Here is a 52,734-nt window from a genome sequence, read left to right as displayed (position 1 = left end):
CTCGGCGGCCAGCCACTCGCCCACGCCCACCAGCCGCGTGCCGGCCGGATGGGCCTGCGGCGTGGTGTCGAGCACCCCGCGGGCGAGATCCACCGTGCCCGCGGTGGCATCGAAGGCGAGGATGGCCACGGCTTCGCGGATCTGGCTTGCGGTATCGACGAGATAGGCGTAGTCGGCGACCGCGAGGCGCTCGGGCTGGGCCAGGGCCGTCACGGGCACGGCCAGCGCATCGGATTCGGTGGCCGGCAGCGCTTGGCCGAGCGTGAGCAGGGGTGCGTAGTCTTCCGGGGCCACCGCCTCGAGATCGGCGCTCGTGGGCCCGGTGGCGAGCTGCCAGTTCAACTGCCCCGTGCCGCCCGCACAGGCCAGGGCCCCGACGTAGGTGTCGGTGTCGGTGAGGGTAGCGAGGTCGGCCCGGCTCAGGCGCCGCGCGAGTTCCCAGTAGGGCACCTCGAGGGCCAGCACCAGGGCTGGCGGCAGCGGCGCGAGCGGCGGCTCCTCGATGCGTGGAGGGGGTGGCGTGAGCACGGTCTGGCCTAGGCCGAAGACGTCCTCCACCGCCTCGATGCGCCATTCAGCGGCGCCCAGCGTGCCGGTGTCGATGCCGGTGACGCGCACGACCATCCGCTCGATGCCCAGGCGTGGCCAATGCAGCAGGAACACGTCCCCCGGCAAGGGCGGGCGCTCCAGGGCACCGGGGGCGATGGTCAAGGTCATGCGCGCCAGGGGCGAGCCGAGTGCGCGCAGGTCGCGCAGCGCCAGCCGCGCGGCCAGCGGACCAAAGTTTACGCCCGGATAGTCGCGCCGCTGGTTGATCACCCCGCCTTGCAGTTGGATCGCGGCGAGGTTTTGCACCGAGACGGTGGACTCCTTGGCCGTCGCCCAGTCGGTGTAGACCACGGTGATCTCGTTGGGCAGTTCCCCCCACTGCGCGCGCTCGAAGCGCTCCACGCGCACGATCTCGTCGGGGCCCAGGAGCGGCAGGCCCTCGATCCAGTAATCGTCGCGCAGGAGCTTGAGCTCGAAGGTGCCCTGCTCTGGGTCGAGGTAGAGGATGCCGCCGACGTGGTCGACCACCTGGGCGATGAAGGCCTCGATCGGCTGCTGGCGCGTCCAGACCAGGTTCAGGCCGAAGCCTTCGGCTTCGAGCGCCCAGCCCGCGTTCCAGAAGCTTGCGCCGAGGGTGGACGGCGGATAGCCCATGCCCCAGTGCGGGTCGGTGAGGCACTGCACCAGGATGTGCGCCGGGTTCATGCCGACGGTGAGATGGGTGCCGGTGTCGGCATCCCAGGCCCGCACCTCGGCGTTCCAGGGCATCCAGGGTTCGTCGTGCCAGCCCGCCGTGAAGCGCCGCACCCGCACCGCCCAGGGCTTGAGGTAGGGGTTGTTCGCGGCGAACAGGATCTTGCGCGCCACGATCGACAACACCCCGCGAAACGCCGGGATGGCCGCGCCCAGGCGGCTCATCAGGTAGTCGTTGCGGTCTTGCGCGGCACTGCCTGCGAGCACGTCGAGGTCGCCCACCACGCCGCCTTCGCGTTCGTCGCCGCCGAAGAGCGTGGGCCGATCGATGCGCAGGCGCCCCAGCCCGTGGCCGCTCGGCAGCGGCGCGCGGCTCGCATCGCCCCAGGCGCTGCGATCGCCGACCTGGATCTCCTGCACCGCATCCACCGGCCCCTGGCACAGCACCAGGTGCATGCCGATGCGGTAGCGGTAGCCGACGGTCTGCTTCTTGCGGCGGCCGCCCATCAGCGCGGCTCCTCATGGCAGGCCTGCGCGACCTCGACCACGCGTGCGGCCATCGCGTCGCCGGTGGCCAGCAGCACGGAGGCGGGCAGCCCCCGGGCGAGGAAGTCACGGAAGTCCAGGCCTTGGCGCGCGAACCAGGTGCGCGTGCCGTGCACGCACAGGCCTGCGGCGCGCACGTGGGCGATGGTGACGGTCACGTCCTTGCTCATTTCTTGCCGCCCTTCTTCTTGATCGGTTCGGCCTCCAGGTCGCCGTACCACACGACGTTCGCCCCGCGCAGCAGCACCGCGCCGAAGACGACCGGGATCGGTCGGCCCTCCTCGGCCGTGGGCGCGTCGAGGTCGGAGAGTTCGGCGGGTTTCGGGGCGGGCGGCTTGGGCGCGAGGGCGACGGAGACCAGCGCCGCCACGACGATGACGACCAGGTACCACATGGGAGGATCTGTGCGTTCAGAAGACGCCCGTCGAGAACGGGTTCTTCGTCGGAATGAAGGGGAAGCCGCCGTAGTTGGCGAGGTTGTCGAAGCGCGCGGCGCAGGTGGGCATGCTGTGATCGCAGCCGGCCACGAGCTCGACCGGCGTCTGCGGCGCAAGCCCCACCGGATAGAGCAGTTCCACGCCCGCATATGATTCGCTGACGATCATGTGGCGCGCGCCTGCCGGCGTCTGCAACCAGCCGCCGGCGAGCATGCCGGCCACCTCGGGCGGGAGGCTCGCCAATTCCACCTGGCGGCCTTCGGAGCGGATCACTTCGGCGGTGGCCGAGATCGGCGTCGCCCCGCACGCGGCCGAATACAGCACGTGCGAGCAGGCGCGGCTGTAGAGCCGCCGCAGACCAATGCGCTTCAAGCTCACCTGGGCGGACTCGCAGCGGATGCGCGCAGAGTCATCGGCCACCTCCACCCCGAGCACGCGGCCCATCCAGCGCGTGCCGGAAAGCCACCAGGCATCGTCCCAGTCGGCGCGCTGCGCCACGCGCAGCCGCACCGCGGTCGCCTCGCCGATGAGGGTCGCCTGCAGCAGATGCCGCACGAGGGCGTGGTCGGGCGGCAGCTTCAACTCCAGCGCCGACTTGGCCGCTTCGGCGCCGAGCGCGAGCGCGCTGCGCTCGAGGGGGCAGCGCTCGTAGCGCTCCCCGCCGATCTCCACGTCGAACTCGTGCGGGGTGAGCCGGAAGCTGCCGCTCGTGCCCTCGAAGGCGTAGAGCTCGACCTCGAACAGGGGGCCCTCGCTCATGGTCAGGACGGGGTGTAGGTGATGCGATCGTTGCCGCGCGGCTCGGGCAGCCGGCGCAGGGTCAGGGGAATCTCGACCAGCTCGGGGGTGTGCCAGTACAGATCGACGGCGTCGTGGTCGAGCCGGCAGCGGGCCAGACGCACGACGCGGCTGCCGACGGGCACTGGCGCATCGAGCCCGGAGCGCAGCACCAGCACGCCTGCGCCGTCCAAATGGAACGCGCCGGTGAGCACGTGCTGACGCTGGCCGTCGGGGTGCAGGATCAGCGCGGCGGCCGGGCGGTGCCAGAAGGCGGCGCCGGCCTCGGCGTCCACGCGCAAGTACCCGGCCTCGACCTCGGCCTCGGCCTGCACGCGCAGCACCGGGGCCAACCCGTCGGGCAGCCAACAGGCACCGAGCCGCCCCTGGGCGCGGTACAGCCGCGCGCGCCAGCGGGCGATGTCTTCACGCCCGGCCGCCAGAAACCGGCGCTGGAAGGTGCTCGTCGGCCACGGGTCGTCACGGCGGACCCAGGGGTCGGCGGGCGAGAGGTCCTGCCGCGTGACCACGCCATCCGCCGTATGGGTGGGGTCGTCGCGCCAGTTGCCGTCGGGCCAGACGGGCAGGCCGTCGAGCCAGGGATCGTCGAGCCGCCCTTCGTCCGGCAGCGGCTCGAAGGCCACCTGCGCGGTGACGCTGCCCGCATCGAGGCCGGGCACCCACTGCGCGAACTCGGCCGGCTCCACCGCGAGGCCCTCGACCAGGGGCAGGACGGTCGTGCCCGCGGGGACCGCCCGTGCCAGCGGCTCGGTGAGCCACAGCCGCTCGGGCTCCACCTCGGTGAGCGCCAGCACCTGCCAGCCCGTCTGCGTGAACACGATGGCGCGCAACGGCGCGTCCTCGCGCTGCAGCCCGCCCTCTTCCAGCCGGTAGGAAGCAGGCGCGAAACCGTGGCCGGCTGGTGCAAGGATGTCCAGCGCGAAGGCCCCGGTCTCAGCGGCGGCACCCAGCCGCACCGCATGTTGCGGCAGCGGCCACCACGCAGTCCTGCCCAGATGGTCGGCCAGCCACTCGGCCACCAGCGCGTCGCTCGCGCGCCCGTGGCCCACGTGGTAGGTCAGGAAGCGCCGCGGCACGCGCCGCTGTCCCTGCCGTGCCTCGTTGCCCGAGGCAAGCCGCACCACGCCGGTGGCCCATTGCAGGCGCTCGACCAGGGGCTCGGCCCAGTCGTGACGGAAGGCGAAGACCCCGCGTGGAGCCTCGGGCCAGGGCGTCTCGCCGAAGGCCTCCATCGCTTCTGCGACCATCGCCGCCGCGGCGGTATCACGGCGCAACACCTCGACGAGCAAGGCGGCGGCGTGCAGCGGCGGCGCGGGCTCGGCCAGCGTCTCGGCCCACAGCGTCGAGAGGTGGGGGATCGGCAGCGGCTGGGCCGAGGTCTCGGCCAGTGCCGTGGCGGCGAGAACCCCGAAGGTCGCGCGCGAGATCGCCTCGGCACGCTGTTCGACCACCTGCGCCATCGCAGCGGGTTGGGCGGCGGCCTCTGCAAGAGCCTCGGTCAACACACGCTCGGTCATGCCGACTCCACGCCGAACTCGGCCGCGTTGAAGGCGCCTTCCGTCCACGGCACGTTGCCGTTCGGGTTGCGCTCGAACAGCGCCGTGTGCCAGGCCAGTTGCTCTTGCAAGTTGATGTCGCTGCTGACCGCCATCTGCGCGCCGCTCGCCACCAGCGCGCGCACACGGCCGGTGCCCGCATCGGTCTTGCGCGCGAGCAGGGTCACCTGCACGCCGTGGATCGCCGGGGTGGTCATCGCGGGCAGCGCCTCGACGTCGAAGGTCTGGCGCAGGCCGGCGGTGGCCGCGCGGATGGCCGTGGCTTCGTCGCCGTCGCTCACCGCCTCCCAGGCGGATGCCGCGCCCTCGACCGTCCACTGGTACTGTGCGCCGTTGGCCTGGGCTTGAAGCGCATCGACCCGCACGTCGCCGAGGAAGGTGTTGTTGATCGTGCCCGAGGTGTCGGCGAGGTACAGGTCGTCCACATCGACCGTGGCCGGGCAGGGCTGACCCGGCACCGCGCCCACGAAAGCCGTCAGCAGCGGCCCGCCGCCCTGGGTGGTGTTCTGCGCCGACAGGGTGATCGCGAGCACGCCGTTGAGGCGCACGTTCAACGTGCCGTTGCTCGTGCCCTGCACGACCTGCAGTTCGACGTAGTGCCACCCCCGCACGGCCGCCGTCGTGACCGAGGTCGAGATCCACTGGTCCCAGCCGCTCGTTCCCGATCCCGTCCGCCGGTAGAGCTTGAGCCGGCCGTCCTCGCCGATGCGCACGAGGTGCGCCACCTGCGCGGTGGTGTCGCGCACGCCCAGCAGCACCGGCTCCTCACCGGTGTTCTCGAACGGCGCCACGCGCAGCGCCGCCCCCACGATGAGGCTGGTGCGCCCGGTCTCCAGGTTCTTCACATACCCGCCGCCGGCACCGGCCGGCAGACGCAAGGCGGAGGACGAGGGTCGCCGGCCGGGGATGCGCTGCGCCTGCGGCGACAGGTACGCCGCCTTGCCGCGCGCGAGCCACGGATCGCCGAAGGGGTCGAGTGCCTGCGGGTCGTAGTGGTCGAAGCCGTCGATGAAGATCAAGGCCATGGCTTACCCCTGGAGCGCCGCGCGCACCGCGCGCGCGTTGCGCCCGATGATGTTGAGGATCACCCGCTCGCCGGCGGGGGTCTGCAGGTGGTCGTGGGTGACGCCCGGGTCGATGGCGTTGACGATGCGCACGGCCTGGCTGACCTGCGGTGCGGCCGGCTGCACCTGGACCTGGGGCACCAGCCCGCCGGCGGCGAAGGCCAGACGCCGCCCGTCCCACACCGGCGGGGCGTGCAGGCCGTTGAGGGCATCGAGGAAGGCCACGCCGACACGCCGGACCGCCGCCGCACGCACCACGTATTCGCCGGCCGACAGCCGCGCCGGGATCGAATCCGAGGTCGCCGTGCCGGGACCCGTGACGAAGCCGCCGGCCGCGAACTTCTTGATCCCGCCCAGCAAGGCCATGACGGCCGCCACCATCGCCGCCATCGCGGCGATGGCCAGCGCCGGCCCGGCGATGGGGATGGAGGCCTGCGAGGCCGCCGCGCCCGCGCCGGCCTGGGCCGCGTCCATCGACACCTTGGCGGTGGTCTCGGCAGACTTCTGCGCGACCGACTGGGCCGCCGCCGCTTGCTCGATCGCCTGCTCCTGCTGGAGGAAGCCGAGCTTGAGCGCGAGCATGCGCGCCTGCATCGCCACCCACTGCTGGAAGGGCTGGATCACCATCTGCTGCAGGAAGGCGTCGGCCACCTGGCGGAACAGGTTGGACAAGGCCTCACGAAAGCTTTGCGCACCGGTGACCATGCCCTGCAAGGCGGTGCCGAAGCCCTCGCCGATGCGGTTCCACATCGGCGCGAGCTCATCGACGACGAGCCGCGTGCGCTCCAGTTCGTTGCGCCAGGCTTGCACCCGAACGACGGCATCGGGTCCGATGGCCGCTGCCGCCTGCTGCATCGCGGGCAGCAGGCGCTGCATCTCGGCCGCAGATTGCTGCTGCAAGGCGACGATCTGCCTGCGCGCCTGGGCTTCGGTGAGCAGCCCGGCCTGCTGCTGGATCTGGATCGCCTCCTGGGCATTGCGCAGCCGCTCGGTGACGAGCCGCCACTCCTGTTCCAGCCGGGCGAGGTTGGCCTGGGCGGCCTTCACGTCGATGAGCCGGTCGATCAGCGCCACGCCCGCGGCGTCGTTCTCGGCCGCCAGGCGTGCGCGAAGATCCCGGACGCTGCGCTCGATCGCGGCGCGCCGGTCTTCCGCCGTGTCGGTGCCGGTGAGCTGGGCGAGTTCCTCGCGCGCCTGGGCCAGGGCCTCGGCCAGTTCCCGCTCGGCCCGGGCGGCGGCGCGGGCGTTGGCGACCTCGATGTCGGCGCGGCGGTCGTTGAGGACGATGAGGTCGGCCTCGAGCTTGGCCGCCTCGGCCTTGGCGCGCAGGCGGTCCGATTCTGATGCGCGCGGGTTGGTCGCGACGGCTTGGCTAGCTGCGAGTGCCAGCCGGCGACGGGCGATCTCGGCGTCGAGTTCGCGCTGCTCCAGCGCAGTCTTGCGGCCGTGGTAGTCGCGCACCGACAGCAGCCGGTCTTCCAGTGCTTGATCGAGCGCGCGCTGTTGGCGCTCGAGGCCGTCTTTGAGCAGGGCGAACTCGGCGTCCATCTGCGCCTTGCGCAGGGCCGCCAGGGCGCTGGCGGCCTCGCGGGCCTGGCCCGGAGCCGTGAGCCGTTGCAGCAGCGCCGGGTCGGCCTGGATGCGCGGCGCCTGGACCTCGATGGGCTTGGGGTCGAACAGGCTGTCCCGGAACTCGGCCAACTCGTCCAGACGCCGCACGAGGCTGCCCTTGAGTTCGGCGATGATGGCCTTGGCCCCGGCGGTGTTGCCGCGCAGGGCCTCGACCGCCGCCGCGACACCAGCGCCGATCGCCTCGCCGAGTGCGACGAAGGCCTTGCCGACCGTGGCGGCACCCAGCGCCAGGGTCTTGAGCACCAGCACCACGCCGTCCAGGATCGCGCGCAGCGTGCCGCCCTGCTTGGCCGACTCGACCATGCCGCCGGCCATCTCGTTCAGGGCCGGCAGGAAGGCCTCGATCACCCGGTTGGCCAGACTCGTCGCAGCCAGCCGCAGCTTGGCCAGCGAGTCGTTGAACACCTCGGCCTGCGCCGCGGTGTCGCCGCCGATCTGCACGCCGAGCGCTTCCATCTCGCCGGTCAATGCCGCGATGCCTTCGCGTCCCTGGTTCAGGAAGGGGATGAGCTCCGCGCCGCTCTTGCCGAAGAGCTGCACCGCCAGCGCCGACTTCTGCGCCCCGTCGGGCATGGCCTGGAAACGGTCGGCCAGATCGAGCAGCACCGCATCGGTCGCGCGCAGCGTGCCGTCCTGGTTCTTGAACTCCACGCCCAGCGCTTTGAGGCGCCGGGCGGACTCCTCCGAGCCCGTGGCCGCCTCGAACATCGTGGTGGCGAGCTTCTTGAGCCCGGTCTCGAAGGTCTGCGCCGAGACCCCGGACAGTTCCGCCGCCGGCACCAGGGTGGACAGAGCCTCCACCGTGATGCCCACCCGCTGCGAGAGCTTGTTCAGCGCATCGGCCGACTCCAGCGCCGACCTGACCATCGCCGCCAAGCCCGCCGCCGACAACGCGACGCCGAGCCCGGCGAGCACGCCGTTGACCCGGCGTGCGGCGTCGGCCAGGCCGCCGAGGTTGCGCTGGATCGAGCCGAAGGCCGCGCGCGTCTCGTCGACGGCGCGGATGAGGATTTGGGCGCGGGCGGTCATGGTTCTGGACGGGTGTCTGGGTCACGCCTTCGAGCCCTTGCGGGCTGGGCGGTCGATGTCCTGGCCGAGGGGTTGGGGATGTGGTGCAATGCAGCCATGTCTGAGCTGACCCTTCGCGACCTGCCTGATGCCGTGCTGAGTGCCCTGCGCCGGCGCGCGGCACGGCGCGGGCGCAGCCTCGAAGACGAGGCACGCGCGATCGTGGAAGCAGCCGTCCGAGTCGAAGAATCCCCGGCGCTGGGTTCACTCCTGATCGATGTCGGCCGAGACTTGCGGCTCACCGATGAGGAGGTGGCACTGCTTCATCAGCGGGACCGATCCCTGCCTCGTGAGGTGGCATTCGAATGAAGGTGGCGCGCGTCACTAACGAGAAGAAGAACCTCAACCGGCTGGCCGGGGAGTTTCTGGTCGCCTCGCGCCTGACCCAGCGCGGCTACATGGTGACGCTGCAGTGGGGCACCACCATCGGTTACGACATCCTGGTGTTCGACAAGGCCGGGAACGTGGCCTTTCTCGAGGTGAAGTCCTCGGCGCAGTACTCCCGCCGCTGGATCCTGCAAAAGAAGTACGCCGAGCCCAACACCGAGGCGATCCCGCTGGAACGCCGCTTCATCTGTTGCGTCGATCTGGCCCATGCGCAGGGCGAGCCGAAGGTGTACGTTTTTCCCGCCGCCGTGGTGGCCAAAGGGCTGCATTACTACTTCAGCGGCAAGTTTCCAAACAGCGACAGCTACCACCTCTCGCTCGACTTCAAGCCGCAAGGCCGAACCAAGGAGAACGGCGTGCAGACCGTGGGCGAGTTCATCACCGCCGAGCGCTATGTCGATGCCTATTCAACCCTCGGCATCGAGCCGGTCACTGCTTGAGAACGAACGAGTAGGCGACATGGACCAGGGCGACCCCACCCCCAAGAAGAGGCGCGCGGACGGGCAAGTCACCGGCCTGGCTGGTGAGTTCTTCGTCGCGGGCGAACTTCTGAAACGCGGTCTGCAGACTTCGATCACCTTCGGCAACGCCAAGGCCATCGACATCTTCGCGCACAGCGAGTCCTCGGGCGTGACCTACACGGTGCAGGTAAAGGCCCTCCGGCAGCGCAATTACTTCCCGATCAAACGCTCGGCGATCGAACCTCATCACGTCTACGTGTTCGTCATCCTCAACAAACCGGGCGATGCCGTGGACTACTTCATCGTCGAAGGCCAAATCCTGGCCGAAGCTGACGGCGATCTCGGTAGGTACCTCGACGATCCCAAGTTCCCCGGCATCGGTTGGCGCTCGCTGGAGCCTTTCCGGGACAACTGGCAGATCTTCAAGTAATCACATCCCTGTGGCCGAATTCCCGCTCGATCGCCCGCGCCAAGGCCGGCAAGGCGCCTTGCACGCCTGCTGCGAGATCGAACCGGCGCTTGAGATCCACCCGCCGCACCAGCACGGCGATCGGGATCTCCTGGCCGCGCTGCAGGCGCTTGACGCCGCTGCGCTCGCGCTCGGCACGCTTGAAGCGTCCAAGCTGCGCGGCGTTCTCGCGGAGGTTCTCGGCCATCAGGATCGCCTTGCCGTTCTTCTGAATGAAGAATGCGTTGCCCGAGCGCATCAGGCCGTCGATCACAGCCTTGAAGCGCTTGGGGCCGATCCGTCCCGGCAGCAGCGGGATCAGCATCCGGCCCGCCACCGTGCCACCCTGGGTGTGGATGCCCAGCCAGGGGATGCGGCTGCCCACCCACAGCGCGGGCAGGCGATCGGGTTTCTTGTCGAACACCTTGGCCTGCAGCGAGGCGACGAAGCTCGCGCGCCGGACCTGGAAGGCGCTGCGCATCTGGGCGCGGGCGGCCTCGCGCACCTCGCGGCCGCCCGAGGTCATCCCTTTGGCGACGGCCGCATGGATCGCCCGCCGGCGTTCGGCGCTCCAGGCGGAGAGCCGCCTCGGATCGAGCAATCCTTCGGTCGCAAGCGTCAGTTTCATCGCGGCACGTCCTCCCACAACTCGCGCTGCAGCCGCTCGATGGCCGCCCGGTCGCCCTGGGCCGCCACTGCGTGCAAGGCCAGCCGCAAGGCGTGCTGCCGGCGCTCCTGTCGCTCGTGGGCGGCCAGCAAGCCGCGCACTTGCGTGAGCGTGTAGCCCATCACCTCGGCGGGGCGGTGACCGCAGGCGACGAGCCGGGCGACGGCATCGTCCCAGCCGAGAGGATCGGCGCCAGCCGCTCGCCCACCTGCGCGATGCTCGGCGCCACCTGCCGCACGAAAAAATCCGCGTTCACCTCGAACACGGCGGCGGCCAGGGTGACGGCCTCGTCGAGCGCCAGCCCCTCGATCCAGGCACGCTCGCGCCGGGTGGCGAGCGCGAGCAGATCCAGCACCGCCTCGCCGTGCCGGGCCAGCAGCGCGAGCCAATCCGGCTCGGCCGAGAGATCGGCGGCGATGGGCCGCACCGCGGCGAGGATCCGCGGCAACTCGCCCAGGCGGATCGGCGTGAGTTCCACCGCGGTGCCCGCCACCGTGACCACCTGGGGCACGGGCGGGAAGGTCTGGAAGTCGGTATTGCTATCGGTCATCGCCATCCCCTTACAAGAGCACCAGGCGGCCGAACTGGCCCAGTTCGCCGTCGGTGGGTTTGGAGAGATCCGCCAGCACCTGGCCGGAGAGTTCGAACTTCAGCAACTCGTCGGTGATGATCGACAACTCCTTGGCCGGGTTGATGGCCACGCGATAGAGGTCGATCACCACCTCGCGGTTGGCGTCGGCGGTGTTCAGGCCCTCGAAGCGGATCCAGCGCTCGGGCAGCGGCCGGGTGAACATCGCCGTGCTCTGCGCGGCGCCATAGGCGTAATCGACGGTGAAGGGCTCGACATAGGGGCCGCCGGTCGTGGCGTCCAGGATCGTGAGCGAGCCGTGCTTGGCATGCACCTGGTACTGCGCCGCCGGCAGGGGCTTGGGCGGGCTGTCGGAATCCTGGATCTGCACCGCCGAGACGTTCTGGTGTGCGAGTGGATAGATGTGGCCCGCGATGACCGGGTTGGGCAGCGCCTCGGCGGTGACCGTGCCCGGGGTCTGGGCGGTGGTGGCGCCGTAGAGGGCGAGCGCCAGGTTGGTCGCGATGAGCTCCTCCAGCGTGCAGGCGAACTCGCCCTTCTTGGTCTTGATGAGCTGCAGGTCGGTGAGGCGCTGGCCGCTCACCGACTCCTGGTGCTCCAGGGTCTCCACCGAGAGGGAGACCTTGAGTTCGGGCACGTTGCCCACGTAGGCCAGGCCCTGCGGGTTGCCGAGTGCGTCGCGGGCGCCGATGTAGACGCGCCCCTGTCCGGAAAAGTAAGGCATGGTCAGTCTCCTTTACGGGTCTTGATCGGGGTCTGGGGTTGGGGGTCGGCCGGCCGTGCGGCTCCGCGCTCGATCAACCATTCCGCCGCTGCCTCGTCGAGATCGAGGATCTCGCCGGGGGCGTGGAGTCGGCCGGCGTGGGTGTGGGCTTGGAGCAGTTCGATGTGCATGGGGGGTCATCCCGTGGTCGTGAGGTCGGTCAGCGTGGTGCGGTAGCGGATCTCGTAGCGCGCCGGCAGCGTCACCGTGCCGGCATCGAGGTCGTCGGCGTCCCAGTCGGCGTCGAGCTCGCGCACCGCGAGCGCCAGGCCGCCCAGGTTCGGGTCCGCGAGCACGGCGGCGTGAGCGGCGACGATCAGCCGGTCGGCCGCGTCGAAGGCGTCCGCGCCGCGCGCGAGCGCGACCAGGCGCACGGTGAGCGCCCGGTCCACCAGCCGGTTGGCATGCGCGATGAGGGCGTCGCCCTCGACGAAGACGAGCAACGCAGGGCCGGCCTCGCGGGGCAGCGGTGTCGCCGGCTGGCGCAGCACGGGCGCCGGGGCCAGGGCCGCCGTGAGCCGATCGACCAGGATGCGCAGCAGGCGCTCGCGCACCGAGTTCATGGCAGCCTCGCGAGCCTCGCCCGGCACTCGCGGCCGTCGCCGAACGCCCTTACCTCGCGCACGCGGTAGGACTCGCCGGCGATGGTGACCACGTCGCCCGGGGCGAGCGCCAGGCGCGAGGCCGCATACTCGAGCTCGAAGTCACGCGAGAGCGCCAGGCCGTCGAGCACCGTCTCGTCCGGCGCACGGAACGCGCAGTACACGGTGGCGGCGCCCACCACGACGGGCGTCAAGAGCCCCGCGCGCTCGGCGGCGTCGTACAGATCCTCCACACGGACCATCGGACAGGCGCCGTCAGACGGTGAGCTTCACCAGCACGCCCGGCCGGTGGCACATCGGCAGCGGGTTGCTCTGGGTGTGCAGATCGGTGCCGCGGTCGAACTTGCGCGGCTCCTGCTTCGCGTAGAGCGGCTGGCCCAGGGTGTTCACGGTCTCGTTGAAGTCGGCCGGGGCGAAGTAGGTGGCGAAGGTGTCCACCGTGCCCAGCGGGAAGGCGTGGGCCTCGCCCGCGGCGATGAAGCGGCGCGCGTTGCCCTCGGCGTCGGTGGCCTGGCCGCGGTACTCCTCGAAAGTGATGCCGGCGTAGGTGAAGCCGCGCCGCACGTCGTTGATGAGGACTGCGCCCTGCTGCCAGTTCTCGAAGGCCTTCTCGACCTTGGCGTGGCCGGTCAGCGCCGCGAAGAACTCAGGCGAGCACAGGCAATGCACGCCGGTCATGAACTCGCCTTTGAGGTTGTCCTCGATCGCGGCCAGGACCGACAGGCATTTCGCCTTCACGTTGGTGCCGGCGTTGCCGAGGTCGAAGGCAACGACCTGCGGGGTGAGGCCGAACTCGGTGAACAGGTCGTAGATCGTGCTGCCGTCGGCGTCCAGGATCTGGCCCTTGAGTGCGCCCATACGCAGGTGTTCGAGGGTGATCGCGTGCTTGTTGCGCATGGTCTCCAGATGCCGTGCCAGCACGCCAGCGACGGCCTCCATCTCCGTCTCCGAGCCGAAGGCCCGGATGCCCTGGACCTCCTCGGGCAGCACCACGTCGTCGTGCGGGATGTGCGGGATGACGAAGGAGCGCAGCCGGCGCTGGCCGCGTTCGCCCACCGTGCCCGGCGAGCCGGGCGGCCGGGTGGGCAGCAGGTTCAGGCGCCCGGCGTACTCCTCGATGACGACCTGGCGCGTGCGCACGGGCTTGGCCGGAAACAGGTTCAAGGCTTCCAGCCGCCCGTAGCGGTTGGGGATCAGGTTGATGGCGGCGGTCAGGCTCGCCATCGAGAAGCCGGGGGAGTCGAAGGGGTTGAGCATGGGGGTCTCCAAACGACAGAACCCGCCAGCGGCGGGTTCTGAACAGGGGGCTCGATGAGTACTCGATCAGGCGCTGTCGCGCACCACGATGCCGCGCGCCTCCAACTGGGCGATGGCCGCGGCGCGCTGCGCGGTGGTGACGCCTGCGGGCCAGATGAGCGCGCCTCGCGCGACGATGGCGTGGCGGGCGATCAGGATCGCGTCCTCCCGGTCGATCAGCGTCGCATCCACGGCCAGCGCGAGCACGCCCACGGCGACATCGCTGCCGTCGCCGGCCGCGGGGTCGAGGGCCTTGAGCTTGCTGGTGGCCGTCTCGCGGCCGACCACGGCGCCGAGCGGCAGGTTCTGCCCGGCGGCCACGGTCGCCTGCTCGCGCGAATACAGGTTCGGCGCCTCGTACTTCAGCAGGTCGCCGAGGGTGGGGGCTTGGGTGAGCGTGGGCATGGTTCACTCCCGGGTCACGAGTTTCTTCACGGCGGCGACCACGGGCGAGGCGGCCGGATCGGCGCCGGGGGCGGCCCAATCGTTGGGCGCGTGGGTCGAGCGCACGGCCGACTCCATGCTGTGGGCGGCGCGCGCCTCGATCAGGGCGCGGCGCACCTCGGCTTCGGTGCGGCCGGCGGCGATGAACTCGGCGGCGCGCTCGGGGCAGCCGGCGATCAGGCACAGTTCCGCGATCACTTGCGCGGACTGCGCCACTTCGCGGCGGGCCTCGGCCACCAGGGCGGCGGCCGCATCCGCGCCCAGGGGCTCGGGCGCGGCATCGGAGGGGGAATCGGTCATGGTGGGGGTTCCTCGCAGTAAGGTCGCCTTCCCGGTCGGGGCTTGGCGCGGCGGGGAAGACGGACGCCGCGTGGCCGCAAGATGTCGGTCGAACTCGGCGAGCACCGCGGCCAGCGTCGCCACGCCATCGGCCAACCCCGTCTCCACGGCCTGCGGGCCGAAGAAGAGTGCGGCCTCGCTCGCGCGCACCGCGTCCTCGGACAGGCTGCGCATCGCCGCCACGTGCGCGACGAAGAGCGCGTGCAGCCGGTCCACCTCGGCCTGCAGCGCCGCGCGGGCGGCGTCCGCGAGCGGCTCGTGCGGCGAGTAGTCGTTCTTGCGCTCGCCCGCGGTGATCGCGGTGTAGCGGTAGCCGTCTTGGGCGTCCTTGACCGACTGGTCGACGTGCAGCGCGATCACGCCGATCGAGCCCACGCCGCCGGTCTCGGTGACGAAGAGCCGCTCGGCGGCGCAGCCGATGGCGTAGGCCGCGGAGAAGGCGGCGTCGTTGGCCACGGCCCAGACGGGCTTCACGGCCGCCGCCTCGCGCACGCGGCGTGCGAGCTCGAAGCACCCGCCGGTCTCACCGCCGGGCGAGTCGATGTCGAGCACGATGCCGGCAACCAGAGGGTCGCCAAGGGCTGCCTCCAGCCGCGCGCCGATCTCGGCGTAGCTGGTCAACCCCGAGGCCGCCTCCAGCCCCAGCGTGCGCTTGACCAGTGTGCCGTGGATCGGGATCACGGCGATCGAACGCTCCGGAAATGCCGCAGGGTTGGAAGCCTTCGGCAGTGGCGGCGCGAGTTCGGCGCTTGGTGGGGCAAGCGCCATCCGCTCGGCGAGCACGGCCAGGATCACGTCGAGCTTGGCGCGCTGCACGAGCAAAGGCGTGCCGAACAGGCGGGCGGCGAGGTGAGGCAGCATCGGTGTCAGTCCTGAAGGTCGGTCTCGTGCGCCGGCGTCGGCGATGTCGGCGTCGGTTGGTCGTGCCGCGGATCCGAGTCGAACACCAGCCCCAGTTCATCGGCGCGGGCGTTGTCCGCGGCGATCTCGCGGTCAATGTCCTCGGCGTCGTAGCCGTAGGCCGAGATCGCCTCCGAGCGGCTCATCAGCCCGGCGCGGATCGCGAGCTTCAAGGCGTTGAACTCCTTGAGCGGATCGACCCACTGCCAGCCCTGCGGGATCCACTTGGCAGCGAGGAACTCTCGGCGCCGGCGCGCAAAGCCCGGCAGCGACAGGGCGCCTTCCAGCACCGCCTGCTCCATCCAGGCCCGCCACACCGGGCGGCACAGCTGGTGCACGATCACCCCGTGCTGGATGGCTTCGCAGCGGCGGCGGAACTCCAACAGCCCCGCGCGGATGCTGGAGTAGTTCACCTGGGTGAGATCACCGGTGAGCATCTCGTAGGTGATGCCCATGGCGGCGGCCACCGCCCGGAACTGTTGGCGCATGAACTCGCCGTAGCTCGAACCGACGTCCGCTGGCTGACTGAACTTGATGTCCTCGCCCGGCTCCAGGATCTGCAAGGTGCCGGGCTCGAGCCCCGCGAGCGCCACTCCCTGGGCATCGGGCAGCCCCTCGCCCATCAGGGTGTCCTCGGGAGCAAGCCGCGTGATGAAGCCGGCGAACATCGCCGCGGTCTTCTTGCGCACGAGCTCGGCGTCGTCGTATTGGTCGAGCTCGTGCAGCTTGACCAAGGCGCGGGCAAGCCACGGCTCGCCGCGGATCTGCCCCGGGCGCAAGGGCCGGAACAGGTGGACCACCTCATCGGCTGGCACCCGGACGGTCTCCATGCCGCCCGTGCCCGACATCGGCGCAAGACTGCCGTCGCCCGGGTGCGAGCGCGTGAGGTGGTAGGCCACGCGCCGGCCGAGCCGGTCGAACTCGATGCCGGCGCGGATCACGTTCCCCGAGGGCAGGTCCCGGTGCAGGGTGGTTGGCAGGTGCTCGGGCTCGAGCACCTGCAGCTGCAGACCCACCGGCAGACCGTCCTCGGGGCGGCGCCAGCGCAGGCGCACCAGCGCCTCGCCGCCTTCGAGCATGGCCCGGCAGGCCAGCGCCTGCAGGCCGTAGAAGTCGGTCAGGCCCGCCGCGTCGGCCTCCTCCACCCAGTCCCACCACAGTGCGTGGATGGCTTCGCGCACGGCCGCCTCCGTCACCATGCTCTGCGGCTTGATGCCGGTGCCGATGGCGTTGGCGACGAACGCCTCGATGCCGGCGGCGGCCCAGGCGTTGCGCCGCGCGAGATCGCGGCTCTTGGCACGCAGCTCGCCCTGGGTGGAGGCGAGCGCCGCGACCGCCCCGGGATTGCCGACCTGCCAGGCGACGGCCCGGCGGCCGCCGCCCACGCCGTCGTAGGTGGGGCTGGTGCCGAGTAGGCGGCGCTTGAGCACATTCAGCCAGCCCATCACGTCCCCTTGGTCGTGTGAAGGCGGATCTGCCGCGGCGCGCCGGGCCACAGCCCCTTGGCCACGGCCTGCTCGAAGAGGTCGCGTTTCACGGCGGCGATGGCAGCTTGCAGTTCCTCGACGCTGCGGTACTCGACCGTCTTGTCGCCGAAGCTCACGCGCTTCTCGCCCTTGGCGAGCGCGGCTTGCAGGGCCTCGAGGTCGGCTTGGGTGTAGGCCATCAGCGGTAGACCACGAGGTCGATCTCGGGGGAGTCGGCGAACGACGCCGCGGTGGTCGCGCAGCCCACATCGACGTGCGTCGGCGTCTTCTCATCCAAGGTCGAGCGCACGATCAGCAGCCGCTGCGTGCCCGTGTTGGTGTTGCTGCGGGCCAGCGCCGTCCAGCAGTAGTTCGCATCCGGCATCGGCGTGGCAAAGCTCACACGGTAGCGGCCGGCTGCGGTGCGGGTCACCGCGGCGACGTTGTGCGCGGCCCGCACGACGATCTGGTTGCCGGCCCAACCGAAGCACACCCAGGCCCGGGCCAGCCCCGGATGGCCGGCATCGATCTTGGTACGAACCTCGATCCCGATGCGGCTGGCCAAGGCGGCGATGCGCGCGGCCAGGCTCATCAGAGCAGCGCCCCTTCGAACACGGCGACGAAGTCGGTGTCGGTGTCGCCCACATCGCTGGCGGCCACCGCGCCGATGTTGCTGCGCGCCTGCGCGGCTTCGGCCGAGGTGAGCGTCTGCGCCGCATCGAAGCGCACCCGGTTGTTCACCGCAGCCAGCAAGGCATCCAGGCCGCTGGTGCCGTTTTGCAGCAGTTGCTGGATCTCCAGCAGCGTGTCGTAGGCGGCATCGGCCCCGCCCAGGATCTCGGCCTTGAGCGTGTCGAGCAGCGTGACGATCTTGCTCGACGAGTAGGTGCTGGTGGTGGCGACCTGGGTGTCGTCGATCGCGCCCGAGGCCTGCACCGCGGCCTTCAGTTCGTTGATGGCTGCCACCAGGCTGGACTTGTCGGTGGTGGTGAGGTGGGCGAGGTTCCCGGCCTTGGCGCGGACGTCGTTGAACTCCTGCGCGACGCGGATGACCAGGCTCTCGATGCGGGTGGTCAGTGACATTTCGTTTCCTTCTCAGGACAGCCAGCGGCTCTTGATCACGCGCCGGCCGGGGGTTCGGGTGGCAGAAACACCCAGGCCACCTCGATGGGTGGCCTCGGTGATCGATTCAGTAGGTGTTTCAAGGGCTGGCGGACTGGCCAGCCCCAGTTGCCGCTCCAGTTCGCGCCAGTGGCGTTCCTCGAAGCGGTCGAGCCCCGAGGCCGCAGCGGCGGCGCGGGCATAGACGTAGCAGTCCAGCGCTTCGTTGCGCTCGCGCACCTTCTGCCACTCGCGCACCGGAAAGCCATTCCTGTCGCGGCGGGTGATCAGTTGCTCGGCGCAGAGCTGCTGGAGGAACTCGGCGTCGATCTTGGGCAGGTGGACGTATCCGGCCGGATAGACCGGGGTCGCGCCGTCCTCGGCCACCTCAGGCATCTTCCGCAGGTTGTTGTAGAGCTCCAGCTTGGCCAGCCCTACCGCCACCGAATACACCTTGATGCCCCGGCGCAGCTTCTTGCCGGCGAGCGAGACGTCCACCGCGGTGGGCGTGCCGATCAGGGCTGCTCCGCGCGATACGCCTTTGACCGCCATCACACGCGAATCGCGGCAGGCGCGCACGAAGGCGTAGGCCTCCTGGGTCGCAAAGCCGGTATCCAGCGCGAAGCGGGCCAGCGGCATCGCCGCGCCCGAGGCGTGGGTCCAGGTCTCGGCGACCAGCTCGGCCAGGCGCTGCCACACCGCATCGCGGGCCGTATCGCCCATCAGCACGCGGTGCTCGACGAGCCAGCATTCCTTGCCGCGCCCGAAGGCCCAGATCGAGGCCTCGATGCGATCCTTCTGCACGTCGGCGCCACCGACCAGCAGCAGGCCGCCCGTCGGCACCCGGCCCAGAGGGTAGTCCTCGCGGCGCTCGAGCAAGCGCTGCCAGTCGGGAGCTTCTCCTTCCTCGACCCACGTTTCGCCGAGCTCGGTGTTCTTGAAAGTCTTGATGGCAGCGGCCGATCCCGACTCTTTACTGACGGCGGCTTCCCACGCAGCGGCGATCTCGCACCAGGCGCGCCAGCCCAGCGGGCTGTACAGCGACGACAGATGAAACCCCGCCGTCTTGCCCGAGCCTTCCGCCATCGCGCGCCACTCGCCGTGCTCGAGCATCCAGGTCTTGTGGTGCTCGGCAATGGGCGCCTCGCAGGATTCGCAGACGTAGGCCGCCGTCTCCGGACGGCCCTTCTCCCAGCGCAGCCGATCGAAACGCAGCCATTGCCGGTGGCCGCAGTGCGGACAGGGCACGAAGTAGCGGCGCTGGTCGCTGGCCTCGTACTCACGCTCGATGGCCGAGGCGCCCGCGATCGTCGGCGTCGAGACGATGAAGATCTTGCGCCGCGCAAAGGTGCGCGTGCGCGCCTCAGCGAGCGAGATCGCATCGCCCTCCCCCTCGACATCGAGCGGATAGCCGTCCACCTCGTCGAGGAACAGATACCGCACCGGCATCGAGCGCAGGCCCACCGCGCTGTTGGCCCCGGTCATCACCAGCACGCCGCCGCGAAACTCCTTGGCCAGGATCGTGTTGCCCGAATCCCGGCTGCGTGCCGGTGCGATGAGTTCGGAGAGCACCGGCGACTCCTCGATCAGCGGGTCGATGCGCTGCTTGGAGTTGCGCTTGGCCATTTCCACCGTCGGCCACACCGCCATCATCGGCCCGGGGGCGTGGTGGATCACGTAGCCGATCCAGTTGCTGCCCATTTCGGTGGCGCCCAGTTGCGCCGCCTTCATGAACACCACCCGCTCGATGGGCGAGGTCGGCGACAGGCAATCCATGATCTCGCGCAGGTAAGGCGTGCGGCTGGTGCGCCAGCGCCCCGGCTCGCTCGACGCCTTGCTCGACAGCACCCGATGCCGGTCGGCCCATTCGGAGACGGTGAGCAGCGGGTCCGGCGTGAGGCCCTCGCGCCAGGCGCGTTCGATCTCGGCCGCACCCTCGTATTGCAGTTCCATTTCAAGCATGGCCCATCGACCAACTACCCGCTGTCAAGCTGCCGCGCTAACATTGCATCGGGCGACGGGCGGAGAGGTGTATATGCAATCCTCGTCGTGCTCATACCACGAAGATGTGCAGGTGAGATTCCTGTCGTCGCCCACTTCCTCAATCCACTCTTGGGCGTAGCTCCCCCAGTTCCTGCAAGTGCTCGCGCACGGCGGCATCCAGGGCCACGTGCAGGGTGTGAGCCTCCACGCCGAGCCGGGCCGCCATCTGCGCCGAGATCCGCGCCGGCCAGTTGAGCCAAGCGTCGCGCTCGGTACGGGCGAGCTTGAACACATGCGCGATGGCCTGGTGGCGATCGACCAGTTCGCCCTTGAGGCGGGCCAGCCGCACCTTGTTGGTCTGCGCCTTGACCACCTCGTTGACCGTGCGCGCCTGCACGAGCGTGGTGCCGCCTGCGGGCAGGCCGGTGGCGAGGTTGGGGGCCGGATCCTCCGCCACCCGCACCTTCACGGTCCGGGAGCCCGTTCCCGCCTTCGGCGGCTCGGAGTTCCGGGTCCAGTCGCGGTCGGCCCGGTCTGGGTCGATGGTGCCGTCCGCCTCGGGCGTGATGCGCCCGGTGCGGATGGCCTTGTGCACGGCGGTGTCCGATACCCCACGGTGGCGGGCGTAGGCGCGAATCGAGATGCCCATGGCCCTCTTCGATCAAGTCATCGTCAGTTCTTGGCCAACACCCGCAGAAAACGCTTGGCTTCACGGGCGAACAGCGCGTTCATCACGTCACCCCGAACCACCCGATCGAAAGGACGCCCGATGAACCCCCACATCCCCGACCTTCTCGCCACCAAGCTCGCCGAGGCCGCCCTGACCGTGCTGGTGCGCACTTGCCGCAAGGAGGTGGCCGCCGCCAGCCGCGACGAGCTCGAAGCCGCCTGCGCCGCGATGCGCGCCAAGGCCCGGCCGGTCATCGACCGCTTGTTTGACGACGCAAGGGCTGCGCCCTGGGTCGGCGAGATGGCATTCCACGCCGCAGCCCTGGAACTGGCGCAAGCCGGCATCGCGGTGCTGCGCAAGGCCTGACTCATCGCGTGAAGCCAAGCAGAAAGCGCTTGGCTTCACTGCCGAACAGCGCGTTCATCACGTCACGCCAACCACACCGAGAGGAACCCGCCATGCACCCCATCGACACCCTCCTGACCCAGATCGCCCAGCAGCATCTCGGCATCGAGACCTTGCAAACCCGCCACTCGGACAGCCTGGATTTCCACGACCTGGCGGTGTGGTGCCTCAAGGACGCACTGGAAGCGGCCTTCCAGGCAGGAGTCGAAGCCGGGACGTCTCGCCACAAAGCCTCGGGACCGGACGTCGCCCAGGACTGACCGGAAGGCGGCGAAGCCAAGCACGAAACGCTTGGCTTGGGCCCCGAACAGCGCGTTCATCCCGTCACCCGATCCACCCCTGCGAAGGAGCAAGCCCATGACCACCATCGCCCTGACCCCGACCCAGCACGCCATCCTGGCCTACGCCATCGAGCACAGCGGCGGCAAGATCGACTGGTTCCCCGAGCACATCAAGGGCGGCGCCCGCCAGAAGGTGCTGGACGGCCTCGCCAACCGCGCCCTGATCACCACCGATGGCAACAACTGGTTCGTCACCGCCGAGGGCTACGATGCTTTGGGGCTGCCGCGCCCGGGCGCGAAGACGCCGAACGCGGGCTCGTTCGAAGCCCGTCTCGATCAGATCATCGCGAATGCGCAAGCAACGACAACCGCCGCAGGTGATCCCGAACTGGAGGCCGCCGTCACCGCGGCGGAGGCTACGTGGACGCACCAGAAGGACGATGATGCGCCGCGTCGCACCCGCGCCCACAGCAAGCAGGCGCAGGTGATCGCGATGCTGCAGCGTCCCGAAGGCGCCACCCTCCGCCAGATCATGGACAGCACCGGCTGGCAGGCGCACACGGTGCGCGGCACCTTGGCCGGGGCGCTGAAGAAGAAACTGGGCCTGACGATCGTCTCCGAGAGATCCCCGGGCGGCGAGCGCGTCTACCGGCTCGCCTGAGTCGCAACGGGACGGCGAATCCGCCGCCCCAGCCGATGCACGAATCCCTTGGCTTCTCGATCGAACAGCGCGTTCATTACGGGTGTCGCCACACTCTCCAAGGAGCCGACCATGAACACGATGCAGGAGATCCCCGCCACCCGCAACGAAGCCTGGGGCTTCTCGGGCACAATGGACGCGCACGCACAAGCCGCCTGGCCCGTCGCGATGACCGCGATCTCGGAGGCCACCGGCCAGCCTCTGGAGGTGGTACGGACCTTCCTCGACAGCCGCCACGGGCGCTACTTCGCGGACGAAGTCCTCAACCACATGCATGCAGGCCATGCCCTCCACGACGCGATCCGCGCCGCCACCCGGCAGTGGATGTAGTGGACCATCGGGCGCCGCACCCGCCTCGACTACGGCATCCCCCGCGGGATGCCGTACCTCGCGGGCTTCGTGATTCACTGCGCGATCATCGAAGACGAACTTGCTGCCTGATCGAAGGCCACGCCATCCGCCTCGCGGGTGGCCTGCTGGCCCGTCCAGTCCTGCCATCGCCGCACGATCACGTCCGCATACTTCGGGTCGAGCTCGATCAGCCGCGCCACGCGCCCGGCCTTCTCAGCGGCGATCAAGGTCGTGCCCGAGCCGCCGAAGGGGTCGAGCACCACGTCGCCGGGGCGGCTGGAGTTGCGGATGGCCCGCTCGACCAGATCCACCGGCTTCATGGTCGGGTGCAGATCGTTCTTCGCTGGCTTCTTGATCTGCCAGACGTCGCCCTGGTCGCGGTCGCCGCACCAGTGGCGCGTCGCGCCTTCGGGCCAGCCGTAGAGGATCGGCTCGTACTGGCGCTGGTAGTCGGCGCGGCCCAGCGTGAAGGTGTTCTTGGCCCAGATGATGAAGGTCGACCAGTGCCCGCCGGCGGCGCGGAAGGCCGCTTGCAGCGTGTCCAGTTCGCTGGAGGACATGGCGACGTAGATCGCGCCTCGGGTGTGCGCCATGATCAGCGCCAGCGCATCAAAGAGGAAATCGTAGAAGCCTTCACCCAGCGCATCGTTGAGGATGGGGCGGTGTTTGCCGCGCAGCTTGTCCTTCGCGCTGTTGGCGTAGTTCACGTTGTAGGGCGGATCGGTGAACACCATGTCCGCCCGCTCGCCGTCCGGAAACAGGCGCGCGTAGGCCTCGGCGGTGGTCGCGTCCCCGCAGACCAGGCGGTGCGGCCCGAGCCGCCAGACGTCGCCCGGCCGAGACACCGGCTCTTCCGGCATCTCCGGGATGGCATCGTCCTCCGTCCGGCCCTCGATCTGTGGTTCCTCATCGGCCAGCAGTTCTGCCAGTGCATCGGCGTCGAATCCGGTGAGATCGAGATCGAAGCCATCGTCCTGCAGCGCCTCCAGTTCGATGCGCAGCAGGGCATCGTCCCAGGTCGCGAGTTCCGCGAGCCGATTGTCCGCGAGCACCAGGGCGCGGCGCTGGGTCGGTGTGAGGTGGTCGAGCACCACCACCGGCACGGTGGCCAGGCCCAGTTTGCGCGCGGCGGCAAGCCGCCCGTGCCCGGCAACGATCACGCCGTCGGCACCGATGAGAATGGGATTGACGAAGCCGAACTCGGCAATCGATGCGGCGATTCTCGCGATCTGCTCCTCCGAGTGCTGGCGGGCGTTGCGCACGTAGGGCAGCAGCTTGGTCGTCGGCCAGTGCTCGATGCGATCGGCCAGCCAGCTCATGCAGTGACCTCCGCCGTCTCGCCCAACCGCTCGGCGGCGACTTCGGCGAAGGTCCGGCCGCTGCCCTCCAGCACCGGCACCGTGCCCGGGTGGTGCTGCAGCCAGCGGCGCAGCGCGACGTCCACGTACTGGGGAGCGAGTTCGATGGCGCGTACCGGGCGGCCGGTGAGTTGGCCGGCCAGCAGCGTGGTGCCCGAGCCCGCGAACGGCTCGAAGACGATCTCGCCCGCGTCGGTGTAGGCCTCGATGAAGAACTTCGGCAGGCCCAGCGGGAACACCGCCGGATGATCGATGCCTTCACCGATGCGGCCGCGCTGGCGCGTCACCTCGACGACCGAGTCTGGGATGCGGAACGCCTGCGTGGGCTGTCCGGCATGGTTCCAGGCGCCGACCTTGCCGTCCTTGCCGCGCATCGCGGTGGACGATCCGTCGGCGCGCAGGTGCGTCTCGTGCCCGGCCCACGTGCAGGGCACGATCTTGTTCGGCTTGCGCGCCTGGCGGTTGAAGTGGAAGACGAACTCGTGCCGGGGCGCCAGCCGCCCGGCCCAGTCGCCGGGCACGGTCACCGACTGGTCCCAGACGTACCAGCCGAAGCGCCGCCAGCCTTGGCTGCGCATCCACTCGATCCAGCCGTCCCAGTACGGCTGCCACTCGTTGTCGCGATGCACGAGCCCGAGGTTGACCAGGATTTGCGCGTCCTCGCGCAGTGCCGCGCGAGCAGCGCCGAACACGCCCTGCATCAGCGCGTCCCAGTCCGCGATGCCGCCGGTGGTGTAGTCGCGCTGATTGGCATACGGCGGGCTGGTGAAGAGCAGGTGCGCCCGCTCGCCCTCGAGGAGGCGCGCGACGGCGGCCGCGTCGCGGCTGTCGGCGCAGAGCAGTCGGTGTTCACCGATCAGCCACAGATCGCGGGGGCGTGTGACCGCCACCGCGGGCGGTGTGATGTCGTCCTCGTCCGCATCCGATGACTCGCCGCTCACTGCTGCTTCATCCTCGGCGACCGGCTCTTCCTCGATGTCAGCCAGGAGTCGCTCGATCTCGGCATCATCGAAGCCGGTGAGCGCGAGGTCGTAACCCGCCTCCGACAACTCGGCCAGTTCCAGCGAAAGCAGTTCCTCGTCCCATTCCGCCCAACTGACGGACCTGTTGGCGATCAGCCGAAAGGCCTTGATCTGAACATCGGAGAGTTCATCGGCCAGGACTACCGGGACGGTCTTGAGGCCGAGCTTGCGCGCCGCCTTGAGCCGCAAATGTCCGTCCACCACTTCACCCGTGCTGCGGGCCACGACAGGAATCCGGAATCCAAACTCCACGATGGCCGCAGCCATCCGGTCGACCGCGTGATCGTTTTTTCGCGGGTTGCGTGCGTAGTCGATCAATCGCTCTATCGGCCAATGCTGCAGGTTTAGCTCAGATGCAACCAAGTCTCACCTCGGACAATGTGATGGATGACATGGCGAGAAACGTCAAACTCGCGCGCCAGACGGATTTGCTCGCCACGCCTTCCCGAGTAGCGGCGGCGAATCTCTCGCACCGCACTGTCTGTCAGCGTGGTACGCGGGTGCCGTTGCCCTCGAAATACTGGAACATGGGCTGTGCCATGCACGAAGCTGTCGGCCACGTTCTGCGCATGCGTGGCCCAGCGCAAGTTGGTGATCGCGTTGTTGTGGCGATTGCCGTCGGAATGTGCGACTTCGTGCAGCGGGCTCGGCGGCGGGCCAAGAAAAGTCAGCGCAACCAAGCGATGGATGCCGGTCTTGAGTCCCTTCGCGCCAAGTTGTACGTACCAGTAGCCATATCCCGCCAGCCACGGCTTGAGTACATGACCGGTTCGCGTGTTGCGAACGGCGCCGAGACTGCAGACCTCGTAGCGGGTGTCGCCTGGAAACGGACGCCACTCGCCCCCTGTCGCCACGTCTGTCATCAGCGGTGATCGGCAGAGGTCTGTTCGTCGCATAAAAGGCCAGCGGCCCGGACGGGTGAAAGGAGGAAAGCCCCGTCACGGGCCGTGAGGGTCGCTGCTGCGTTGAAATGAGAAAACCCGCCGACGTTCAGACCGTGGGCGGGTTGTGTAATGCGTACTGAATGGTGGCGGGGTGCAAACCGCAAACCCTGCAAACCTCGGTTTGCAGTTTGACGCTAGGGCGATGCCGCGCTCGCGCCCCCCGCATGGCTCGGTGCCCAGGAAGGACCCGTGGATGGCTGGGCGGCTTCCTCGACCGTCACCGCTGTCCAGACCTTAGCCGAAATGCTACCCCCAAACGGGCGGATCTGTTGCAGTGGCGAAAGCCGCATCACGCCGCAGACGCACGCGGATGCACGATCCCACCCGCCAAATCACGCCAAAACACGCAGGCGTGGTGGCGGTGCGCTCGTGCCCCGCGACTTCAGAGCACGGCCTCCAGCCCCTTGCGTTCGATGAGGTCGAGCAGCTTCTGCGAGGGACCGCTGGGCTTCTTGTCGCCCACTTCCCACTTGCGCACGGTCGAGACGCTGGTGTTGAGGACCGATGCCAGCACGGCCTGACTCAAGTGCAGGCGTTCGCGCAAGGCGCGCACTTTGTCGGCATCGAATTCGGGCACCGGCTCCAGGCACAGCGCGTCGTACTTGCGCATCTTGCGCTTGTCGATGAAGCCCAGGCGATGCAGGTCGCGCGCCGTTTCGTGAACGGCTTCGAGCAGGCGGCTCTTGGACTTAGGCTCGTTTGTCATGGCAAATCTCCTGCAATGTTCCGTCGGCAACGGATTCATCCAACTGGCGCGCGGGACGGGCCAGCAGATCGGCGGCCAGATCCTGCAGCGCTTCCAGTTCCTCGTCATCGATGTTGGCCCGCTCGTTTTTCTCGAAGCCGTAGACGAAGAACCAGCGATCGCCCTTGTTGGTGGCGATCAAGGTGCGCGCGCCACCACGCTTGCCGCGGCCAGCCAAGCCCACGCGCTTTTTCACCACGCCACCGCCCAGGTCGGCATCGATGAGGCCCGCGGCCATCTCCTCGACCGCTTGACACAACCCGGCGTCTGTCAGTTCGGTCTTGCGCATCCAACGAGCGAAGTGGCGCGTCTTGAAGACTCTTCTCATTAGCGAAGTATGCCACTTAGTGGCACCATGTGTCGAGAAGTTCCTTGCTCTCCGTTCAGACGGTCGGCCACGATCGAGAGCGCCCGCTGCCACCGCCGCCAGGCGGTGGTCCGGTCGCAGCCGAAGCGGGCGCAGATGTCGCGCCAGCGGTGGCGCTCGGCACGCATCCATACCAGGTGGCGTTCCTCTTCCTCCAGCCACAAGACCCAGCGCATGGTCTCGAGCATCCGCTCGACCGTCTCGGGTGCGGGCGGGAAGCGCCGGATCGAGGGTTCGGCCCCCAGCGTCTCCCAGGGCATGCGCCGGATCGCGGGCCAGGTGTTGAAGTAGCCCTGCACGCGCACGGGCGGCAGGCGGTGGGCGGTGATGGCCGCCTCCCGGAAGCGTTCGGCCACCCGCTCGACGGTCCACTCAGCCATGGCGCGCCTCCCGTGCACCGTAGAGCCGCTCGCCGATTCGGCGGATCAGCTCGCGCTCCACCCAGTCGAGCCGGTCGTCGTCGACGGAGACGACGAGCAGGCGTTGCTCGCGCCAGCCGCGGCGCTTGACGGCCTCCACGTCCATCGGCTCGGGCTGCAGGCGCCCCAGCGGGCAGCGGTAGCGAGGGGTCGGGATGTCCATCTCACGCCTCCTGCGCCGCGTCGTGGAGCGGGAGGGCCCAGTGCAACAGCGCCAGGGCGTCGGCTTCGTTGTCGTCGGTGGGCAGGTAGCCGCGCGCGCGCATGGCCGCCATCATCTCGTCCTTGCTCGCATTGCCCTTGCCGGTGGCGTGTTTCTTGATCGTGCCCACCGGCACGCCCTGGTAGGGGATGCCGTGGTGCTCGCACCAGGCCGTGAGCGTGGCGAGGAACCCGCCGTAGGCGTGGGCCGCATCGGTCGAGACGTGGCGGCGCACTTCCTCGAAGACCAGCGCGTCGATCCCGTCGGCGTGGGCCTTGAGTTCGGTGATCCAGCGCTTGAAGCGCAGGAAACGCATGCCGCCGCCTTCGAATCGCTGCGGCTTGAAGGATTGGCTGCCGCTGGTGATGCGGCCGGTGCGGTCGCGCAGCGCCCAGCCGGTGGTGGTGCCCAGGTCGAGGGCCAGGATCGTGGTGTGCATGGTGTCAGTCCTCGTTCGGTGGGGACTGACGCATCCGACGCACGATATCGATAGTTCCCGTGAGGCGCGCGCACGCGCGCGCGCGTAGAGACTTACGATGGACAGCGTCAGATGCGTCAGTCCTGTCGGTGGTCACGGGTGTTCAGTCGTCGGCATAGGGGGTGTAGGCGGGCTGCATCGGGTGCTTGAGACCCACGCCACGGAAGCCCCGGATGCCGGCGGCGTTGCGCCATTTCTCGACGCCGCGGGTGATCAAGAGGTCGGAGAAGCGGCGCTGTGAGCCGACGAACTCGCCGGCGGCCTCCGCCCACTGCTTCCAGTCGGTGAACAGTTCGGCGGTCAGGGACTTGGCATTGGCCTCGCGCACGCAGCGCTCCTCCAGCCAGCGGCCCAGCGCGTCCTCGGCTTCGAAGTACTCCTCGGTGGCGGCCACGACCTGCGGCGGCGGATCGAGCCGGCCCAGGCGCTGCCAGGCCAGGCAGCCCTCCAGCGCCCAGGCCAGGATCCCGTCGCGCTCGGCGAGCAACTTGTGCTGCAGGTGTTTGTCCCGCCGCTCGGGCGGCACGGTGATCGTGAAGGGGATCAGGTGCAGCCGGCGCTTCATGGCCTCGTCGATGTTGCGGATGGCGGGCTTGTGGTTGCCGGCGACGAAGAGCTTGAACTGCGGCCAGAACTCGAAGAAGTCTTGCCGCATGAAGCGCGCCGAGACCTTGTCGCCGCCGGTGATGGCCTTGACCTTGGACTCGTTCCAGCGCCGGCCCTGCTCGGTCTCGATGGAGGAGACGAAGCGCGCCCCGCGCAGGCCCGCCATGTCGGTTGGATGCCGGTCGCTGCGCGTCTCCATGAAGGTGTCCATCGGCGCGCTGGCGGCGTAGTCGCCGAGGATCGTGGCCAGGGTGTTCACGAACACCGACTTGCCGTTGGCGCCGGTGCCATAGAGGAAGAACAGCGCATGCTCCTGGGTCGAGCCGGTCAGGCAGTAGCCGCTGACGCGCTGCAAATAGGCTTGCAGGTCCGCGTCGCCGCCGGTGACTTCGGCAAGGAAGCGCCGCCAGGTCGGGCAGTCGCCGCCGGGCGTGGCGGTCGTGATCTTGGTCATGCGGTCGGCGCGGTCGTGCGCGCGCATGCGGCCCGTTCGGAGGTCGACCACGCCGCCTGGGGTGTTGAGCAGCCAGGGATCGGCGTCCCACTCGGCGGTGGTCGCGGCGTGGCGTCGGTCTGCGCGAGCCAGGCGTTCGACGCCGCCGACGGTGCCGGAGGTGGCCAGCTTGGCCGCCAGCTTCGGGTTGTCGGCCTGGAGGGCCGCGTGTCGGCAGACACCGCGGATCAAGTCGGTGGCCGCCAGCGTTTCCTCGTTGCGCCAACGCCGGCCATCCCACACCAACCAGCGGCCCCAGGCCGCCACGTAGCGCCAGTCGCGGTGGTAGCGCCGGGTGAAGGCCAGCGCCAGGGCATCTTCGGTGCCCCACACCGATTCATCCGCGCCGATCACCGGCTCGCCGGGGTCCGCAAGGTCATGCACCTGCACACGCGGACCGTGGGCGAGGAAGGCCGCGACGTCGAAGCCCTCCATCACGGCGTCCGCCGCGTCCCAGCCGTCCGCCGCTTCCTCGGGCGGGTACAGGATGTGGCAGGTCTTCGCGCCCGCCGACAGAATCGCCTGGGCCGCCTGCACGGCGTACTCCCAGCCCGGCTTGTCGCGGTCGGGCCAGATCAGCACGGCCTTGCCAGCCAGCGGCGACCAGTCGGTCTTGTCCACCGGGGCGTTGGCGCCGTGCATCGCGGTGGTGGCCACGATCCCGCGCTCGATCAAGGCCTGGGCGCATTTCTCGCCCTCGACCAGCACGACCTGGGCGGCGTTGTGGATCCCCGGCTGGTTGTAGAGCGGCCGCGGCTCGGGCGGCGCCATCTTGCGGCGGCGCGCGTCCCAGGGCCGGAACTCCTTCTTGCGCCCTGGCGGGTCGTAGCGGTAGACCACGGCGATGAGGCGCCCTTGTGCGTCGAGGTAGTCCCACTTGGCGGTGGCCGGGCCGAGGTCGTCCACCGGGGCCTTCTTGGCCGCCTTGCGCGGCGGCGCCGTGAGCGCTCGGCCGACGAGGTCCTCGGCCAGGTCGAGGATGCGGGCGAAGTCGCCCTGCACGTCCACGCCGAAGTGAGCGCCGATCAGGTGGAACACATCGCCGCCGGAGCCTTCGGCGCGGTCGGTCCACAGTCCCGCCTTGTCGCCGTCGAGCACGACTTCCAGGCTGTCGCCCGGGCTGCCGAGCACGTCGCCGATGACGAACTTGCCGCGGCGCTTCTTTCCAGCGGGGAACAGCGTGAACAGCACCGACTCCAGCCTCGCGAGCAGCGCGGCGCGCACGGCCTCGCGGCGTTCGGACGCCGGGATCTCGGGCGCGGGTGCGGTGTCATTGAAGTCCAGCATCCGACTCCTCCTCGTGCCCTGCGTCGGCCGTGAGCAGGGCTTGACGTTCCTCCATCCACGCCATCAGTTCGGAGAGCTTGAAACGCAGCAGCTTGCCCACCCGGTAGTGCGGCAGGCCGAGACGTCGGCGCTCCTTCGCGTGCGTGAGCCAGTAGTGCGGCAGATTGAGCGCCAGTGCCGCCTCGCGTGCGTCGATCAGGCGCTCCCCGAGCACCGGGTGCAGTGGTCTGTCGGTCATGCCGCAGCCCTCCAGCACCGGTCCTGCCACGGGCACATCCGGCACTCGACATGGGTGGGATCGGCGAAGGCGCGTGGAAGCAGTTCGCCCGCCTCGGTGGCCGTGATGACCTTGACCGCCCGGTCGGACATGCGCTGCGCCAACGCCGCGTCGAACGGCACCAGCTCGGCGTGGATCTCCATGGTGTCGGCGTTCACCGCCGTGAACAGGGCCGGGTGCGCGTGCAGTTCGAGATAGGCCTGGTAGAGCGCGACCTGGGCGGCGTAGACGGGCTTGGCGACCGCGAGGCGATGTCTCTCCAACTCGCGCCACGACTTCGCTCCCAAGCACTTGTTCTCCCACAGCGCCGGGTAGCCGCAACCGAACCCCAGGTCGGGCCCGGCGACGAGCACGCCATCGACGTGGCCCTGCAGGCGCCCGTCCAGCGCCGAGAAGCCGAATTGCTCGCCCGCGTCGTCGCGCGTGCGCAGATCGAAGCCCGCCGCGCGCAGCCATCCGACCATGCAGTCCTCGATGAGGTGGCCGCGCTCGAAGACGCGCAGCATGCGACCGTCGGTCTCGCGACCCGGATCGACCGGGGCGTCGGCAAACTCGTACTGCAGCGCGCGCTCGCAGGCGACCCCGAGGCGCGAGGCGCCCAGGTACGCGCGGCGAGGCTGCGCCGCGCGAGACTGCTGCATCCCGGCATCGATCAGCGCCGTGAGCTGACCCGACAGGCTCTTGGAGGCGTTGAAGTCCATCATCGCCGCGCCTCCTTGGGTGCTGCCGTGCGTGCCGTCTGCGCTTGAGCCTTCGGCTCCTCCCACGGCAGGTCGTCTGCCAGGTCCGCGAAGGGGTCGGACACGGGGTCTTTGAGCCCGCGCACCGGCGGATACTTGCTTGCCTCGTGGTGCTCGACCATCGCCTCCGTGTAGCAGGTGACGATGGCGTCGATCACCTGGAGCGCCTCGGCCTCGGAATACTCGCCCAGCGGCTTGGCAAAGCCGATCTCGCCCGCGACCTCGCCGAAGGCCTTGAGGCACTTCTTCATCGCGGCCAGTTCGACGTCAGACGGGTCGATCATGGCCACCTCCGTCTTGGGCGTGCGTCCTTCCTGCACCCGCAGCCACTGACCGTAGAGCGCATGAAACACCTGCTGGCAACGCCGCGAGCAGAACACCCAGTCGATCGGATAGCGCCGGGCGTCGCCCACCGGATGCCGAAGGTCCGAGTGGCCGTAGCCGCGCGCCTGTCGTTTGCAGACCCAACACTTCACTGACCCTCCTCTCACTGCGCCCAGGCGGGCTTGCCCGGCACGGCGGGGCGTTGCGGGGCGGGCGGCGTGGGGATCGCACGGGGCGGGGCGACCGCCGCCGGGGCGCCACCGTTGCCGGTACCGGGGGCCTTCGGCGGCACGCCCATCAGGCGGACGTAGTCCGGGTGGTCGGGCTCGACGGCGTTTCGGATGACGTTCTTCAACTCGCCGCGGCCGTCCTTCTCGACGTCGATGCGGGCCGCAAACTCGATGCCGTCGAGCTCGTGGAAGCCCTGGATGCGCCGCGCGGCGGCGGCCTGCGGGCTCATGTCCTGCGGATGGACGTTGCGGGCGGAATTGAGCACGGCGCGCACGAAGCTGCGCCCCATCTGGCCCCAAGCCGGGCCCTTCGGGGAATGCAGGCCGATGTTGCTCCAGAGCTTGCGCCGGGCGTACTCGCCCTCCAGCACGACGAACTCGGCCGCGAGATAGACGGAACCCGTCTCGAAGCTCTGGGTGGCCCAGCCGCCCGTCCAGCCCTGCGCCGGGTCGTCGTAGCCCCCGGGCTTGATCGTCATGCGCACGCGGGCGAGCGTGCCCTTGGGGATGAGGTCGAAGCTTTGCTGTTGTTCGGCGTCGTTGAAGTCGTTCCAAGCGGTCATGGCGGATCACTCCTTGAATGCGTTGAGGTCGGTTGAATGCGACAAAGCGCTGGCGTGTGCTGCGGCAGTGCGGCCGAGGCACTTGGCAATGAGCTTTCCGAGGTGGGGTTCTTCGATGGGGGCAAGCCGTCCCGAGCGGTCCTTGCTCGGGAAGCCCCAGGGGTTGTCCGCGCCGGTGACGAACGCGCGGTATGGCGTGCCGTCGTCGGCCTTCAAGATGGCCAGCGTGATGACTTCATCGAGCACACCAGGCAGCTCGGCCGAGGTCTTGGCGCCTTCGAGCTGCAGCTGGTAGATGCGGCGGTTGAAATCGTCCAGCTTCTCTTCCAGGATGCAGACGTAGATGACGTGCTTGTCCCTCACGTGCTGCAGGTGCGTGAGGGCGCCGATCATCTCGGTGCCGAGCAAGCCATAAGCGCCCCGGGTGTCGGGCTTGCCGGTCTTCTCGGAGAATGCGGCCGGCTGGGTCTTGCACCAGGCCAGGCACATCCGCGAGAGCACGGTCAAGGAATCGACGAAGTAGGTGTCGTACTTGGCCAGCTGCGCCGGGTCGCCGTACTTCTGGCAGACGTGATCAAAGTGGGCCTGCGAGAAGGCCTGCTCGGGTGTGGCGCTCGGGCTGGGTCCTGCCAGGAACACCACCAGGTCCTTGAACTCCGGCCAGGTGCGCGGGCGCAGGGTGTCACCGCCCCAGTCGAGGATGGACAGATCGCCGGCCTCGGTGTCCACCAGTAAGGTGCGTTCGGCATCGAGCGTGCGGATCTGGGAGGTCTTGCCCACCCCGGGCGCACCGACGAGGGCGACCTTGGCGCAGCGTTTTTCGACGAGTCTTTCGTTGGCCGTCACGATAGGCAATGGCATGGCCGACTCCTCATTCGAACGAGACGACCGTGAAGCGGCCGAAGGTGGGACGGAAGTCACCCACGCCGATGAGTCGGCCTGCCATGTCCAGGCTGTCCTTGATCCAGGCACGGTCGAGGTATTCGGGCAGCACCACCATCAGATCGAACTCGGCGCGCCAACCCGCACGCATGGCAGGCCGCACCCGATTGACGCCCGCGCGTTGCACCACCACGCGGCGGCGGTCTTCGTAATCCCAGCGGTCGGTCCCCAGGCTGGCCAGGTGGGTGAGCGAAACCACGCCGGCCTTGGTGATGTCCTGCGCCGATTTGCGTGGACTCCTGGGGTCCTGCTTGAACTTGGCCGCACCGATCAGCGCCTGTCGCAGATACTCCCCGGGCAGGCACAACTGGCCCTGGTTGTCGCGATAGACGTAGCTCTCGATGTCGTCGGTTTTTTTGGCGGCGCTGTTCTTGGTGGCCTTGGCCTTGGCGTCGACGGCCTCGCAGTTCCAGCGGTGGAACAACAAGTCCGCCACGCCTTCGATGACGACACGGACGCTGTACGGCGCCCCCGTCAGGACCGCCGACTCGGCACCGTTGCCGAGCGCATCCTCGTTTCTCAAAAGGGTTTTCATCGTCGAATCTCCAGAAATCGAAAGTTCCTTGCCACATCGGGCCCAGCCTTGCCTAGCCACGCCAAGCCAGTCCGAACCGAGCCCAGTCACAGTTCGCTTGGGCCTTGCCGCGGCTTGCCCCGCCATGCCATGCCACAGCGCGCCGAGCACAACCCGGCCATTGGCTTGCCAAGATCAAGGACGTCACGAGGATGAAGGGGCGTCATCACGCCACCTCCTTCAGCCGCTCGGCGACACGGGGCGGAATCGAATTCCGGCCCTTCTCTTTCACTTTCAGTTCGGTGGGCATGGTTCAGTCCTCCGAGGTCAAGGTCAGCCGAAACGTCGGCTTGCCGGGCTTGACGGTGCGCGCCGGCTCGAACTGCGCGCGCAGCGCCGCGGGCCAGTGGTTGAAGCGGGACTCGGACACCGAGTACTCGACATCGAGGTAGTCCTCGACGCGCTCGCCGGCGGCGGCGATGCGCCGGGCCATCTGCGACAGCTGCGCCTGGTCCCAGGCCACGCGTTTCGGGACATCGACGGTCACGCGAAGCAGCCCGTCCTTCAGGTGCACGACGCCGAAGTCCTTGCCCGCCTCGAGGCGGGCAGCACGGGCCTGCTCGCCGTAGGCGGCCTCCAGCGCAGCGTCGAACTTGGCGCGGGCCTGCTTGAGCCAGGCGAGCGCTTCGTCCAGGTTGCGGCTGATCTCCGCCTTCTGGGCGGGCGGAAGTTGAGCCAGCTGGCCGACGGACATCGCGGCGATGTCGGCGGGGTAGAGAGTCAAATCGCTCATCGCACCCTCCTTCACCGCGCCGCGCGCTCGGAGGTCGAGTCGTGCAGGGCGCTGCGCTCGAACTCGATGACCGACTCCAGCGGGTAGCTGACGCGCTTGGACAGCTTCAGGTAGCGCGGGCCACGCCCTTCGCTGCGCCAGCGCTGCAGGGTCTTGGGGCTCAGGCCCCAGCGCTGCGCGAGCTCGTTCTCGTTGAGGACCCGACGGTCGCCGGGGTTCAGGCCGTTGATCGCCTCGAGTGGCGACCGGGTGATGGTGCTTGCCGTTGTCGGCATGGAAGCCTCCTATGACGCTGTTGAGGAACAGGTGTCATTGCAGGCTTCGGGTGGCGAACCTTGGAGGGACCGAATGGCGAACCACGCACAAACTTCGGGTTCGCCAATCCGCACGCGTCCATGCCAAAACGGCGAGCACGCGGCTCGCCGTTCTTGGGGACAGGGGGATGGTCAGCGGCCGGTCACAGGACGCGTGGTGGAAAACCCAGCAGCCGACGCTGCTCGCCCCAGTCGCGAGGCAGCAGGTCTTGGCGGCCACGCAGCGTGTGCAGATTCAGATGCCGGGGCTGGCGTCCGTCCAGGATGGCCTCGACGATGTCGGGGGCCAAGAGGGTCAGGCGCAGCACCTCGGCCACCCAGCCGGGCTCCAACTTCAGGGAGCGCGCCAGGTCGGTCGTCGTGGGATAGCGCCCCTCCTCGAGCAGCCGCTTCCAGTAGAAGGCCTTGCCGAGCGTCTTGATCATCGGCGCATCCAGTCCTCCCGCGGCTGAGGTTGCGGACTCGGGCGTCGGCGGGATCAGGAGCTTGCGGTTCTGCCGGCGCTTGATCGTCAGGGGCACCAGGGTCACCCGCTGCCCGTCGCTGACGTAGCTGCGCGCGTCGTTGCCGACCTCGATGCGGATCGCGCGGCGGCGGGAGTTCGGAGTCGGATCGGGAGGCGACCGGGTCATGCCAAGGCCTCCTCGGCGCTCGCGCGGCACTCGTCGACCAAGGGATGCGCGCCGATCTCGGGCCCCAGTCCCAGCCAGCCGTCCTCGCGCCAGAGGATGTCGAGTCCGTGCTCATGCAGTTGGACCCGCTCGATCAGCAGCCGCGCGATGCGTTGCTGCTCGGCCGGGAACAACTGCGCCCACACGTCGCCGATGCGCCGCATCGCCACCACCACCTGCGCTTCATCGAGGGCGGCACCGGCCGGGTGGCGCTGGCACGCCCGCCAGGTGCCGATCAGCACCTCCGGCGCGGCGAGCGCCGCGTGGATCTGCGCGAGCACCGCGTTCTCGATCTCGGCCGCGGGCAGATGGCCGACGTCCGGGGCGTCCGACGCCAGGCTCGCGCCCGCGTTGCGGCGCTTGTGCAGGTAGGGGACGTAGTAGCGGTAGGTGCGTCCGCTCTTCTTCTTGACGAAGGTGTGCAGCATGCGCTGGCCGTCCGGGGCGAACAGCAGCCCCGCGAGCAGCGCCGGATGCTTGGCCCGGTGTTCACGCGGCGCCTGCTTGCGGCGCGCGATGAAAGCGTGCGCGGCGTCCCACAGGTCTTGCGGCACGATCGCTTCGTGTTGGCCGGGATACCACGTGCCGTGGTTGCGGATCTCACCCAGGTAGATGCGGTTGCGCAGCAGCGCGAAGATGAACTGCTGGTCGATGGGTCGGCCCGTGCGCCGGCGCCCGCCTTGGGTCACCCAGGCCTTGGTGGTGTGCCCCTCGACCGCCATCTCCCGCACCAGCCGTGCAGCCGAGCCATGCTCGGCGTAGCGCCGGAAGATGTCACGCACGAGTGCGGCCTCGCGTTCGTTGACGACGAGCTTGCGATCGACGACGTCGTAGCCCAGCGGCGGCATGCCGCCCATCCAGAGCCCCTTGGCCTTGGAGGCGGCGATCTTGTCGCGGATGCGCTCGCCGGTGACCTCGCGCTCGAACTGCGCGAAGGACAGCAGGATGTTGAGTGTCAGCCGCCCCATCGAGGTGGTGGTGTTGAACTGCTGCGTGACCGAGACGAAGGAGACGCCGTTGCGGTCGAACACCTCCACCAGCTTGGCGAAGTCCGCCAGGCTGCGCGTGAGGCGGTCGATCTTGTAGACGACCACGATGTCGATCCTGCCGGCCTCGATGTCGGCCAGCAAGCGTTTGAGCGCCGGGCGGTCGAGATGGCCGCCGGAGTAGCCGCCGTCGTCATAACCCTCCTCGATGGCGATCCAGCCCTCATGACGTTGGCTGGCGATGAAGGCCAGCCCCGCGTCGCGTTGGGCCTCCAGGCTGTTGTACTCCTGGTCCAGTCCCTCGTCGGTGGACTTGCGGGTGTAGACCGCACAGCGCCTCGATGGCGTGACGGGACCAGGCGTCGGCATGGTCGACGGGGATGCGGGCCATCGTGATCTCATGCCGGCTCCTTCCGTCCGTGCTTGGTCTTGAGGCCGAAGAACGCGGGGCCCGACCAAGGCGTGCCGGTGATGTGGCGGGCAATCGCCGTCAGGCTCTTGAACCGCTGCCCCTGATACTCGAAGTCATTGGGCCCGCGCACCAGCACCCGGTGCTCGACGTCGTCGAAGATCCGCGTGAGCACCGTGCCCGGCAGCAGCCGACTCGCGTCACGGCGCAGTTGGCGTGGCAGGATGCCCGTCTCACCGATCTCCTCGAGCTTGCGGCGGGTCGCGGGCTTCAAAGCGCCGAAGGCGCGCTCCTGGATCCTGTAGGCGAGCCGGCTCTCCAGCCACGTGCGGTGGTGATGCTTGGGCCGCTCCTCGAAGTACTCGTCCCACAGCGCCCAGAGGCTGTCCATCGACAGGTGGGGCAGCTGCGCGACGCGGGCGGCGATGGTGGTAGCGTCGACTGTGGGTGCGTGTGCCGTCATGGGCGAACTCCGTTGTTGTTATCGGGGTTCGCATTCACGCGCTGTGGCCCGCACAAGCCAAGGCCAACCGAGTCGCTGTCGGTGGCGATATGGCCAGATGGCGGAAAGGGGCGCGCGCGCAGCCGCAGGAGGGCGCAGGCCAGCAGATCGACGATCTCTTGTTGCGCGTGCCGAGGCCGATCAGCCTCGAGGGCCGGGGAGCGGGGTTCGAGTTCGTGCATGGTCGGCGTTTTGATGGAAAACGCCGACCATGCTAGGAATCAAGGGGCTTCGCGTAACGGGTTCTGGCGGGGATGCGCGGGCTACGGCGCCCTGCGTCATCGCACCTGGTGCTGGCCTGTCGAGACGAACCGGTCATCGCAGTCGTTGCTTTCGCCGTCCTGCCAGGATCGATCACGAAATTGAAAAGAGGCGATGATATACATTACCGTGGGGGTGACCTTTCGCTAGGGAAGGTGTTCAAAACGCCCGCGGCGATGGCCACTGAGGCGAGATATTCCACATGGTGACTAATCTGGCGTTTTTGCGGTCTCAAACAAGGGCATTTCGCCCTTGTGGACGGCCCTTTGGCCGGTTGTGGACGCACTCATCCCTGCAGCCCCTGCAAAAGCCTGCGCCGAGCCATCCACAGATTGCTCAGCGCAAACAGCGTCATCAGGTTGGCCGTGTTCTTGGCCAGCCCCCGGTACTTGACCTTGACGTAGCCGAACTGCCGCTTGATGACCCTGAAGGGGTGTTCCACCTTGGCCCGGATGCTGGCCTTGGTCTGCTCCAGCTTCTCCAGGATGGCTCCCATGGGCGTGCCCTTGTCCATCGCACGGCGCTTGCCCGGCATCATCGCAATGTGCCAGTTCACGTCGGGGTGCTGGGCCTGAATCTCTTTGCGCTTCTCAACGCCCCGGTAGCCCGCGTCGGCAAAGACATCGGTTTCTTCACCATGGACCAGCTTGCTGGCCTGCGTCACATCATTGACGTTGGCTGCCGTGCCCACCACGGTGTGAACCAGCCCAGAGTCGGCATCCACGCCGATGTGGGCTTTCATGCCGAAGTGCCACTGATTGCCCTTCTTGGTCTGGTGCATCTCGGGGTCACGGGTGCCGGTGCTGTTCTTGGTGGAACTGGGTGCGGCAATCAAGGTGGCGTCCACCACCGTGCCTTGGCGCAGCATCAGGCCCTTGTCGGTGAGCGTGGCGTTGACGGTGGCCAGGATTCGTTCGGCCAGATGGTGTTCTTCCAGCAGGTGCCGGAATCGAAGGATGCTGACCCGGTCCGGAATGCGTTCGACGCTGGACAAGCCGACAAACTCCCGGTACAGCGCGGTCTCGAAGAGGGCCTCTTCCATGGCCAGGTCGGACAGGCCGAACCATTGCTGGACGAAGTGGATGCGCAGCATGGTCTCCAGCTCAAACGGGGGCCTGCCGGTCTTGGCACGCGGGGCGTGCGGTGCAATCAGCGCCAGCAGCTCGGACCACGGCACCACCAGGTTCATCTCGTCCAGAAACACAGCCTTGCGCGTGCGCCGCTTGCTCAGATTCAGCCCAAGGTCTTGTTGCTTTGAACACCTTCCCTAGATCGATGACCTTGAACTTCCCCGACTGGAGTCCGTACATGTATTACAGCAGTGGCAATTACGAAGCCTTCGCCCGCCCGCGCAAGCCAGACGGGGTCGACGGCAAATCCGCATGGTTCGTCGGCTCCGGCCTGGCCTCGCTGGCCGGCGCCGCCTTCCTGATCCGCGATGGCCAGATGCCGGGCGAGCGCATCACCATCCTGGAACGCACCGACGTGCCGGGCGGCGCACTGGATGGACTTGAGAAGCCGGACAAGGGCTTCGTGATCCGCGGCGGCCGCGAGATGGAGGACCATTTCGAATGCCTGTGGGATCTGTTCCGCAGCATTCCGTCGCTGGAAGTCGAGGGGGCCAGCGTGCTCGACGAGTTCTACTGGCTGAACAAGGACGACCCCAATTTCTCCCTGCAGCGCGCCACCATCGAACGGGGCAAGCCTGCGCCCGACCTGGGCAAGTTCACGCTCAGCAAGGCCGCGCAGAAGGACTTGCTCAAGGTCTTCATGGCCACGCGCGAGGAGATGGAGAACAAGCGCATCAACGAGGTGTTCGGTGAGGACTTCTTCGCCAGCAACTTCTGGATGTACTGGCGCACCATGTTCGCGTTCCAAGAGTGGCATTCGGCGCTGGAAATGAAGCTCTATCTGCACCGCTTCATCCACCACATCGGCGGTCTGCCGGATCTTTCCGCGTTGAAGTTCACCCGCTTCAACCAGTACGAATCGCTGGTGCTGCCATTGGTGAAGTGGTTGAAGGACCAGGGCGTGGTGTTCCAGTACCGCACCGAGGTGACAGATATCGATTTCGACATCGATGCCACCAACGGACGCAAGCAGGCCACGCGCATCCACTGGAACCGCGACGGCCAGCCCGGTGGCATGGCACTCGGCCCCGATGACCTGTTGTTCATCACCATCGGCTCGCTGGTGGAAAACAGCAACGAGGGCGACCACAAGACCGCGGCGCTGCTGGACGAAGGCCCGGCACCGGCTTGGGATCTGTGGCGGCGCATCGCGGCCAAGGATCCGTCGTTCGGGCGGCCCGACGTGTTCTGCACGCACATTCCGGAGACCAAATGGGAATCCGCCACCATCACCACGCTGGACGCGCGCATCCCGAAGTACATCGAGAAGATCGCCAAGCGCGACCCGTTCAGCGGCAAGGTGGTGACCGGCGGGATTGTCACCGTCAAGGATTCCAGCTGGCTGCTGAGCTGGACGGTGAACCGCCAGCCGCACTTCAAGAAGCAGCCCAAGGACCAGGTCGTGATCTGGCTCTATGGCCTGTTCGCGGACGTGCCGGGGGATTACGTCAAGAAGCCGATGCAGGACTGCACCGGCGAGGAAATCACCCAGGAATGGCTGTATCACATGGGTGTGCCGGTTGAGGACATCGCGGAGCTTGCAGCCACGGGAGCCAACACCGTGCCGGTGATGATGCCGTACATCACCGCCTTCTTCATGCCGCGTCAAGCCGGTGATCGCCCTGACGTGGTGCCAGCGGGCGCTGTGAACTTCGCATTCATCGGCCAGTTCGCGGAGTCGAAGCAACGCGACTGTATCTTCACCACTGAGTACTCGGTGCGCACGCCGATGGAAGCGGTCTACACGCTGTTGGGCATTGAACGCGGCGTGCCGGAAGTGTTCAATTCCACCTACGACATCCGCACCCTGCTGGATGCACTGCACCAGCTGCGCGATGGCGAAGAATTGGCGTTGCCGGGCCCGTCGTTCCTGCGCGACCGCGTGTTGGCCAGGCTCGACCGCACCGAGATCGGTGCATTGCTCCACGACGCCGGCCTGCTGGCCGGGGAGGACGCATGAACATGACACAGGACACCACAAAGACCGTCGCCTCGCCCTCCGGCCTGCAGCGGGTGACCGTGCTGGGCACTGGCGTGCTCGGCGCGCAGATCGCCTTCCAGTGCGCCTTTCACGGCAAGAGCGTCACGGCGTACGACATTGACGCAGCAGCGCTGGAGCGTGCCCGCGACGCCCTGACGCGATTGGCTCAGACATATGCCGCCGACCTGCCGGGGACGACGCCCGAGGCGACCACCAGGGTCGCGGCGGCCATCGCACTGAGCAGCGACCTTGCGCAGGCCGTGCGCGACGCGGACCTGGTAATTGAAGCGGTGCCGGAGAAGCTGGAACTCAAGCGCTCAGTCTATGCCGAACTCGCCAGGCTGGCGCGCGAAGGCACCATCTTCGCCACCAACTCCTCCACGCTGCTGCCCAGTGCACTCGCGGATGCGACGGGCCGGCCGGAGAAGTTCCTGGCGTTGCATTTCGCCAATCACATCTGGCGCCAGAACACAGCGGAAGTGATGGGTACGCCGCAGACCGATCCTGAGGTGTTCGAGCAGGTGGCGCGCTTCGCTGCGGAAATCGGCATGGAACCGATCCGACTGCACAAGGAGCAGCCGGGTTACGTGCTGAATTCGCTGCTGGTGCCGTTGCTCAACGCGGCCGCCGCCTTGTTGTTGAAAGGTGTGGCGAGTCCGGAGGACATCGACAAGACCTGGCGAATCGGGACCGGCGCCAAGCTGGGGCCGTTCCAGATCTACGACATTGTCGGCCTGCGCACGGCGTACAACATCGCAAGCGCAAATCCCGCAACGCAGGGCTGGGCCGAATATCTCAAGGTGAACTACATCGACAAGGGTCGCCTGGGCACCGGTGCGGGGGGGGGGCTTCTACGATGATTGACGCCATGTCCGCCGCCCGTGCGTGCTCCGTCGGGAACGGTCACCGCACGCTGACGGCGTCCTGTGCAAGGCGGTGGCATACTGCCGCCCCGTCGCGCCGGAGCCGGCCGTGAGCCAAGCCGCTTGTTCGCGGGCGGCACGCCCATCCTTCGAGCCGCGCGCTCTCCCCGCGAGAGCGCCGCCTTGCCGGCCCTCGGGCAGGCGGTGAAGCCCACGACCCTGGACCAGCGATTCGTGCTGTGTCCCTACTGCCACCAGCACCGGGCGCAGGTCTGGGGCGGCGGGCGCCGGGGGTGTAGTTGTCAGTGCCCCGAGTGCGGGCCGGTGGCCGTCGAGGCCGACGACATGGCCGCGTTGGCGCTGGACGAGGAGTGGCTGCGCCGAAAGCTGCGGCTGGCGCTGGAGGATCGCTTCGCCTTCTACGGAGGCGGCATCTCGTTCATCGGCATGCCGGGCCACCTGCTCCGCAGGCCAGCGATCCAAGGACGCCGGTGAAGGGGCCTTTCTCGGCGGATTTCCGCTGGGTCACGCTGCCCGAGGGGCCGCACGGCCCGATCCGGCTGACCGAGGCTCAGGCAGCAGTGTTCGAGGCCCTGTGGTCGTTCAAGGGGGAGCCCCGCACCGCCGAACAGGTCATGCGGCGTGCCGGGCTCGACAGCGCCAAGCCCATCGACGTGTTCAAGGTCAAGACGCGCGACAAGGGCAAGCCGGAAGCCGAAGGGCCACTCGTTGCATACCGGGCCCTCGTCCAGGTCGTGCAGGGGCGCCCGGGGCTGTACTCGATGCCCTGTGCTGCAGCATTGAGCCCCGTGCAGGCTTGATGCCTTGCTCATCCAAGCACGATGGACAACCGATGGCAGTGACGCACGTGCAAGTCACTGGGCCACAAGGCCATTTGCGTGCGCTTCCGCAAAGAAGTTGGCGCGGATTTCGAGAGAAAAGAGGGCGAAAGAGAGTCGAACCGGGTGGGCCCTTCGCGACCTGGCGACGAAGGGCAGCACACGCAGAACGGGTCGCCGCCCCGCGTTGTTTCGCGGAACCTGAAAACGAAAACGCCCAACCGGAGCCGGTTGGGCGTTGAATGGTGGTGGCCGGGGACGGAATCGAACCGCCGACACGGGGATTTTCAGTCCCCTGCTCTACCAACTGAGCTACCCGGCCAATGGGCATGCGAGCCGCGCATGATACGGATCAGGCGGGATTGACGCAAGCCGTGTCCTGGTTCGTACATCTGGATGCGGAAGATGTCGATTGCAGGCACTGCATGTCGCCTCGCGAGCACGGCCGCACGCGGCGCAAGCGTGCTGGTTTTCAGCGCGCTGGGCAGCGCCCTTGAGTGGCCTGGTCGCGTGCCGGTGGCTTTTGCCCCGTATGAGCATGCGCATGTGCCTGCGACGCGCGCGGCTTGCCGTGCGGGCGGCGATTGCGACGTGGGCGCGGTGCGTGCGCCGCATCCGCGAACGGCGCAGCGTCGGTGCGGATGGCGCGACTGGGCTCGAAGCCCGGCACCGTCTCCATCGTGATCTCGCGGCCCAGCAGCTTCTGGATCTGGCGCAGCAGGTTCGCTTCGTCCGGCGACACCAGCGAGATCGCCTCGCCGCTGGCGCCGTTGCGGCCGGTGCGGCCGATGCGGTGGACGTAGTCCTCGGCCACCATCGGCAGGTCGTGGTTGATCACCAGCGGCAGCTGCGGGATGTCCAGCCCGCGCGCGGCCACGTCGGTGGCGACCAGGATCCGGGTCTTGCCGCTCTTGAACTCGGACAGCGCTTTCTGGCGCGCGGCCTGGCTCTTGTTGCCGTGGATCGCCAGCGCCGGCAGCCCGGCCTTCTCCAGCTGCTCGGCCAGGCGGTTGCAGCCATGCTTGGTCTTGCCGAACACCAGCACCTGCTCGCGATGGCGGCGGGCCAGGATGTCGATCAGTAGGTCGCGCTTCTTCGCCGCGTCCACCGGATGCGCGTGGTGGCGGATGGTCCCGACCACGGTGTTCTGCGCGGCCACCTGCACCTGCTGCGGGTCCTGCATGAACTCCAGCGCCAGCGCCTTGATGCGCGGCTCGAAGGTGGCCGAGAACAGCAGCGTCTGCCGCTGCGCCGGAACATGCTTCATCACCCGCTTGATCGAGGGCAGGAAGCCCATGTCCAGCATGCGGTCGGCCTCGTCCAGCACCAGCATGCGCACGTCGCCGAGCTTGCAGGTGCCGCGCTCGAGGTGGTCGATCAGGCGCCCGGGGCAGGCCACCAGCACGTCCACGCCGCGCCGGAACGCCTCCACCTGCGGCTGCATGCCCACGCCGCCGAACAGCGAGGTGACGTTGATGCGCAGGTGTTTGGCATAGGCACGCAGGTTGTCGGTGATCTGCACCGCCAGTTCACGGGTGGGAGTGAGCACCAATGCCCGCGGCCGGCGCAGGCCTTCGGGCTTGGGCAGTTCGGCCAGCTTCTGCAACAGCGGCAGACCGAATGCAGCGGTCTTGCCGGTTCCGGTCTGGGCACCGCCCAGCACGTCATGTCCAGCCAGCACCAGCGGAATCGCCTGCGCCTGGATCGGGGTCGGGATGGCATAGCCTTGCTCGGCCAGCGCGCGCAGCAACGCGGGCGCAAGGCCCAGGGATTCGAACGACATCGGGAACAACTCCTGAAGGAACGGCACGCGCACGCGGCGCGAACCACCCGGGCGTTCCTGTCGAACCGCGCCGCGGGCATGCATGGCACGACGCCGGGATTCCGGGCCGTGTCTGCGCGACGAAAGGCGTACGGGGAAGATAGCCGCGGAAGGCGGCCGGCTTGATCAGGAAAAACGCGACCTTCGCGATGAAGGCGGATCAGCCGTGCGCAGAACGCAGGCATTGTACGCCAAATCCGGCCGCTTGCCGCGGCTTACCCCTTCCTTCGTCCCCGATGCCGTGCCAGTCTTGCGCCCTCGCACTCTCTCGCCGTATCTCGCTCATGAAGATCGAAGTCCGCATCGCGCAATGGCTGCTGGCCGCCCTGTTCTTCCTGACCGGCGCCCTGCGCCTGTGGCAGGCTCTGCATGGCGTCCTCATCAGCGATGCAGTGCTGCTGATGAGTACCGCCCAGGTGCTGCTGGGGGTGCTGCTGGCCACCGGCTGGCAGCTGCGCATCGTCGCACTCTGCGCGGCCGTGCTGTTGCTGATCGACGCGGCAACGACACATCCCTTCTGGAAACTCTCCGGCGGCAGCGCCGCCACCTCGCTGCTGGCCTTTCTGCGGCACGTGAGTCTGGCCGCCGGGCTGCTGCTGCTCTCCACCGCGGGCGGCGCACGCCGGCGCTGAGCGCTCAGCCGACCGCGGCCTGCCCCAGGGTCACAAGGCCGATCGCCAGCACCAGCAGCAGCGCGATGCGCCGAAACAAGGCTTGCGGCACCCGCGCCAGGATGCGTCGCCCCAGCCAGGTGCCGGCCAGCGCCACCACCGCCAGCAGCGGAATCCAGACCAGATCGTGGCTGTGGATGTAGCCGTTGCGCGCATACACCGCGGCGCGGCTGAGATCGATCGCCAGGTCGATCGCCGCCGAGGTCGCCACGAACACATCCTTGCGCAGGTCGAACGCCGCCATCACCGCGCCGCGCACCGCGCCGCCGGTGCCCACCAGCCCGGCCATGCCGCCGGACAGCACGCCGCCCAGCACGGCGTTGCCGGCGCTCGCGCGCACCTTCCAGCGCGGACGCAGCAACATCCAGCCGCTGAGCGCAATCAGGAACAGCGCCAGCAGCACCGTCAGCCCGCGCGTCTCGATCCAGGCCGAGGCCAGCCCGCCCAGCAGCGCGAACGCGACGGCCGGCAGCCCCATCCGCAGCAACAGGCCACGGTCGATCCCGGCGCGGAACAGCCCGAGCTTGCTGAGGTTGCTGGCCAGGTGGAACAGTGCGGTGATGCCGAGCACCGACTGGAAGTCGAAATAGAAGTTCGCGATCGGCACGAAGAACACTGACGAGCCGAAGCCGCCGACCGTACCGGCGACCTCGGCCAGCAGCGCCAGCAGCAGGAAGCCCGCGCCGCGAGCGAACCCCGGCATCAGACGTCCAACGCCAGGCCCGGGCGCGGCAGCAGCGCCTGCACGCCGTGGCGGGCCAGAAGCTCGCCGGCCAGCGCCTCGCGCGCCAGATCCTCGCCATGCACCAGCGCCACCGGCGGCGGCGCGGTGAAGCCGGCGTACCACTCCAGCAGCCCCTGCTGATCGGCATGCGCGGACAGCCCGCCGACGGTGTGCCGGCGTGCGTGTACCTGCACATCGTGGCCGTGGATGCGCACCCAGCGCGCGCCATCCACCAGCCGCCGTCCGAGCGTGCCTTCGGCCTGGTAGCCGACGAATACGATCCGGGTCTGGCGATGCGGCAGATGCTGGCGCATGTGATGCAGGATGCGCCCGCCGTTGGCCATGCCGTTGCCGGCGATGATGATGGCGCCGCCGTGGATGCGATTGATCGCCATCGATTCTTCCACCGATTCGGTGACGTGCAGATTCGGCAGACGGAACGGATTTGGCGTGCCGTGCCAGGCCGCGCGCGCTTCGGCATCGAAGAGCGCATGGTGGCGGTCATACACCTGCACCACCTTGGACGCCATCGGGCTATCCAGATAGAGCCGCCAGCGCGCCATGCCCCAGTCGTCCCAGTGGCGCGCGAACCAGTACAGCAGTTCCTGGGTGCGCCCCACCGCGAACGCCGGGATCAGCACGTTGCCGCCATCGCGCCAGGCCGCGCGCAGGATCTCGCCCAGCTCCTCGACCGTGGCCTGACGGTCGCGATGGTTGCGGTTGCCGTAGGTGGATTCCATCAGCAACAGGTCGGCCGCGGGCACCGGCTCGGGATCGCGCAAGATCGGAGTGCCGCGCATCCCGAGGTCGCCGGAGAACACCAGACTGCGGCCGTCCGCGCGCAGTTCCACGCTGGCCGAGCCGAGGATGTGGCCGGCATCGCGCAGGACCAGGTCGATCCCTGGCAGCAGCGCCGGATGCGCGCCATAGGCAAGCGGCCGCACCAGCCCCAGCGTGCGCTGCACGTCCTCCCGGGTGTACAGCGGCATCGCCGGCGGCTGCCCCGGGCGGCGGCGCCGGTTGGCGCGCTCGGCGTCGCTCTCCTGCAGCGAGGCCGAGTCCAGCAGCATGATCGGCAGCAGGTCGGCGGTGGCGGCCTGGGTGTAGATCGGCCCCTTGAAGCCGGCCATGACCAGCCGCGGCAGGCGCCCGCAGTGGTCGATATGGGCGTGGCTGAGCACCACGGCATCCAGCGCGGCGGCATCGAACGGGAACGGCGCGAAGTTGGCGGCTTCTGCTTCCGGGCTGCCCTGCACCATGCCGCAGTCGAGCAGGACGCGATGCCCCGCCGCCTCGACCAGATGCATGGAGCCGGTCACCTGCCCGGCCGCCCCGTGGAAATGCACGCGCATGCGCAACGCCCCGCCGAATCGTGTGATGACGCAAGATTAACCTTCGCCCCCCCACTTTCGGCAGTGGCGCACGGGAAAACCGTGCTGGATGCTGCGAAAATCCCCCGATGAACCTCCTTTCCATGCGCCGATTCCCCTTTGCCTGCACGCTGTCGCTGCTGCTTGCGGCCAGCGTCCAGGCACAGCCCGTCGATTCCGTCCCCGGCCGCGATGCCATCGTCAGCAAAACCTTGGCCAACGGCCTGAAGATCATTGTCTGGCCCGACCACGACATCCCCAGCGCCAACTACTACACCTTCTACAAGGTTGGCAGCCGCAACGAGCACGCCGGCATCACCGGTCTGGCGCACTTTTTCGAACACATGATGTTCAACGGCACCACCCGCCGCGCGCCGGGCGAGTTCGACCGCACCATGGAAGCCGCCGGCGGCAGCAACAACGCCAGCACCAGCAGCGACCTGACCATCTACACCGACTGGTTTCCGTCCAGCGCGCTGGAAACCATCTTCGACCTCGAGGGCGACCGCATGGCCCACCTCGCGTTCGACCCCAAGGTGGTAGAGAGCGAGCGCGAGGTGGTGTACAGCGAGCGCCGCAGCAGCGTGGACAACGACAGCATGGGCACGCTGATGGAGCAGATGCAGGCCAGCGCGTTTTTGGCCCACCCCTACCAGATCCCGACCATCGGCTGGCCCAGCGACATCGAGCACTGGAGCAGCGACGACCTCAAGCGCTTCTTCAAGACCTACTACGCGCCCAACAACGCGGTGCTGGTCATCTCCGGCGACGTGCAGCCCAGGCAGGTGTTCCAGCTTGCCGACAAGTACCTGGCCGCGCTGCCGCGCCAGCCGGCGCCGCCGGCGGTCACCACGGTCGAGCCGGAGCAGCTGGGCGAGCGCAGGATCGTGGTGGAGCGCGCCGATGCGCAGTCGCCGATCGTCGCCTTCGCCTTCCACAGCGGGCTCGGCGCCGGCAGCCCGGAGTTCCCGGTGCTGGAGCTGCTGACCACCGTTCTCGCCCAGGGCCAGTCCTCGCGCCTGCACCAGCGGCTGGTGGAGCGCGAGCAGGCCGCGGTGAGCGCCGGCGCGTTCGCGGAAGCCGGGTTCGACCCCGGGCTGCTGTGGGTGTACGCGCTGCTACCGCCGGGCGGTGACATGGCCCGCGCCGAGGCGCTGCTGGACGCGGAGCTTTCGAAGATCGCGCGCGACGGCGTCACGCCTGCGGAACTGGACAAGGCCCGCAATCTCAAGCTGGCGGAGTTCTGGCAGAAGATGGCGACCATCAATGGCAAATCGCAGCTGCTGGGCGAGGCCGAGGTGTTCCAGGGCGACTACCACAAGGCCTTCGACGCTCCGGCCGCCTACGCGGCGGTGACCCCGGCCCAGGTGCAGGCGCTGGCCGCGAAGATCCTGCGCAAGCAGAACCGCACCACCGGGCTGCTGCAGCCGGTCGCCGCGGCGTCCCCCGATGCCACGGCCGCCGCGCCGGCCGCCACCCAGAAGGAGGCCGCACGATGAGCCGCCTGCGTTTCCTGTTCGCGGCGCTGGCCGCACTGGCGATGTCTGCGGCCTCGGCCGCCGGCATCCGCCTGCCCGACTACCAGACCGTGCGCCTGGACAACGGCGCCACCCTGCTGCTGGCCCCGCGCAAGGAGGTGCCACTGATCGCGGCCACCGTGCTGGTGCGCGGCGGTTCGCTGGCCGATCCGGCCGGCAAGGAAGGCACCGCCGACCTGCTGGCCGACATGCTCTCCAAGGGCGCCGGCAGCCGCGACGCGCTGGCCTTCGCGCAAGCGGTGGACGGCGCCGGCGGCAGCCTGGCCTTTGCCAGTTCCGGCGAGGCGCTGGTGGCCAACGCCCAGTTCCTGGCCAAGGACGCCGACCTGATGCTGGCGCTGCTGGCGGATGCCCTGCTGCGCCCGCGCATGGACCCGGCCGAGTTCGACAAGCTGCGCAAGCGCGCGATCGACGGCCTGGCCGCCGCCAAGGACGCCGACCCGCGCCGCCTGATCGGGCAATATGCCGACAGCTGGCTGTTCCGCGGGCATCCCTACGGGCGCCCCGACAGCGGCGACGAGACCAGCCTGGCGAAGATCACGCTGGAAGACCTGCAGGCCTTCCGCCGCCAGCAGATGGGCGGCGACCGCCTGATCATCGCCATCGCCGGCGACTTCGACCCCACGCAGGTGACCGCGCAGGTGCGGCAGGCCTTCGGAACCTGGGGCAAGGCCACGGGCGCGCTGCCGCAGGTCCCCGCCAAGGCCCGCGAGTCCGGCCGCCGGGTGCTGCTGGTGGACAAGCCCGGCGCTACCCAGACCTATTTCGCGCTGACCAACGTCGGCAGCTATCACGGCGATCCCCAGCGCGCCGCGCAGGACCTGGTGCAGACCGCGTTCGGCGGGCGCTTCACCTCGATGCTCAATACCGAGCTGCGGGTGAAATCCGGCCTGACCTACGGCGCGCGCTCGCAGATCGACCGCCCGCGCCAGCCGGGCGCGGTGGAGATCAGCAGCTTCACCAAGACCGAGACCACCCAGGCCGCGATCGACCTCGCCATCGCCACCCTCGACCGCCTGCACCGCGAGGGCCTGGATGCGGCCACCCTGCAGTCGGCCAAGCACTACATCGCCGGACAGTTCCCACCGAGCTTGGAGACCGCGCCGCAGCTGGCCAACGCCATCGCCTGGCTGGCGCTGTATGGCGACGGCCGCGAGTACATCGACGACTACCTCGACCAGGTGGCCGCGGCCACCCCGGCGCAGGTGGCCGCCGCGCGCGCGGTGTTCCCCGCCAGCCAGGACCTGGTGATCGTGGCCATCGGCGATGCCGCCCGCATCCGCGCGGTGATGCGCCGCTACGGGCCGCTGACCGAAATGAAATTGTCCGACCCCCGCTTCTCGCCCTGATCTGCCTGCCGGGCAGTACCCTCCCGGCTTCTTTCGTCCTCCCCGGAGCCTGCGTTCGTGAACACCCCAAAGTTGCTGTTGCTGTCCCTTGCCATCACCACCGCCCTGAGCGCCTGCCAGAAGCCGGCCGCGCCCGCGGCCTCCACCGAGGCCACCGCCGCCGCGAAACCCACGCTGCCGCCGCTGGCCGGCTTCAAGACCAGCGATCTCGACCCGTCCAAGAACGTGTGCGACAACCTGGCCGATTACGTCAACGCGAAGTGGCTGGCCGCCAACCCGGTGCCGTCCGACAAGACCACCTGGGGCAGCTTCGAGATGCTGGACGAGCGCGCGCAGGCCGCCAGCCGCGGCATCGCCGAAGCCGCGGCCGCCAATGTGCACGCCCGCGGCATCGAAAAGCTGATCGGCGACCTGTATGCCAGCGGCATGGACACCGCGAAGATCAACGCCGCCGGCATCGCCCCGCTGCGGCCGATGCTGGCGCGGATCGACGCGCTCAAGACCCCGGCCGACATCGCCACCTACCTGCGCGACGAGTTCGCGGCCGGCCGCGGCGAGGTGTTCAGCTTCGGCGCCGAGGCCGACTTCAAGAACTCCAGCCAGAAGATCGGCTACGCCTTCCAGGGCGGGCTGTCGCTGCCGGAGCGCGCCTACTACCTGGAGGACGGCCCGGACGGCAAGTACAAGGCGATCCGCGAGGCGTTCGTGAAGCACGTCTCCAGGCAGCTGCAGAACGCCGGCGTTCCGGCGGCCGACGCCGACAGGCAGGCCGCCGACGTGCTGGCATTCGAAACCCGCCTGGCCCGCGCCTCGCTGTCGCCGATCGAATTGCGCGATCCGAACAACCAGTACCACTACGTCACCCTGGCCGAGGCCGACAAGCTGACCCCGCACTTCTCCTGGAGCGCGTTCTTCAAGGCCAACGGCGTGCAGGCCGACGGCTTCTCGCTGTCGCAGCCGAAGTTCTTCGCCGAGTTCGACAAGATGCTGACCGACGTGCCGGTCGCGCAGTGGCAGGCCTACCTGCGCCTGCACGCGATCGACGGCATGGCCCCGTACCTGGCCGACAAGTTCAACGACGAGCGCTTCGACTTCTACGCCCGCACCCTGCGCGGCCAGAAGGAGCAAAAACCGCGCTGGAAGCGCGTGCTCGACACCGTGGAAGGCAGCGCCGGCGAGGCGCTGGGCCAGCTGTACGTCAAACAGTACTTCCCGCCCGAATCCAAGGCACAGATGCAGGCCCTGGTGGAAAACCTGCGGCAGGCACTGAAGGCACGCCTGGAGAAGCTCGACTGGATGAGCCCGGAGACCAAGGCCAAGGCGCTGGAGAAGTGGGCCAGCTTCACGCCCAAGATCGGCTACCCCGACAAGTGGCGCAGCTGGGACGGCCTGGCCACCAAGCGCGACGACTACGCCGGCAACGTGCTGGCCGCGGCCAAGTTCAACCACGCCTACGAGATGGCCAAGATCGGCAAGCCGGTGGATCGCACCGAATGGGGCATGACCCCGCAGACGGTGAACGCCTACTACAACCCGCTGATGAACGAGATCGTGTTCCCGGCGGCGATCCTGCAGCCGCCGTTCTTCGATCCCAAGGCCGACCCGGCGCTGAACTACGGCGGCATCGGCGCGGTGATCGGACACGAGATGATGCACGGCTACGACGACCAGGGCAGCCAGTTCGACTCCCAGGGCAACTTCAACAACTGGTGGACCAAGGCCGACCGCGACGGCTTCAACGCGCGCACCACCAAGTTGGTCAAGCAGTTCGACGACTACGTGGCGATCGACGGCCTGCACGTGAAGGGCCAGCTCACCCTGGGCGAGAACATCGCCGACCTCGGCGGCCTGAACGTGGCCTGGGACGCCTACCAGAAGGCGCTGAAAGACGCCGGCAAGTCGGGCAGCGACAAGGTGGACGGCTATCCGGAGGACCAGCGCTTCTTCTTCAACTGGGCCACCGTGTGGCGTCGCAACTTCACCCCGGACGAAGCCAAGGTGCGCCTGAACACCGACCCGCACGCCCCGGCGCAGTTCCGCGCCATCGGTGCCCCCAGCAACATGCCGGCGTTCGCGCAGGCGTTCGGCTGCAAGCCCGGCGACGCGATGGTGCGCGACGCGGAGCACCAGGTGGTGATCTGGTAGACCACGCCGCACGACGTTGCATAGCGAAGACCCAGATGGTCGTTCGTTTGAAGAAAAACCCCTCTCCCATCAGGGAGAGGGGTTGGACTTTCGGCCCAAAGCCGTTCGTTCAAAAGGCAAAAAAAGCCTCAGGGCATTGACCCTACCAATTTGCAACAATTTGCGGCATGAGTTCCGACCGGTAGGCTTCCGGAATTGAGGACTCACCAGTAGATGGCTTTGTGAATGCCGCCATGGCAGAGACCAATGCATTCGTCTCTGACACAGTCAACATCCTGCCATCGTCAAGCACGATCTGCTCGACCTGGTAGGAACTGCTGGAATACCAGCCTTTGATCAAAACGGAATCTTCCGTGCCAAGCACTGTGATCAGTAAATCATTTCCAGTCCGTTCAAGCCAGAGCCTGTCCGCGTCAATGCCCTCACCGAACGCAAGCACATCCGTATTGGTGTAGCCACCGTTGATTTCCTGAATCGTGTCCTGGCCGTCGCCAAGATTGAACACGTAGCGGTCAGAGTAATAGCCGCCGATCAGGACATCGTTGCCCTTGCCGCCCACAAACACCGCATTCTGGGCATAGGCATCCACCTTCAAAGTGTCGTCACCTTCGCCGCCGTACAGTTCGTCGTTGCTGCTGCCGATGATCGTGTCGTTGCCG

General features: G+C 68.5%; 64 protein-coding genes and 1 tRNA gene (1 of these 65 only partly in view). 15 read left to right on the top strand and 50 right to left on the bottom strand.

Annotated elements, in window-relative coordinates:
- The 7 genes in view from ML342_RS10735 to ML342_RS10705 are tightly spaced (at most 16 nt apart) and all read right to left on the bottom strand, a layout consistent with a single transcriptional unit that may run on beyond the window.
- Window positions 1–1,749, bottom strand: the 5' portion of a protein-coding gene (locus ML342_RS10735) for a phage tail protein (RefSeq protein ID WP_240127033.1). 525 nt of this gene lie to the left of the window's left edge; only the first 1,749 of its 2,274 coding nucleotides appear in the window; its start codon is at window positions 1,747–1,749; the stop codon falls past the left edge of the window.
- The gene (locus ML342_RS10730) at window positions 1,749–1,958 is read right to left on the bottom strand and encodes a hypothetical protein (protein ID WP_240127032.1); all 210 of its coding nucleotides are present in this window, start codon (window positions 1,956–1,958) and stop codon (window positions 1,749–1,751) included. Before ML342_RS10730 ends, ML342_RS10735 begins: the two co-directional genes overlap by 1 nt.
- Window positions 1,955–2,182: a hypothetical protein gene (locus ML342_RS10725; RefSeq protein ID WP_019562227.1), complete on the bottom strand. Its 228-nt coding sequence runs from the start codon at window positions 2,180–2,182 to the stop codon at window positions 1,955–1,957. The genes ML342_RS10730 and ML342_RS10725 overlap by 4 nt, the downstream gene beginning before the upstream one ends.
- A 16-nt stretch (window positions 2,183–2,198) precedes the next feature.
- On the bottom strand, window positions 2,199–2,984 hold the full coding sequence (locus tag ML342_RS10720) for a DUF2163 domain-containing protein (protein ID WP_240127031.1): 786 nt from the start codon (window positions 2,982–2,984) through the stop codon (window positions 2,199–2,201).
- 2 nt (window positions 2,985–2,986) lie between these two features.
- Window positions 2,987–4,540: a hypothetical protein gene (locus ML342_RS10715; protein ID WP_240127030.1), complete on the bottom strand. Its 1,554-nt coding sequence runs from the start codon at window positions 4,538–4,540 to the stop codon at window positions 2,987–2,989.
- Entirely contained in the window at window positions 4,537–5,604 is a 1,068-nt protein-coding gene (locus ML342_RS10710) for a hypothetical protein (protein ID WP_240127029.1), read from the bottom strand. The genes ML342_RS10715 and ML342_RS10710 overlap by 4 nt, the downstream gene beginning before the upstream one ends.
- Before the next feature lie 3 nt (window positions 5,605–5,607).
- Window positions 5,608–8,304 (bottom strand): phage tail tape measure protein, encoded by a 2,697-nt coding sequence (locus ML342_RS10705; protein ID WP_240127028.1) that lies wholly within the window; start codon window positions 8,302–8,304, stop codon window positions 5,608–5,610.
- Between the two features lie 96 nt (window positions 8,305–8,400).
- Here ML342_RS10705 and ML342_RS10700 point away from each other — a divergent pair, with 96 nt between their 5' ends.
- Genes ML342_RS10700 through ML342_RS10690 form a run of 3 tightly spaced genes read left to right on the top strand, consistent with a single transcriptional unit; the run spans window position 8,401 to window position 9,621 of the window.
- Window positions 8,401–8,652, top strand: a complete 252-nt coding sequence (locus ML342_RS10700) for a FitA-like ribbon-helix-helix domain-containing protein (RefSeq protein WP_240127027.1) — start codon at window positions 8,401–8,403, stop codon at window positions 8,650–8,652.
- A 2-nt stretch (window positions 8,653–8,654) separates the two neighbouring features.
- On the top strand, window positions 8,655–9,170 hold the full coding sequence (locus ML342_RS10695; protein ID WP_240127026.1) for a protein NO VEIN domain-containing protein: 516 nt from the start codon (window positions 8,655–8,657) through the stop codon (window positions 9,168–9,170).
- Window positions 9,171–9,189: 19 nt separating this feature from the next.
- Window positions 9,190–9,621, top strand: a complete 432-nt coding sequence (locus tag ML342_RS10690) for a hypothetical protein (protein WP_062196835.1) — start codon at window positions 9,190–9,192, stop codon at window positions 9,619–9,621.
- Here the strand turns inward: ML342_RS10690 and ML342_RS10685 are convergent.
- The 16 genes from ML342_RS10685 to ML342_RS10610 all read right to left on the bottom strand — a co-directional run bounded on the left by ML342_RS10685 (window position 9,614) and on the right by ML342_RS10610 (window position 20,438).
- Window positions 9,614–10,267 (bottom strand): DUF6441 family protein, encoded by a 654-nt coding sequence (locus ML342_RS10685; protein ID WP_240127025.1) that lies wholly within the window; start codon window positions 10,265–10,267, stop codon window positions 9,614–9,616. The genes ML342_RS10690 and ML342_RS10685 overlap by 8 nt on opposite strands.
- The gene (locus ML342_RS10680; protein ID WP_165908761.1) at window positions 10,264–10,428 is read right to left on the bottom strand and encodes a hypothetical protein; all 165 of its coding nucleotides are present in this window, start codon (window positions 10,426–10,428) and stop codon (window positions 10,264–10,266) included. The genes ML342_RS10685 and ML342_RS10680 overlap by 4 nt, the downstream gene beginning before the upstream one ends.
- Complete coding sequence (locus ML342_RS10675; RefSeq protein WP_132766462.1) at window positions 10,428–10,856, bottom strand: DUF6631 family protein; 429 nt, start codon at window positions 10,854–10,856, stop codon at window positions 10,428–10,430. The genes ML342_RS10680 and ML342_RS10675 overlap by 1 nt, the downstream gene beginning before the upstream one ends.
- Before the next feature lie 10 nt (window positions 10,857–10,866).
- Window positions 10,867–11,619: a phage tail tube protein gene (locus ML342_RS10670; protein ID WP_240127024.1), complete on the bottom strand. Its 753-nt coding sequence runs from the start codon at window positions 11,617–11,619 to the stop codon at window positions 10,867–10,869.
- Between the two features lie 2 nt (window positions 11,620–11,621).
- The gene (locus ML342_RS10665) at window positions 11,622–11,789 is read right to left on the bottom strand and encodes a DUF7210 family protein (RefSeq protein ID WP_240127023.1); all 168 of its coding nucleotides are present in this window, start codon (window positions 11,787–11,789) and stop codon (window positions 11,622–11,624) included.
- Between the two features lie 6 nt (window positions 11,790–11,795).
- Window positions 11,796–12,221 carry a hypothetical protein gene (locus ML342_RS10660; RefSeq protein ID WP_240127022.1) on the bottom strand — a complete coding sequence of 142 codons (426 nt, stop codon included), beginning with the start codon at window positions 12,219–12,221 and terminating at the stop codon, window positions 11,796–11,798.
- Entirely contained in the window at window positions 12,218–12,502 is a 285-nt protein-coding gene (locus ML342_RS10655; RefSeq protein WP_240127021.1) for a head-tail joining protein, read from the bottom strand. The genes ML342_RS10660 and ML342_RS10655 overlap by 4 nt, the downstream gene beginning before the upstream one ends.
- 13 nt (window positions 12,503–12,515) lie before the next feature.
- The gene (locus ML342_RS10650) at window positions 12,516–13,517 is read right to left on the bottom strand and encodes a major capsid protein (protein WP_240127020.1); all 1,002 of its coding nucleotides are present in this window, start codon (window positions 13,515–13,517) and stop codon (window positions 12,516–12,518) included.
- Window positions 13,518–13,583: 66 nt separating this feature from the next.
- Window positions 13,584–13,961 (bottom strand): head decoration protein, encoded by a 378-nt coding sequence (locus tag ML342_RS10645; protein WP_240127019.1) that lies wholly within the window; start codon window positions 13,959–13,961, stop codon window positions 13,584–13,586.
- A 3-nt stretch (window positions 13,962–13,964) separates the two neighbouring features.
- Entirely contained in the window at window positions 13,965–15,200 is a 1,236-nt protein-coding gene (locus tag ML342_RS10640) for a S49 family peptidase (protein WP_240127018.1), read from the bottom strand.
- A gap of 5 nt (window positions 15,201–15,205) precedes the next feature.
- The gene (locus tag ML342_RS10635; protein WP_240127017.1) at window positions 15,206–16,684 is read right to left on the bottom strand and encodes a phage portal protein; all 1,479 of its coding nucleotides are present in this window, start codon (window positions 16,682–16,684) and stop codon (window positions 15,206–15,208) included.
- Window positions 16,684–16,905, bottom strand: a complete 222-nt coding sequence (locus ML342_RS10630) for a phage head-tail joining protein (RefSeq protein WP_240127016.1) — start codon at window positions 16,903–16,905, stop codon at window positions 16,684–16,686. Before ML342_RS10630 ends, ML342_RS10635 begins: the two co-directional genes overlap by 1 nt.
- The gene (locus tag ML342_RS10625) at window positions 16,905–17,297 is read right to left on the bottom strand and encodes a hypothetical protein (protein ID WP_240127015.1); all 393 of its coding nucleotides are present in this window, start codon (window positions 17,295–17,297) and stop codon (window positions 16,905–16,907) included. The genes ML342_RS10630 and ML342_RS10625 overlap by 1 nt, the downstream gene beginning before the upstream one ends.
- Window positions 17,297–17,788, bottom strand: a complete 492-nt coding sequence (locus ML342_RS10620; protein WP_240127014.1) for a hypothetical protein — start codon at window positions 17,786–17,788, stop codon at window positions 17,297–17,299. The genes ML342_RS10625 and ML342_RS10620 overlap by 1 nt, the downstream gene beginning before the upstream one ends.
- 12 nt (window positions 17,789–17,800) lie before the next feature.
- Window positions 17,801–19,759: a phage terminase large subunit family protein gene (locus ML342_RS10615; RefSeq protein WP_240127013.1), complete on the bottom strand. Its 1,959-nt coding sequence runs from the start codon at window positions 19,757–19,759 to the stop codon at window positions 17,801–17,803.
- A gap of 148 nt (window positions 19,760–19,907) precedes the next feature.
- Entirely contained in the window at window positions 19,908–20,438 is a 531-nt protein-coding gene (locus tag ML342_RS10610; RefSeq protein ID WP_240127012.1) for an elements of external origin, read from the bottom strand.
- A gap of 30 nt (window positions 20,439–20,468) precedes the next feature.
- Between ML342_RS10610 and ML342_RS10605 the strand changes: the two genes are divergently transcribed.
- The 4 genes from ML342_RS10605 (at window position 20,469) to ML342_RS10590 (ending at window position 22,175) form a co-directional block, all read left to right on the top strand.
- Window positions 20,469–20,825, top strand: a complete 357-nt coding sequence (locus ML342_RS10605) for a hypothetical protein (protein WP_240127011.1) — start codon at window positions 20,469–20,471, stop codon at window positions 20,823–20,825.
- 92 nt (window positions 20,826–20,917) lie between these two features.
- Complete coding sequence (locus ML342_RS10600; protein WP_009518248.1) at window positions 20,918–21,124, top strand: DUF6900 domain-containing protein; 207 nt, start codon at window positions 20,918–20,920, stop codon at window positions 21,122–21,124.
- Between the two features lie 97 nt (window positions 21,125–21,221).
- Window positions 21,222–21,806 carry a DUF3489 domain-containing protein gene (locus ML342_RS10595; protein WP_240127010.1) on the top strand — a complete coding sequence of 195 codons (585 nt, stop codon included), beginning with the start codon at window positions 21,222–21,224 and terminating at the stop codon, window positions 21,804–21,806.
- Window positions 21,807–21,917: 111 nt separating this feature from the next.
- A complete protein-coding gene (locus tag ML342_RS10590) occupies window positions 21,918–22,175 on the top strand; it encodes a hypothetical protein (RefSeq protein ID WP_240127009.1) in 258 nt (85 codons plus the stop codon).
- A 74-nt stretch (window positions 22,176–22,249) separates the two neighbouring features.
- Here ML342_RS10590 and ML342_RS10585 read toward each other — a convergent pair whose 3' ends face one another.
- From ML342_RS10585 to ML342_RS10480, 22 genes are all read right to left on the bottom strand, one after another.
- Window positions 22,250–23,515 (bottom strand): site-specific DNA-methyltransferase, encoded by a 1,266-nt coding sequence (locus ML342_RS10585; RefSeq protein ID WP_240127008.1) that lies wholly within the window; start codon window positions 23,513–23,515, stop codon window positions 22,250–22,252.
- Window positions 23,512–24,939, bottom strand: a complete 1,428-nt coding sequence (locus ML342_RS10580; RefSeq protein ID WP_500809970.1) for a DNA modification methylase — start codon at window positions 24,937–24,939, stop codon at window positions 23,512–23,514. Before ML342_RS10580 ends, ML342_RS10585 begins: the two co-directional genes overlap by 4 nt.
- Window positions 24,921–25,439, bottom strand: a complete 519-nt coding sequence (locus tag ML342_RS10575) for an HNH endonuclease (protein ID WP_054284880.1) — start codon at window positions 25,437–25,439, stop codon at window positions 24,921–24,923. Before ML342_RS10575 ends, ML342_RS10580 begins: the two co-directional genes overlap by 19 nt.
- Window positions 25,440–25,902: 463 nt before the next feature.
- The gene (locus ML342_RS10570; RefSeq protein ID WP_240127006.1) at window positions 25,903–26,226 is read right to left on the bottom strand and encodes a helix-turn-helix domain-containing protein; all 324 of its coding nucleotides are present in this window, start codon (window positions 26,224–26,226) and stop codon (window positions 25,903–25,905) included.
- The gene (locus ML342_RS10565; protein ID WP_072756620.1) at window positions 26,210–26,593 is read right to left on the bottom strand and encodes a type II toxin-antitoxin system RelE/ParE family toxin; all 384 of its coding nucleotides are present in this window, start codon (window positions 26,591–26,593) and stop codon (window positions 26,210–26,212) included. The genes ML342_RS10570 and ML342_RS10565 overlap by 17 nt, the downstream gene beginning before the upstream one ends.
- A complete protein-coding gene (locus ML342_RS10560; RefSeq protein WP_240097622.1) occupies window positions 26,593–27,012 on the bottom strand; it encodes a DUF6362 family protein in 420 nt (139 codons plus the stop codon). Before ML342_RS10560 ends, ML342_RS10565 begins: the two co-directional genes overlap by 1 nt.
- Window positions 27,005–27,214, bottom strand: a complete 210-nt coding sequence (locus tag ML342_RS10555) for a hypothetical protein (RefSeq protein ID WP_240097620.1) — start codon at window positions 27,212–27,214, stop codon at window positions 27,005–27,007. Before ML342_RS10555 ends, ML342_RS10560 begins: the two co-directional genes overlap by 8 nt.
- Before the next feature lies 1 nt (window position 27,215).
- Window positions 27,216–27,692 carry a crossover junction endodeoxyribonuclease RuvC gene (locus tag ML342_RS10550; RefSeq protein ID WP_240127005.1) on the bottom strand — a complete coding sequence of 159 codons (477 nt, stop codon included), beginning with the start codon at window positions 27,690–27,692 and terminating at the stop codon, window positions 27,216–27,218.
- 142 nt (window positions 27,693–27,834) lie between these two features.
- A complete protein-coding gene (locus ML342_RS10545) occupies window positions 27,835–30,117 on the bottom strand; it encodes a phage/plasmid primase, P4 family (RefSeq protein WP_240097616.1) in 2,283 nt (760 codons plus the stop codon).
- On the bottom strand, window positions 30,101–30,355 hold the full coding sequence (locus ML342_RS10540; protein WP_240097614.1) for a helix-turn-helix domain-containing protein: 255 nt from the start codon (window positions 30,353–30,355) through the stop codon (window positions 30,101–30,103). The genes ML342_RS10545 and ML342_RS10540 overlap by 17 nt, the downstream gene beginning before the upstream one ends.
- Window positions 30,352–31,098: a hypothetical protein gene (locus ML342_RS10535; RefSeq protein ID WP_240127004.1), complete on the bottom strand. Its 747-nt coding sequence runs from the start codon at window positions 31,096–31,098 to the stop codon at window positions 30,352–30,354. The genes ML342_RS10540 and ML342_RS10535 overlap by 4 nt, the downstream gene beginning before the upstream one ends.
- Entirely contained in the window at window positions 31,095–31,610 is a 516-nt protein-coding gene (locus ML342_RS10530; protein WP_240097610.1) for a DUF6511 domain-containing protein, read from the bottom strand. Before ML342_RS10530 ends, ML342_RS10535 begins: the two co-directional genes overlap by 4 nt.
- A gap of 11 nt (window positions 31,611–31,621) precedes the next feature.
- A complete protein-coding gene (locus ML342_RS10525; RefSeq protein WP_240097608.1) occupies window positions 31,622–32,251 on the bottom strand; it encodes a hypothetical protein in 630 nt (209 codons plus the stop codon).
- A gap of 6 nt (window positions 32,252–32,257) precedes the next feature.
- Window positions 32,258–33,112, bottom strand: a complete 855-nt coding sequence (locus ML342_RS10520; RefSeq protein ID WP_054284889.1) for an ATP-binding protein — start codon at window positions 33,110–33,112, stop codon at window positions 32,258–32,260.
- Between the two features lie 10 nt (window positions 33,113–33,122).
- Window positions 33,123–33,728, bottom strand: a complete 606-nt coding sequence (locus tag ML342_RS10515; protein ID WP_083460479.1) for a hypothetical protein — start codon at window positions 33,726–33,728, stop codon at window positions 33,123–33,125.
- A gap of 292 nt (window positions 33,729–34,020) precedes the next feature.
- Window positions 34,021–34,500, bottom strand: a complete 480-nt coding sequence (locus ML342_RS10510) for a hypothetical protein (protein ID WP_240127003.1) — start codon at window positions 34,498–34,500, stop codon at window positions 34,021–34,023.
- A gap of 11 nt (window positions 34,501–34,511) precedes the next feature.
- Entirely contained in the window at window positions 34,512–34,775 is a 264-nt protein-coding gene (locus tag ML342_RS10505) for a helix-turn-helix transcriptional regulator (protein ID WP_240127002.1), read from the bottom strand.
- A gap of 182 nt (window positions 34,776–34,957) precedes the next feature.
- Window positions 34,958–35,446, bottom strand: a complete 489-nt coding sequence (locus tag ML342_RS10500) for a hypothetical protein (protein WP_240127001.1) — start codon at window positions 35,444–35,446, stop codon at window positions 34,958–34,960.
- Window positions 35,443–36,840 (bottom strand): recombinase family protein, encoded by a 1,398-nt coding sequence (locus ML342_RS10495; RefSeq protein WP_240127000.1) that lies wholly within the window; start codon window positions 36,838–36,840, stop codon window positions 35,443–35,445. Before ML342_RS10495 ends, ML342_RS10500 begins: the two co-directional genes overlap by 4 nt.
- A gap of 29 nt (window positions 36,841–36,869) precedes the next feature.
- A complete protein-coding gene (locus tag ML342_RS10490; RefSeq protein WP_240126999.1) occupies window positions 36,870–37,343 on the bottom strand; it encodes a DUF2924 domain-containing protein in 474 nt (157 codons plus the stop codon).
- Entirely contained in the window at window positions 37,340–37,564 is a 225-nt protein-coding gene (locus ML342_RS10485) for a hypothetical protein (protein WP_240097599.1), read from the bottom strand. Before ML342_RS10485 ends, ML342_RS10490 begins: the two co-directional genes overlap by 4 nt.
- A gap of 365 nt (window positions 37,565–37,929) precedes the next feature.
- Window positions 37,930–38,880, bottom strand: coding sequence for an IS5 family transposase (locus ML342_RS10480; RefSeq protein WP_240127037.1), 951 nt, complete (start codon window positions 38,878–38,880; stop codon window positions 37,930–37,932).
- 38 nt (window positions 38,881–38,918) lie between these two features.
- Between ML342_RS10480 and ML342_RS10475 the strand changes: the two genes are divergently transcribed.
- The 4 genes from ML342_RS10475 to ML342_RS10460 all read left to right on the top strand — a co-directional run bounded on the left by ML342_RS10475 (window position 38,919) and on the right by ML342_RS10460 (window position 42,438).
- Entirely contained in the window at window positions 38,919–40,733 is a 1,815-nt protein-coding gene (locus ML342_RS10475) for an oleate hydratase (RefSeq protein WP_240126998.1), read from the top strand.
- A complete protein-coding gene (locus tag ML342_RS10470) occupies window positions 40,730–41,614 on the top strand; it encodes a 3-hydroxyacyl-CoA dehydrogenase (RefSeq protein WP_240126997.1) in 885 nt (294 codons plus the stop codon). The genes ML342_RS10475 and ML342_RS10470 overlap by 4 nt, the downstream gene beginning before the upstream one ends.
- Window positions 41,615–41,941: 327 nt before the next feature.
- The gene (locus tag ML342_RS10465; protein ID WP_240126996.1) at window positions 41,942–42,112 is read left to right on the top strand and encodes a hypothetical protein; all 171 of its coding nucleotides are present in this window, start codon (window positions 41,942–41,944) and stop codon (window positions 42,110–42,112) included.
- A complete protein-coding gene (locus tag ML342_RS10460; protein ID WP_240126995.1) occupies window positions 42,109–42,438 on the top strand; it encodes a hypothetical protein in 330 nt (109 codons plus the stop codon). The genes ML342_RS10465 and ML342_RS10460 overlap by 4 nt, the downstream gene beginning before the upstream one ends.
- 264 nt (window positions 42,439–42,702) lie before the next feature.
- On the opposite strand, the gene ML342_RS10455 is transcribed toward ML342_RS10460, so the two are convergent.
- Window positions 42,703–42,778 (bottom strand) — tRNA-Phe (locus ML342_RS10455).
- Between the two features lie 150 nt (window positions 42,779–42,928).
- A complete protein-coding gene (locus ML342_RS10450; RefSeq protein ID WP_240126994.1) occupies window positions 42,929–44,239 on the bottom strand; it encodes a DEAD/DEAH box helicase in 1,311 nt (436 codons plus the stop codon).
- A gap of 323 nt (window positions 44,240–44,562) precedes the next feature.
- On the opposite strand from ML342_RS10450, the gene ML342_RS10445 reads away from it, so the two are divergent.
- Window positions 44,563–44,910 carry a hypothetical protein gene (locus tag ML342_RS10445; RefSeq protein ID WP_240126993.1) on the top strand — a complete coding sequence of 116 codons (348 nt, stop codon included), beginning with the start codon at window positions 44,563–44,565 and terminating at the stop codon, window positions 44,908–44,910.
- A 4-nt stretch (window positions 44,911–44,914) separates the two neighbouring features.
- Here ML342_RS10445 and ML342_RS10440 read toward each other — a convergent pair whose 3' ends face one another.
- Window positions 44,915–45,652, bottom strand: a complete 738-nt coding sequence (locus tag ML342_RS10440) for a sulfite exporter TauE/SafE family protein (protein WP_240126992.1) — start codon at window positions 45,650–45,652, stop codon at window positions 44,915–44,917.
- Window positions 45,652–47,025, bottom strand: coding sequence for an MBL fold metallo-hydrolase RNA specificity domain-containing protein (locus ML342_RS10435; RefSeq protein WP_240126991.1), 1,374 nt, complete (start codon window positions 47,023–47,025; stop codon window positions 45,652–45,654). The genes ML342_RS10440 and ML342_RS10435 overlap by 1 nt, the downstream gene beginning before the upstream one ends.
- A 107-nt stretch (window positions 47,026–47,132) precedes the next feature.
- Between ML342_RS10435 and ML342_RS10430 the strand changes: the two genes are divergently transcribed.
- From ML342_RS10430 to ML342_RS10420, 3 genes are all read left to right on the top strand, one after another.
- Window positions 47,133–48,542, top strand: a complete 1,410-nt coding sequence (locus ML342_RS10430) for a M16 family metallopeptidase (protein ID WP_240126990.1) — start codon at window positions 47,133–47,135, stop codon at window positions 48,540–48,542.
- A complete protein-coding gene (locus ML342_RS10425) occupies window positions 48,539–49,930 on the top strand; it encodes a M16 family metallopeptidase (RefSeq protein WP_240126989.1) in 1,392 nt (463 codons plus the stop codon). The genes ML342_RS10430 and ML342_RS10425 overlap by 4 nt, the downstream gene beginning before the upstream one ends.
- Before the next feature lie 75 nt (window positions 49,931–50,005).
- Window positions 50,006–52,075 (top strand): M13 family metallopeptidase, encoded by a 2,070-nt coding sequence (locus ML342_RS10420; RefSeq protein ID WP_240127036.1) that lies wholly within the window; start codon window positions 50,006–50,008, stop codon window positions 52,073–52,075.
- A gap of 142 nt (window positions 52,076–52,217) precedes the next feature.
- Here ML342_RS10420 and ML342_RS10415 read toward each other — a convergent pair.
- Window positions 52,218–52,734, bottom strand: a 517-nt coding sequence (locus ML342_RS10415) for a calcium-binding protein (RefSeq protein WP_275672470.1), incomplete at its 5' end; no start/stop codon positions are given.

Source organism: Thermomonas alba, from assembly GCF_022419205.1.
GTDB classification, from domain to species: domain Bacteria; phylum Pseudomonadota; class Gammaproteobacteria; order Xanthomonadales; family Xanthomonadaceae; genus Thermomonas; species Thermomonas alba.
This window is presented reverse-complemented; position numbering and strand designations above follow the sequence as displayed.

Excerpts from the sequence above, each read along its gene's own strand:
- ML342_RS10730 (WP_240127032.1), bottom strand. The coding sequence starts at position 1,958 with ATGAGCAAGGACGTGACCGTCACCATCGCCCACGTGCGCGCCGCAGGC.
- ML342_RS10725 (WP_019562227.1), bottom strand. The coding sequence starts at position 2,182 with ATGTGGTACCTGGTCGTCATCGTCGTGGCGGCGCTGGTCTCCGTCGCC.
- ML342_RS10720 (WP_240127031.1), bottom strand. The coding sequence starts at position 2,984 with ATGAGCGAGGGCCCCCTGTTCGAGGTCGAGCTCTACGCCTTCGAGGGC.
- ML342_RS10715 (WP_240127030.1), bottom strand. The coding sequence starts at position 4,540 with ATGACCGAGCGTGTGTTGACCGAGGCTCTTGCAGAGGCCGCCGCCCAA.
- ML342_RS10710 (WP_240127029.1), bottom strand. The coding sequence starts at position 5,604 with ATGGCCTTGATCTTCATCGACGGCTTCGACCACTACGACCCGCAGGCA.
- ML342_RS10705 (WP_240127028.1), bottom strand. The coding sequence starts at position 8,304 with ATGACCGCCCGCGCCCAAATCCTCATCCGCGCCGTCGACGAGACGCGC.
- ML342_RS10700 (WP_240127027.1), top strand. The coding sequence starts at position 8,401 with ATGTCTGAGCTGACCCTTCGCGACCTGCCTGATGCCGTGCTGAGTGCC.
- ML342_RS10690 (WP_062196835.1), top strand. The coding sequence starts at position 9,190 with ATGGACCAGGGCGACCCCACCCCCAAGAAGAGGCGCGCGGACGGGCAA.
- ML342_RS10685 (WP_240127025.1), bottom strand. The coding sequence starts at position 10,267 with ATGAAACTGACGCTTGCGACCGAAGGATTGCTCGATCCGAGGCGGCTC.
- ML342_RS10680 (WP_165908761.1), bottom strand. The coding sequence starts at position 10,428 with ATGGGCTACACGCTCACGCAAGTGCGCGGCTTGCTGGCCGCCCACGAG.
- ML342_RS10675 (WP_132766462.1), bottom strand. The coding sequence starts at position 10,856 with ATGACCGATAGCAATACCGACTTCCAGACCTTCCCGCCCGTGCCCCAG.
- ML342_RS10670 (WP_240127024.1), bottom strand. The coding sequence starts at position 11,619 with ATGCCTTACTTTTCCGGACAGGGGCGCGTCTACATCGGCGCCCGCGAC.
- ML342_RS10665 (WP_240127023.1), bottom strand. The coding sequence starts at position 11,789 with ATGCACATCGAACTGCTCCAAGCCCACACCCACGCCGGCCGACTCCAC.
- ML342_RS10660 (WP_240127022.1), bottom strand. The coding sequence starts at position 12,221 with ATGAACTCGGTGCGCGAGCGCCTGCTGCGCATCCTGGTCGATCGGCTC.
- ML342_RS10655 (WP_240127021.1), bottom strand. The coding sequence starts at position 12,502 with ATGGTCCGTGTGGAGGATCTGTACGACGCCGCCGAGCGCGCGGGGCTC.
- ML342_RS10650 (WP_240127020.1), bottom strand. The coding sequence starts at position 13,517 with ATGCTCAACCCCTTCGACTCCCCCGGCTTCTCGATGGCGAGCCTGACC.
- ML342_RS10645 (WP_240127019.1), bottom strand. The coding sequence starts at position 13,961 with ATGCCCACGCTCACCCAAGCCCCCACCCTCGGCGACCTGCTGAAGTAC.
- ML342_RS10640 (WP_240127018.1), bottom strand. The coding sequence starts at position 15,200 with ATGCTGCCTCACCTCGCCGCCCGCCTGTTCGGCACGCCTTTGCTCGTG.
- ML342_RS10635 (WP_240127017.1), bottom strand. The coding sequence starts at position 16,684 with ATGGGCTGGCTGAATGTGCTCAAGCGCCGCCTACTCGGCACCAGCCCC.
- ML342_RS10630 (WP_240127016.1), bottom strand. The coding sequence starts at position 16,905 with ATGGCCTACACCCAAGCCGACCTCGAGGCCCTGCAAGCCGCGCTCGCC.
- ML342_RS10625 (WP_240127015.1), bottom strand. The coding sequence starts at position 17,297 with ATGAGCCTGGCCGCGCGCATCGCCGCCTTGGCCAGCCGCATCGGGATC.
- ML342_RS10620 (WP_240127014.1), bottom strand. The coding sequence starts at position 17,788 with ATGTCACTGACCACCCGCATCGAGAGCCTGGTCATCCGCGTCGCGCAG.
- ML342_RS10615 (WP_240127013.1), bottom strand. The coding sequence starts at position 19,759 with ATGGAACTGCAATACGAGGGTGCGGCCGAGATCGAACGCGCCTGGCGC.
- ML342_RS10610 (WP_240127012.1), bottom strand. The coding sequence starts at position 20,438 with ATGGGCATCTCGATTCGCGCCTACGCCCGCCACCGTGGGGTATCGGAC.
- ML342_RS10600 (WP_009518248.1), top strand. The coding sequence starts at position 20,918 with ATGCACCCCATCGACACCCTCCTGACCCAGATCGCCCAGCAGCATCTC.
- ML342_RS10595 (WP_240127010.1), top strand. The coding sequence starts at position 21,222 with ATGACCACCATCGCCCTGACCCCGACCCAGCACGCCATCCTGGCCTAC.
- ML342_RS10590 (WP_240127009.1), top strand. The coding sequence starts at position 21,918 with ATGAACACGATGCAGGAGATCCCCGCCACCCGCAACGAAGCCTGGGGC.
- ML342_RS10585 (WP_240127008.1), bottom strand. The coding sequence starts at position 23,515 with ATGAGCTGGCTGGCCGATCGCATCGAGCACTGGCCGACGACCAAGCTG.
- ML342_RS10575 (WP_054284880.1), bottom strand. The coding sequence starts at position 25,439 with ATGACAGACGTGGCGACAGGGGGCGAGTGGCGTCCGTTTCCAGGCGAC.
- ML342_RS10570 (WP_240127006.1), bottom strand. The coding sequence starts at position 26,226 with ATGACAAACGAGCCTAAGTCCAAGAGCCGCCTGCTCGAAGCCGTTCAC.
- ML342_RS10565 (WP_072756620.1), bottom strand. The coding sequence starts at position 26,593 with ATGAGAAGAGTCTTCAAGACGCGCCACTTCGCTCGTTGGATGCGCAAG.
- ML342_RS10560 (WP_240097622.1), bottom strand. The coding sequence starts at position 27,012 with ATGGCTGAGTGGACCGTCGAGCGGGTGGCCGAACGCTTCCGGGAGGCG.
- ML342_RS10555 (WP_240097620.1), bottom strand. The coding sequence starts at position 27,214 with ATGGACATCCCGACCCCTCGCTACCGCTGCCCGCTGGGGCGCCTGCAG.
- ML342_RS10550 (WP_240127005.1), bottom strand. The coding sequence starts at position 27,692 with ATGCACACCACGATCCTGGCCCTCGACCTGGGCACCACCACCGGCTGG.
- ML342_RS10545 (WP_240097616.1), bottom strand. The coding sequence starts at position 30,117 with ATGCTGGACTTCAATGACACCGCACCCGCGCCCGAGATCCCGGCGTCC.
- ML342_RS10540 (WP_240097614.1), bottom strand. The coding sequence starts at position 30,355 with ATGACCGACAGACCACTGCACCCGGTGCTCGGGGAGCGCCTGATCGAC.
- ML342_RS10535 (WP_240127004.1), bottom strand. The coding sequence starts at position 31,098 with ATGATGGACTTCAACGCCTCCAAGAGCCTGTCGGGTCAGCTCACGGCG.
- ML342_RS10525 (WP_240097608.1), bottom strand. The coding sequence starts at position 32,251 with ATGACCGCTTGGAACGACTTCAACGACGCCGAACAACAGCAAAGCTTC.
- ML342_RS10520 (WP_054284889.1), bottom strand. The coding sequence starts at position 33,112 with ATGCCATTGCCTATCGTGACGGCCAACGAAAGACTCGTCGAAAAACGC.
- ML342_RS10515 (WP_083460479.1), bottom strand. The coding sequence starts at position 33,728 with ATGAAAACCCTTTTGAGAAACGAGGATGCGCTCGGCAACGGTGCCGAG.
- ML342_RS10510 (WP_240127003.1), bottom strand. The coding sequence starts at position 34,500 with ATGAGCGATTTGACTCTCTACCCCGCCGACATCGCCGCGATGTCCGTC.
- ML342_RS10505 (WP_240127002.1), bottom strand. The coding sequence starts at position 34,775 with ATGCCGACAACGGCAAGCACCATCACCCGGTCGCCACTCGAGGCGATC.
- ML342_RS10500 (WP_240127001.1), bottom strand. The coding sequence starts at position 35,446 with ATGACCCGGTCGCCTCCCGATCCGACTCCGAACTCCCGCCGCCGCGCG.
- ML342_RS10495 (WP_240127000.1), bottom strand. The coding sequence starts at position 36,840 with ATGCCGACGCCTGGTCCCGTCACGCCATCGAGGCGCTGTGCGGTCTAC.
- ML342_RS10490 (WP_240126999.1), bottom strand. The coding sequence starts at position 37,343 with ATGACGGCACACGCACCCACAGTCGACGCTACCACCATCGCCGCCCGC.
- ML342_RS10485 (WP_240097599.1), bottom strand. The coding sequence starts at position 37,564 with ATGCACGAACTCGAACCCCGCTCCCCGGCCCTCGAGGCTGATCGGCCT.
- ML342_RS10475 (WP_240126998.1), top strand. The coding sequence starts at position 38,919 with ATGACCTTGAACTTCCCCGACTGGAGTCCGTACATGTATTACAGCAGT.
- ML342_RS10470 (WP_240126997.1), top strand. The coding sequence starts at position 40,730 with ATGAACATGACACAGGACACCACAAAGACCGTCGCCTCGCCCTCCGGC.
- ML342_RS10450 (WP_240126994.1), bottom strand. The coding sequence starts at position 44,239 with ATGTCGTTCGAATCCCTGGGCCTTGCGCCCGCGTTGCTGCGCGCGCTG.
- ML342_RS10445 (WP_240126993.1), top strand. The coding sequence starts at position 44,563 with ATGAAGATCGAAGTCCGCATCGCGCAATGGCTGCTGGCCGCCCTGTTC.
- ML342_RS10440 (WP_240126992.1), bottom strand. The coding sequence starts at position 45,652 with ATGCCGGGGTTCGCTCGCGGCGCGGGCTTCCTGCTGCTGGCGCTGCTG.
- ML342_RS10435 (WP_240126991.1), bottom strand. The coding sequence starts at position 47,025 with ATGCGCGTGCATTTCCACGGGGCGGCCGGGCAGGTGACCGGCTCCATG.
- ML342_RS10430 (WP_240126990.1), top strand. The coding sequence starts at position 47,133 with ATGAACCTCCTTTCCATGCGCCGATTCCCCTTTGCCTGCACGCTGTCG.
- ML342_RS10425 (WP_240126989.1), top strand. The coding sequence starts at position 48,539 with ATGAGCCGCCTGCGTTTCCTGTTCGCGGCGCTGGCCGCACTGGCGATG.